The following is a 57,671-nucleotide window of genomic DNA, read 5'->3' as shown; positions in this document are numbered from 1 at the left end:
TAGCAAACTAGCAAACCACCAAACCCTAAGCCGCTCTCTCTCCGCCATAACACTCCCCAAGCGTAGCTTCCAAAGCGCGGACGACCTGGCCTCTGTTCAGAACGCCAACCACCGAGCCATTCTCCAGCACAGGCAGCTGATGCAAGTGCAGACTGGTAAAAATCACTGCGCTATCTACTAGGCTGTCAGATGCAAGCACAGTCACTACTTTTTTACTCATTACTTGCGCTATGGTGTTGTGCAAGCTACAGAAGTAGCTGGCGTGTAACATAGCAGTCAAACAATCCTGTTCAGACAAATAACCAACTAGTTCATTGTCTTTGTTAAATACTGGCGAACCCGTCAGATTAAATTCTCGCAGTTGCTGCACGGCCTGAACTATCGTATCGTCTTGTTGCAGACGCGGAAATTCACGTTGAAAAATATCTTGTACTTGGCTCATGGTATGCCTCCTTTGAAGTGATGAGTTCAGCTTATGCCGGATAAATGCTTCAATGAAAGCGAATTAATAAGCTTGCCAGCATCGTAATTTACGATTAAAAAACCAGACAACAGCCAGGGAAGGAGTCTGAAAGGAATGAAACGTATGTTTTATGCGCAGTTAAATCAGTGCCCACAGATTTTTGCTTTACCTTTAAACTCTGTTTTGTATAATGGCGCCTCCAACGCTAGGGGCATAGTTCCAATTGGTAGAACAGCGGTCTCCAAAACCGATGGTTGGGGGTTCGAATCCCTCTGCCCCTGCCACTTCATTTTGATATGAACTCTTTATCGTCTAAGCAGCAATTGCTGCAGTTGCTCCAGATCCAACCACTTGAATTGCATCAAGTTTTTTCTGCTATGGCTAAAAAGCCAGAACTGGATATTGCTGTGCTGGCTGAACCAGAAGTTATTGGACCTGCAGTGTCAGTGCCGGCTGAATCCTATGCTGAACCTGATCCTGAACTGTCCTTCGCCAAAGACCTGTTACGGGCTATGCATGAATATCAACCACAACTGCAGTGGCGGTTAAATCCGGCCTGTACTGAACCTAAAGTGCAAAACGGACTCTTAGTCACACCTTCGATTGAATTATTACAGTCAGCTCAGCAGAAGAAGTTGCTCTGGTTGTGCCTGCAGCAAGAGAGCTAAACCATGCCAACTATACGTAGTGCCACCCTTGCCGATATCCCGGCTATGTTGCAGATCGAACAAAGCGCCAATAGCCATCCCTGGTCGGAAGGCACTTTTCACACTTGCTTTAGCGAGCGCTATTTTAATGCGGTGCTGCTGGATGAAAACGACGTTATCACAGGCTTTTATATCGGCGAAAAAGTCGCAGTAGAAGCCAGTTTATTTAATATAGGTGTATCACCAACAGCCCAGGGCCGGGGTTATGGTCAGCAATTGCTGCAACACTTTATCGCACAGGCGCAGGAGTTAGATGCACTGGATTGCTGGCTGGAAGTCCGTCAATCCAATAGCAAGGCCATTAAGTTGTATGAAAAATGCGGTTTTATTCAAACCGGGGTGCGACCAAACTATTACCCAACGGCAGCAGGCCGTGAAGATGCCATTTTAATGGCTTTGCCTTTAGGTTAAGGCCAATACCTTGTACGGAAAGATAATTTCCCGGCCAAAGTGGCTAAATTCTGTGCCTGAGCTTTGGTTACTGCTATAATCGCGCGAAATTTTCCTATTGAACCTCAACCCACTCTGCCAACAGGCTATGCTGTGGGCTTTGTTTATTGATCAAGTTGGATGGCATGACAACCGAACTGTTTTTAGAAGAAGTGAACAAACGCCGCACTTTTGCGATTATCTCTCACCCGGATGCCGGTAAAACCACCATCACTGAAAAAGTGTTGTTGTTTGGACAACTGATCCAAAAAGCAGGTACGGTCAAGGGCAAAAAGTCTGGCCAGTACGCCACCTCCGACTGGATGGAAATGGAAAAAGAGCGGGGTATTTCGGTCACAACCTCAGTGATGCAGTTCCCGTATGGCGATTGTCTGGTCAACCTGCTGGATACGCCGGGTCACGAGGATTTCTCGGAAGATACTTATCGTACTTTAACGGCAGTAGACTCCTGCTTAATGGTGATAGACGGCGCCAAAGGTGTTGAAGATCGCACCATTAAACTGATGGAAGTCACCCGTCTGCGCGACACGCCTATCATCACCTTTATGAACAAAATGGACCGTGATATCCGGGATCCTATCGATTTATTGGATGAAGTGGAAAGCGTACTGAATATTGCCTGTGCGCCTATCACCTGGCCTATCGCCTCGGGGAAAGAGTTTAAGGGCGTGTACCACATTTACCGTGATGAAGTGATTTTATACAAATCCGGTATGGGCCATACCATTCAGGAACTGGACGTGATTAAAGGCATCAACAACCCTGAACTGGACCAACGTATTGGCTATTACGCAGGCCAGTTGCGTGACGAAATGGAACTGGTCAAAGGCGCCAGCCACGAGTTTGATTTAGAGCTGTTCCGTAAAGGTGAACTCACCCCGGTGTTTTTTGGTACGGCCTTAGGTAACTTTGGTGTCGATCATATGCTGGATGGTTTAACCGAATGGGCTCCGGCACCACAACATCGTGCCACCACGACCCGGACTGTTGAACCTTCTGAACCAGCCTTTACCGGATTTGTGTTTAAAATTCAGGCCAATATGGACCCAAAACACCGGGACCGTGTAGCCTTTTTACGCATCTGTTCGGGCAAATATGAAAAGGGCATGAAAATGCACCATGTGCGTATTGGTAAAGATATGCTGGTGCCACAGGCCTTAACCTTTTTAGCCGGTGATCGTGAGCATGTGGAAGAAGCTTATCCGGGCGATATCATAGGCCTGCATAACCACGGTACTATTCAGATTGGTGATACTTTTACTTCAGGTGAAAAGTTTAACTTCACAGGCATTCCAAACTTTGCACCTGAGTTATTCCGTCGTATCCGTTTGCGTGATCCACTGAAGCAAAAGCAATTGCTCAAAGGCTTAGTTCAGTTGTCAGAAGAAGGTGCTGTACAGGTGTTCCGTCCGCTGGATAACAACGATTTAATAGTCGGAGCTGTAGGTGTGCTGCAGTTTGATGTGGTCGTGCATCGCTTAAAATCTGAATACAACGTCGATGCGATTTACGAAAGCGTCAACGTCACCACAGCGCGTTGGGTCTACAGCGATGATCAGAAAGCCCTGACCGAGTTTAAAAACAAAGCCAGTACCAACCTGGCGCTGGACGGTGGCGATAACCTGACTTATCTTGCGCCCACTATGGTCAACCTGAATTTGTCGATGGAGCGTTATCCGAAGATCAAATTCCACAAAACCCGTGAACATTAATTCCGACGCTTATTAATTCAGGCGCTCATTCGTTCAGGTAAAAAGGTTTGTTATGAATATCAAAGACTTATTATCCAGCAAAACCCAGGCCGCTATGGTGGCTTTGGGTTTACCTGCCGACACCAATACAGCGGTGACTATCAGCACTAAAGTTGAATTTGGTGACTACCAGATCAACGGTGCTATGGCAGCCGCCAAATTGTTAAAAACCAATCCACGTGCTTTAGCCGAACAACTGGTGCAAAAGCTGGATCTTGCTGAGATGGCTGAAAAAGTCGAAATCGCAGGCCCGGGTTTTATCAATATTAGTTTGCGCAAAGACTGGTTAGCGGCACAGTTGGCTGATGCTGCGCAGAATCCACGTTTAACCTTAGGCGCCAATCCGAAACCACAAACTGTAGTAGTGGACTACTCAGCGCCCAATCTTGCCAAAGAAATGCACGTGGGTCATTTGCGCTCCACCATCATAGGTGATGCCTTGGTGCGCTGCCTGGAGTTCTGGGGCGATAAAGTCATTCGTCAGAACCATATGGGCGACTGGGGCACCCAGTTTGGTATGTTGATTGCGCATCTGGAAGACAAACTGGCTGCTGGTGTCGACTTAGAGCAAGTGGCTTTAGCAGATTTAGAAGATTTCTACCGCGAAGCGAAAAAGCGTTTTGATGATGAAGCAGGTTTTGCCGATAAGTCGCGTGATTATGTGGTGAAGTTACAAAGTGGCGATGCGCACTGCCAAAAGTTATGGCAGCTCTTTATCGACACTTCCATTAAACACAGCGAAGAAGTCTACCAAAAGCTGAATGTCACTTTAGGTCATGAGCATATCAAACCTGAAAGTGCCTACAATCCGATGCTGCAGCCTATAGTGGATGAACTGAAAGCCAAAGGTCTGGCGGTAGAAGATCAGGGCGCGCTGGTGGTGTTTTTACAGGAACTGGCCGATAAAGAAGGCAACCCTTCACCTTTTATCGTGCAAAAAACCGGTGGTGGTTTCCTTTATGCCACTACAGATTTAGCGGCCTGTAAGTACCGCAGCTTCGAATTGGGCGCTGACCGTATTGTGATCTTTACCGATGCCCGTCAGGCGCTGCACTTTAAACAAGTCGAACTGGTGGCCCGTAAAGCAGGACTGTTAAAGGACCATGTGGCTTATGATCATTGTCCTTTTGGCACCATGATGGGTGAAGACGGTAAGCCGTTTAAAACCCGCACCGGTGGCACTGTCAAATTAGCTGAATTATTAGAAGAAGCTGTAGTACGGGCTCAGGCTGTGGTAGAGCAAAAATCCTCTGATTTAAGCGCTGAAGAAATGGCCGAAGTCGCGCGCAAAGTAGGTATAGGTGCGGTGAAATTTGCCGACTTATCGAAAAACCGTACCAGCGACTATGTGTTTAGCTGGGATGCGATGTTAAGTTTTGAAGGTGCTACAGCTCCTTACTTGCAATATGCCTATACCCGTATCAGTGCTATTTTACGCCGCGCTGCGATAGATGAAGCTTTTACTGCGCCGCTACAACTTTTGGAAGAGCAGGAAAAACAGTTAGCAGTCAAACTGTTACGTTTAGAAGAAACCTTACAGGCCGTGATGAAAGAAGCTGTGCCTAACTTGCTGTGTAACTACTTATACGAGTTAGCCAGCCAGTTTATGAGTTTCTACGAAGCTTGCCCTATTTTAAAAGAAGGCATTGAACCAGAGCTGAAAAACAGCCGTTTAATGCTGAGTATTTTAGTGGCCCGCACTTTAAAACAAGGCCTGGATTTATTAGGTATTGAGGTGATGGAGCGGATGTAAATCTGCTTTGTCGCGGCTTTTGCAGACACAGGAACAACAGATGAAAATTGCAGATATCCGCCGCAGTTACACCATGGACAAACTGGATCTGGATAAGCTGAACGCCGATCCATTTCTGCAGTTTGAAGCCTGGTTAAAAGATGCAGTAGAGGCTGAACTGCCCGATCCAACCGCTATGTGTGTGGCGACAGTGGATGCGTCAGGCCAGCCGTCGCAGCGTCTGGTGTTGCTGAAAGATGTCAGCAGCAAAGGTTTTGTGTTTTACACCAACTTAGGTAGCCGTAAGGCCTCTGAGCTGGAGCAGAACCCTAAGGTAAGCTTGCATTTTCCATGGCATCCACTGGAGCGTCAGGTCATAGTGTATGGCACGGCAGAGCGGGTTCCGACCAGTCAGGTGATGAGCTATTTCTTATCGCGGCCAAAAGAGAGCCAACTGGCGGCCTGGGCCTCGGAGCAAAGCCGTCCAATCTCGACCCGTCAGGTGTTGATGCAAAAGTTTGCTGAAATTAAACATAAATTTGAGCATGGCGAAGTACCAGTGCCCTCGTTCTGGGGCGGTTTTTTAGTCAAACCTCATCAGATTGAGTTCTGGCAAGGCGGTGAACACCGGCTGCATGACCGCTTCATGTATAAGCAGCAAGCAGACAAAAGCTGGGCCATAGAGCGTTTATGTCCATAACCCCTCCTGTACAGGCCGCCGATACGCGGCCTGTATTATTTGATAGCCACTGTCATCTGGATTTGCCGGAGTTATTGCCGGAGCTGGAGCTGCATCTCGCCAATGCCAGAGCTTTGGGCGTGGAAGGCTTTTTAGTGCCAGCAGTGCAATCTTCGGCCTGGTCGCTTTTGCTGGAACTCAAGCAGCGTTATGGTTTTTACATCGCTTTAGGTGTGCATCCATGGTGGGCCTGCCCCACTGAACTTAATGCTTTAGCCGGACTTGAAGCTTTAGTCGCCTTACCGCAGGTTTGTGCCATTGGCGAAATAGGGCTGGATTTTGCATTGGATGAGCAAAGTTTTGCGATACAGCGTCAGTGTTTTGAAGCTCAGTTGCAGCTTGCAGCCAAACTAAAAAAGCCGGTGATTTTGCATCATCGCAAATCGCAAAATGAACTACTGCAAGTCCTCAAACAGCAGCAGTTTAGTCAGGGTGGCATTTTGCATGCCTTTTCCGGCAGCTTTGCCCAAGGTAAAGCCTTTATCGACCTGGGTTTTAAACTAGGGATTGGCGGTACTATCACCTATGAACGGGCAGAGAAAACCCGCAAGGCCGTGAAACAATTCCCGCTTGAGGCTTTAGTGCTGGAAACCGATTCGCCTTCGATGCCGCTTGCTGGTTTTCAGGGCCAAATCAATACACCGGCGCAGTTGCCTTTGGTGCTCAAAGTGCTGGCAGAATTAAGAGGCCAAGATCCGCAACATATGGCAGGAGTGTTTTGGCACACAGCAACAAAGCTTCTCAAACCATAACCTAAAGCAAATTCGCTGCATCCGCTTGTTTGCTTTTCCGCCATTTTTGCCATTGATGCACAATTTTGCTCCAGGTGCCGCGTAACATAAAAGCCACGACCCCAGCGAGTAACAACATCCAGAACACCTGGCGCATTAACTGCTGCCAGGCCTGAGTCACAGGTAATAAACTGGCATCCAGTTTCATACTGATTTTAATATAACCAATGACTCTGTCGTCCTGAGTGATCTCCTGCACCATGGCAAGCAGTGCTTGTTCGTGTTGAGGAGCGTATAACAACTGAGCCGCGGCTGTGCCTTCGGAGGCGGATAACTTCACGCCGTTGGCGTCATACACCACCACATCCTGCAAATAAGGCGTGGCAGCAATATGGGTGGTGAGCTGATTTAAGCTTTCTAACTGGTCATTATCAATCAGATAAGCGGCGGTATGAGACAGAGCCACTAAGGTCGATCGCATCAGCTCCGCACTTTGTTGTTGAAACAACAATTCACCTTGCTGGTTACTGTTCCACCACCATTGTGACAGCACCCAAATACCCAGCAAAGCCAGTAATAGCTGGGCCAGCCTGAAGTATTTTGAGTTTTTGTTGTGCTGATATCCGCTTAATTGCATGAATTTGCCTGATTTTTACACTGACAATGGCCTGAAAATGTCGGTAGAATGCCACGGCGACAGAATGAAGTACAGGTGGCCCTTTGAGCTTTTATTATAAGATTGATCCAAACTCCTTTGCTGACAACAGTTTAGTTCAGTGGCTGACGACTCATGACACTGTACTTTTGCACGCTTCAGGTTTTTATCAAAGCGAGCGTGACACTGCCGGCGCTGTTTCTGCACCAGAATTCTGGTCGTCGTTAGCGACAGAGCAAAGTCAGGCCAGCCTGAGGATTTTTTCTGGCAGTTTCAGCGTGCAGCAGTTATTCGCCATAGTGCAATTATTGCCCCCAGATGCGCTCTATCGTTTAGCTCTGTACCGTCCTCACGCTGATTTAGCTTTAGCGATACGCCTTGATTTGCCCCAGCCCTTAAGCTCAGAACAAACTCAGGCTCTGCGTCAGTTAAGTGAACACTGGACTGCAGAGCTGGTGTATCGGCCTGAACCGATATTTTTATCGCAGCCGGGCTTGCTGGTGATGGATATGGACTCCACCGCTATTGAGATTGAATGCATTGATGAAATAGCCAAACTGGCAGGTGTTGGTGAGCAAGTGGCTGCTGTCACAGCCCGGGCTATGAATGGAGAGCTGGATTTTGCCCAAAGCCTACGTCAGCGGGTGGCCACATTGAAAGATGCGCCAGAGAGCATACTGAAACAAGTGCTGGACGCGGTGCCGCTGATGCCGGGTTTAGCAGCTTTAGTGACATTTTTACAGCAGCATCAATGGCAAGTGGTGATCGCGTCCGGTGGTTTTACTTACTTTACAGAAGCCTTAAAACAGCGTTTAAAGCTAACGGCTACTTTTGCCAATCAGCTAGAAATTATCGATGGCAAGCTAACAGGACAAGTGTTGGGAGCTGTGGTGGATGCACAAACCAAAGCAGAGGTGGTGCAACAAATTGCCCGGCAATACCAGATCCCGCCACGTCAGACTGTGGCTATTGGCGATGGTGCCAACGACTTGCCTATGTTGGCCGAGGCAGCCTTGGGCGTCGCTTTTCATGCCAAAGCTAAAGTACAGGCCCAGGCCAAAGCAGCGATACGGCAAGGTTCGCTATTGCAGTTACTTTATTTGTTGGACAACTGATGCGACATCACCAACAGTCTGAATGGCTGGCCGTGGCTGATTATCAGCTACACCTGCGTCAACTAACACCTGTCCAGCCTGATTCGGCTTACCCTGTGTTGATGCTGCATGGTGCCATTGAAAATAGTCGGATTTTTTACAATGAAAAAGGCCGCGGGTTGGGCTGCTTTCTGGCAGATCATGGTTTTTATGTCAGTTGTGCCGATTTTGCTGGACGAGGTTTATCTCAGCCCAAAGCTGGCAGGGGCTTTAGTCATAGCCAGCAGCAGCTAATCTGTCAGGATATCCCCAGCTTAATCAGTCACTTGTATCAACAGTACCAACAGCCAGTGGTGGTGGTAGCGCATTCCTGGGCTGGTGTGGTGCTGGCTGCCAGCCTGGCCCGGTTTCCGCAGTTGCTGCCAGAGGTCAAAGCGATCGTCACATTTGGCAGCAAAAGAGTGATCAGTGTGCGGGGCTTTAAAAAACGTCTGCATATTGATCTGGTCTGGAACCGGCTTGCACCGCTGCTGTGCCGTTTGTATGGCTATTTACCGGCGAAACAATGGCGTTTGGGCGCGGATAACGAGCCTGCACAGTATTTGCTGGATACCATTGGCTGGATCCGCGGAGAGACGTTCACCGATCCAACGGATGGGTTTGATTATGCTGCGGCTTGTGCTGATGTCAGTTGGCCCGCTAGTTGGCATTTTGCAGCTATCGATGATCAGTTGCTTGGCCATCCGGTGGATGTGCAGGCTTTTCTGACAGAAACCGGTTTAAACCTTGGGCGTTATACCTTATTAGGCAAAACCCAGGGCTACTTGCAGGATTATGACCATATTTCCATGTTGACTCACCCGGACGCCAGCAGAGACCATTTTACTGAACTGGAAGCTTGGTTAAAGCAACTCTAGTGCTGTGGGGCGCTGGCCAAACGGGTTTTATTCAGAAAGTGTGATGGCAGCTAACAAGGCCAGGCGTTTTTGCTGTTGCTCCGCAATTTTTTCGTCGCTCAGGTTATAACGCAACAAAACTTCATCGGTAATATCTACGACCTCGCCGACACCCACCACGCTCCAGAGTTCCTCCTCCAACAGTTTCGCTTTATGAATCGCGTAGGTACTGACGTAGCCCAGTTCTTTGGCGATATGCTCCGTATCAGGACGACCAGTGCGGGATAAAAAGATTTTAAAAGCAAACAACAGATCCGTCGCCACCACATCATCGATAAAAGTTTTTTTAGCACTATGCAATTGAAAGTCAAAATCAAATTTGGTTTCAAAGCTTTGTTCCAGATGGTCCTGCTCTGGGATAAAACGCAGAAATACCTCGTAGCTAAATGGTACTTCCTGCCGCTTCATTTTTTTCAGCTGATTGGCAAAATGCAAATTGGTAGCGTTGTTTTTTAACAGCGGCAACATGGTCATCGAGTCGGCATCGTCACTGAATTTTGCCAGCAGTTTATGCAAGGCATTAGGTTTAGCGCCTATTGCGACCACATCCAGGTTGTAACGCACACCTTGTCGATGAACGTAAAATGCGAAACTATCCAGCGCTTTTACGTACATATTGCGCAGAGCTGGGCCCAGGCCCGGAAACTTAGGGGTTTCCTCCGCCATCGTCAGTTTGCTTCTGTTGTTATTGATCAATTGTTGAAAGAATATTTTGCCTGGATGATCATTGGTTGGGTCTATCACCCTCATATTCATAATTAGTTTGTTTTTACTGACGGCCATCACTTCATAGGCCAGGCCAGATAGCTGATGTTTGGTGGTGATTTTTTGTAGTTCAGGCAAGCTGATTTTTACCGTATCACCTTTTGAAAAACTGACGGGTTCGGCACATTCCAACTGCAGGCCTTTGCTGGAAAAATCCCGGCTGAACGCCTGTATATCGGCACCTTTTTCCTGCTCCAGCAGCACTGTGGTTTTGTATAAAAACCGGCTTTCGGAGCGTAAATTGACATACTGCACGGACGCACTTTCAATAGGGGGGATGTGTTCCAGCTTAGCGTGCCCAAACACCTTCAGTTTGTTCAGCAGTGCTGGATCGTAGCTCATTGCTTTGTAAAGGCTACTGCTATGAGCTGTACTGATATCAGTCAGAGTCACGATGTAACGCAAATGACGGATGAAATTTGCGATCAAAGGCGTAGGAGGCTGGTTAAGCTTCTGGACTTCCTGATCGGCACTATTGGGTAAAGATAATGGAATATGAGCATGCGCAGGCAAAGTACGCAACACCGACATTCTGAAGACACGAAAGCTGGGTTTCGCTGCACCAAAACCCAAAAATACCGATTTTAGTTCAGGAAACTGCAGCAATTCTTCGTGGGTTGCTGAATAAAAAAACAATCGGCCTTTGGCGGCATGAGTGAAGGTATAGAGCACAGTGCTGTGTTCATTCGCCTCTTTAGCCAGGCATTGTTTCAGGCGACGGACATGCAACATCTGAGGCAACACATTTTGTTGGCGCTCATCCTGAAAATAGTGCATCAAATGCCTGTTGTTTTCGGTGGTTAAGGCACAGCTTGGACTGGCTTTTCCTTCATGAACGGACAAAAACACAGGTAAAGTGCTGATCCGTGGTAAATAAAACTGTTCATACCCTTTGATAAACACCGCTTCGTAGGTGTTATCCAGGTTAACTTTGTAACGTCTTTTATTGCCGTGAATAAAGTGGTGCAGAAAGTCGGAAAAGCCTTTTTCGTCAGCCAGAGGTAAACGTTTCAGCCGGACGTAATAACTTTTGTCCGTAGGTTCAACGTCGATCACCTGATAAGGAATGCCATTATTGATACCTAAGGCAAACTCCTGTTCTAAGCCCCGGAAAAATATGGCAACTTTTTGCCCGGCTGTCATCTCTATTGCCTGGGGTATTTTTATTTTACAGCCAGAGACAGACAGATCGCTGGTGGTGGCAGGAAAAGACTCATCGTCTTGCAGCAGCACTTCAATATCAATAGAGAAGTTCATACGTTCTTCGCGGCGCACACTGTAACCTGCAAAACGGATCAAGCGGGCCGCTTTATAATCGTTTGCAGTGGCATCAAGGTCTGAAGCGAGAACGACTGGGTTGGATGCAGTTGACATCTCTCCGGATAACACATCCTGCAGTCTTTTATTGGTTTCCTGCTGATGTCTGACTCTGAAGTTATTGCTGGTATTGGTGACATCTTCAAAAATACCAATAGTGTACTGGCCATATTGCTTCAAACCTTTTTCGAAGGTCTGTATTGCGACCTCATCCAGATAATGAGTCTGCCCTTTATGTTCAAAAGGGCGAACGTCTCCGTCGACCCTGCCACGTAAATCGATATAATAACTGCAAGGTTGGGCCAGGCGTTTTAATTCCATCTTGATGAGGAATTGCTGCGATTTGGGCAGTTCAGCGGTCAATAACTTAAACTCCTCATCAAACAGCTGTGTGTTAATAAGGGGTTTCAGGCGTTCCAGCACGCTGCTATGAGCTTCTAAGTCGTTCGTTGTCATGCTCGCTTAAACACTGACAGAGCTGCTGCCCTGTATACATAATTGGGTTAGAGTAAAACCAGTACGATGTAAAAGCAATAATCGTGCCTTTTAATAAAAAGAGATAAAAAATGGCGAAAACTAAAAGTGCCTATGTCTGCAATGACTGTGGTGCCGACTTTGTGCGCTGGCAAGGCCAATGCACAGAATGTGGCGCCTGGAACAGTATTAGTGAAGTGCGCTTGCCAAGTCTGACAAAACAGCAACGTTTTGACGGTTATGCCGGAGCTACAGCGGCCAAAGTGATCCGGCTGGGTCAGGTCGATTTGCAGGATGTACCGCGTTTTAGCTCAGGCTTTGCAGAGTTTGACCGGGTGCTGGGGGGCGGTATAGTGCCAGGTTCTGCCATCTTAATTGGTGGCAGCCCTGGTGCCGGTAAAAGTACTTTGCTGTTACAGATTATGTGTGGCCTGGCGACGAATGACAAAGCCTTGTATGTCACAGGTGAAGAATCCTTGCAGCAGGTGGCTTTGCGGGCTCACCGATTAGGTTTACCCACTCAGAATTTAATGATGCTGGCTGAAACCAACGTCGAGACTATTTGTCAGTTGGCGCAGCAGGAAAAGCCTCGCATTATGGTGATCGACTCGATTCAGGTGATGCAGATGGCTGACATTCAATCTGCACCCGGCAGTGTATCGCAGGTGCGCGAAAGCGCAGCGTATTTAACCCGCTTTGCCAAGCAACAGAATGTGGCTGTGATTATGGTGGGGCATGTGACCAAAGATGGCTCATTGGCTGGACCTAAAGTGCTGGAACACTGTATTGACTGTTCTATTTTATTGGATGGTGACACAGATAACAGATACCGGACTTTACGGGGCAATAAAAATCGCTTTGGTGCTGTCAATGAGTTAGGTGTTTTTGCGATGACAGGGCAGGGCATGCGCGAGGTGAAAAACCCTTCGGCGATATTTTTAAGCCGGGGTAAGGAAGATACACCGGGTTCTATTGTGATGGTGTTGTGGGAAGGCACCCGGCCCTTGCTGGTGGAAATTCAGGGCTTAGTGGATTATTCGCCACTGAATAACCCACGTCGTGTCACTTTGGGTATGGAGCAAAACCGTATTTCGATGCTGTTGGCTGTGTTACACCGGCATGCCGGTATTCAAATGGCCGATCAGGATGTTTTTGTCAACGTAGTGGGGGGTGTCAAGGTCAACGAAACCAGTGCTGACTTAGCAACCTTGCTGGCATTGGTTTCCAGCTTTAAAAACAAGGCTTTGCCTAATGAGCTGGTGGTGTTTGGCGAAGTTGGGTTATCCGGTGAAATCCGTCCTGTACCCAGCGGGCAGGAACGCTTAAAAGAAGCAGCGAAACATGGCTTTAAACGCGCCATAGTGCCAGTGGCTAACGCACCGAAAGAAACCATTGCAGGAATGACAGTGGTAGCAGTCAGTAAGTTATCTGAAGCCTTGGATGCTTTGTAAACGCAAAGTGACGCATAAGCTGAAATAAAAAACGGCCTAAAAGCCGTTTTTTTATGTCTGTCCTTATCCCCTAAGTAATTGATGTTGCAGCGAGGCGACAAGTGAGTAAGACCCCAGCAGCATAATGAACTATGTGACCGGGGCGATACTCTTTCCCTAAAATCAGACGCAGTCAACAAAGCTGCAGCTTCAATGACGACGGGGATATTAATTCAGAGCGTTAGGGAAGTTCAGCAACAGTACCGCTTTGGCATCGTCACGTAATTTCACCAAACCAAGTTTGTCATAGCTGTCGACCATGATCTTCAGGGCTTGTTCGACCTGAGGTGAATCACGGTAATACTCGACAATGTATTTGCAACGGTTGGCTGCGGCTAAATGAGCTCCACGACGAACATAATAATCAGCAACCAGCAATTCGTAGCGGACCAGCTTTTCTTTGATGGCAAACATACGCTTTCTGGCGTCGTTGGCATATTTACTGTTCGGATAAGTGCTGACCAGTATTTTGAAATCCTCAAAACCTTGTTTGGTACTCGACATATCGCGATCGGCTCTGTCTATACCGACAAACTCCTGAAACGAATTTTCATCGACTTTAATATTGCTCAGACCACGCATGTAGTAGGCATAGTCCAGATCCGGATGGTTTGGGTTTAAGCGGATAAAACGGTCAATACTGGCTAACGCCTGAGTGGTGTCACCACTTTGATAATAGGCATAAATCAGGTCAAGCTGTACCTGACGGGATAAAGGACCAAATGGATAACGGCCTTCCATCGCCTTGAGCAGTTCAATAGCTCTGTTGTACAGACCCGAATCCAGTACATTTTTGGCTTCTTCATACATTTGCTGAGCTGATTGGTTGGTATTGACCAGCTCTTCCTCTGCATTTTTGTTCCCCGCACAGGCGGTTAGTGTTAAAGCGAGGGCGATTATGGCTAAAAAATTCACTTTCATTTAAAAATCCGCTACTACTTAAACCTATTGGCTATTTAGTCTGGAGTAAAACCGTTAAAATAACCTTTTATGGCCCGATTCTAACTCAGACAGTTCGGGTATGCACACAGGATAACTGGTTCCGACATGACAAAACAGATAAAACTTGCAGAAATTGTACCTGACCATCTTTTTGGTAAGCGCTTAGATCAGGTATTGGCGGAAATGTTCCCGGACTATTCGCGCTCCAGAATAAAAGAGTGGATCTTAGCCGATTGGGTTCAAATCAATGGCCAGCTCTGTAACACCCCCAGAGAAAAGTTACTGGGTGGGGAGTCTGTGCTGATCCAGGCCGAGTTACCGGACGATGAACGCTTTGAAGCTGAGCCTATAGAGCTGAATATAGTCTACGAGGACGAGCATATTATGGTGATCAATAAACCTGCAGGTTTAGTGGTGCACCCAGGTGCGGGTAATGCCGACGGTACCTTGTTAAATGCTTTACTGCACCATTGTCCTTCGATCGCTGAGGTGCCTCGTGCCGGTATAGTGCATCGTCTGGACAAAGACACCACAGGTTTAATGGTGATTGCCAAAACTATTCCTGCCCAGACTCACTTAGTCGAAGCCATGCAGGAGCGGGAAATTACCCGTGAATACGAAGCGATTTGTCACGGCACTATGACAGCGGGCGGGACAGTGGATGAGCCTATTGGCCGTCACCCGACCAAACGCACGCATATGGCGGTGACCAGTTCAGGTCGTCCTGCAGTCACACACTACCGGGTGATGGAAAAATTCCGCGCTCATACCCGTTTGCGTTTGCGTCTGGAAACAGGCCGTACTCACCAAATCCGTGTGCATATGACCTATATCAACTATCCGTTGGTGGGGGATCCTGTCTACGCCGGACGTCCACGTCCACCGCGTAAAGCTGATGAAGCTTTGTTAACTGTGTTACGTGGCTTTAAACGCCAGGCCCTGCATGCCGCTATGTTGCGTTTAGCCCACCCTATTACCAGTGAAATTCTGGAATGGCACGCTCCGATTCCGGACGATATGGTGCAGTTGACGCTGGCTTTACGTGAAGACACAGAAATTCATGGTCTGGACTTTGCCTGATGCTGAAAGCTGACTGGCCTGCACCATTTCATGTCAAAACTGCCATCAGCACCAGGGAGGGCGGGGTCTCTTTAGCCCCTTATACCGGTTTGAATCTGGGCAGTCATGTCAGTGATTCAGCACAGGCCGTGGCGCAGAATCGTCAGCTTTTTATACAGCAGGCCGCTATGCCTGCTGAGCCTTTCTGGCTGAACCAGGTGCATGGTACAGAGTGTGTGGTACTGGAGCAGACTGATTTTTCAGCGGGTCCTGTCACTGCCGATGCCAGTACTACCAAAACCAAAGGTCTGGTCTCTGTGGTGTTAACCGCGGATTGTCTGCCGGTGTTGTTTTGTGATGCTGCTGGCACTCAGGTCGCTGCTGCGCATGCTGGCTGGCGTGGTCTGGTGGATGGAGTGCTGGAACACAGCCTGGCACAGTTTTCTGATCCAATGACAGTCATGGCCTGGTTAGGCCCTGCTATTGGCCCCACAGCTTTTGAAGTTGGTGATGAAGTACGCCAGGCTTTTATTGCAAAAGACGCTAAAGCTGATGCTGCTTTTATATCTGTGCCGGGCAAAAGCGGCAAATGGCTGGCTGATTTGTATCAACTGGCTCGTTTACGTTTGAGGGCTTCCGGTGTCAGCCAGATTTATGGTGGCGGCTTTTGTACTTACACAGACCCTCAACGTTTTTATTCCTACCGTCGTGATGGTCAAACAGGCCGGATGGCAAGCTGTATCTGGATTGATTGATACAAGTCAAATTTTTGACGTTTTATCGCTTGATAATTAACCTCCGCTCCCCCATCTTAATGTCAACAGCAGTTTGAGGTGTGGGGAGATAGATAGTATGAGACTCGACAGATTCACCAGTAAATTCCAGTTGGCCATAGCCGAAGCTCAGTCTATGGCTTTAGGCCGTGACCATCAGTTTATTGAACCTATCCATTTGATGTTTGCTTTGCTGAATCAGGAAGGTGGCTCCACCAAAGATCTGTTCAGCAAAATGGGTGTCAACGCCAATGAATTGCGTTCCAAATTATCCCAAGCCTTAGAGCGTTTACCCAAAGTCGATGGGGTAGATGCCAATGTGCAGCTCTCTACAGCCACTATTAATCTATTGAATTTATGTGATAAATACGCACAAAAGCGGAAAGACCAATATATTTCCAGCGAGTTGTTTGTGCTGGCTGCCTGTGAAGATAAATCTGAACTAGGCCATTTGTTGCGTTTGCTGGGGGTGGATAAAGCTCTGGTAGAAAAAACCATTGAGCAAATCCGTGGTGGCCAAAATGTGGATGATCCAAACGCGGAAGACAGCCGTCAGGCATTAAGCAAATATACGGTAGATTTAACGGCACGGGCTGAAGCCGGTAAGTTAGACCCTGTGATAGGCCGGGATGAAGAAATCCGCCGTTGTATTCAGGTGCTGCAGCGCCGCACTAAAAATAACCCTGTGCTGATTGGTGAACCTGGTGTAGGTAAAACCGCCATAGTCGAAGGTCTGGCGCTGCGTATTATCAATAAAGAAGTACCGGAAGGTTTAAAAGACAAACGCGTATTGTCTCTGGATATGGGCTCTTTATTGGCGGGTGCTAAATATCGTGGTGAATTTGAAGAGCGGTTAAAAGCCGTACTGAATGAGCTGGCCAAAGAAGAAGGCCGGGTCATTTTGTTTATTGACGAAATTCATACCATGGTTGGCGCTGGTAAAGCCGATGGTGCTATGGACGCCGGCAATATGCTCAAACCTGCGTTAGCGCGTGGAGAGCTGCATTGTTTGGGTGCCACCACCTTGGATGAATACCGCAAATACATAGAAAAAGACGCAGCATTGGAGCGGCGATTCCAGAAAGTGGTAGTGGATGAGCCTTCGGTGGAAGATACCATCGCCATTTTACGTGGCTTGAAAGAACGCTACGAGCTGCACCATGCGGTAGAAATTACCGACCCGGCTATAGTGGCGGCCGCGACCTTGTCACACCGTTATGTCAGTGACCGACAACTGCCGGATAAAGCCATAGATTTAATCGACGAAGCAGCATCTAGTATTCGGATGCAGATGGATTCTAAGCCCGAAGAGCTGGACAGATTAGAGCGGCGCATTATTCAACTGAAGCTGGAGGATAATGCGTTGGCCAAAGAAACAGACGAGGCGACTAAAAAACGTCGGGACATGATCCAGGAACAAATTCGTGAACTGGATTTAAAATACAACGAGCTAGACGAAGTTTGGACCTCGGAAAAAGCCGCGCTGCAAGGCACACAAAATATCAAAGCCGATCTGGAACAAGCCCGGCTGGATATGGAAGTAGCACGGCGTGCCGGTGATTTAAACCGCATGTCGCAGCTAAAGTATGAACGGATCCCGGCGTTGGAAAAGCGACTGGATTTAGCTTCACAAGTTGAAATGCACGAAATGACCTTACTTCGCAATAAAGTGACGGATCAAGAAATTGCCGATGTATTGTCGAAGGCGACCGGCATTCCGGTTAGTAAAATGCTGGAAGGCGAGCGCGATAAACTGCTGCGGATGGAGCAGGAGTTGCAAAAACGTGTAGTGGGGCAAACCGAAGCCTTAGAAGCTGTCTCCAACTCTATTCGCCGCTCCCGTGCCGGTTTGGCCGATCCGAACAAGCCTATAGGTTCATTCCTGTTTTTAGGGCCTACTGGTGTGGGGAAAACCGAGCTGACTAAAGCTTTGGCGCAGTTCCTGTTTGATACCGAAGAGGCACTGGTTCGTATCGATATGTCAGAGTTTATGGAAAAACATGCCGTCTCGCGTTTAGTCGGCGCTCCGCCGGGATATGTCGGTTATGAGGAAGGGGGCTATTTAACTGAAGCTGTAAGGCGTAAACCTTATTCAGTGGTCTTGTTGGATGAAGTAGAAAAAGCCCATCCGGATGTGTTTAACATTCTGCTACAAGTACTGGACGATGGCCGTTTGACCGACGGACAAGGTCGTACTGTAGATTTTAAAAATACCGTGATCATTATGACGTCGAACCTGGGCTCGGATCTGATCCAGGAGCATTACCAACATCAGAACTATCAGCAAATGAAAGACATGCTGATGGAAGTGCTGAGTAAACATTTCAGACCAGAGTTTCTGAACCGTCTGGATGAAACCGTGGTATTCCACCCGCTGGACAATACACAGATCCGCCATATCGCTTCAATCCAGTTGCAACGTCTGCGTTCACGGTTGCAGGACAAGGGGTTTGGTCTGACGGTGACGGATGCGGCTTTAGATTTGCTGGCTGCAGCAGGCTTTGACGCTGTATTTGGAGCGCGGCCATTAAAACGGGCTATTCAGCAACATATTGAAAACCCATTGGCGCAAACGCTGCTAAAAGGACAGGTGAAGCCAAACTCAGTGGTCACTGTAGATGCAACTGAAGGCAGATTCTTGATCGGTGACAAGCTTTAATCTCTGTACAGTAGAATAAATTCAGCTTTTCTCGGTTTTAAAATCGTTAAAAGCTTGATTTTACAAGATTGATGAGCACTATTAGAAAGTACGGTCCAGGCCGTAACGCCTATCTATGTAGTGTTTGTTACAAATTAGCGTAAAATTTTGCTTGCAAAATAAGCTGTATCGGATAGCATGCGACTGTGAAATTATATCCATATTTACAAGGAGTTAACATGTTGAAGAAATCTTTGTTAATCGCGGCTCTGTCCGTTGCTTCTGTTGCCCAGGCAGCCGAAGGTTACTACTTTGGTGTTCAGTACGGTAAAGTTTCTCTGCAAAACGTATACGAAACTCAATCTGGTAACTTCGACACTTTAGGTGGTTCTTTTGGCTACCAAATCAATGATATGTTCGGTGTAGAAGTTCGTGGTCAAATCGGTAGCCGCGCTGACTCATTCCGTGATGAAGATGACACACTGATCAGCGTTAAATTAGAGAACAACGTTGCTTTAGTTGGTACTCTGACAGCGCCAATCTATGGCGGCTTCAGCTTAGTCACCCATGCTGGTGTTGCATCAAGCAGCTACTATGCCCGTACTTCTGCGGCAGGTGAAGATATCAGCGAAACTGGTTTAACTTACGGTGTAGCCGGCGTGTACAACTTCACTGATAAGTTTGCTGTTACTCTGGAAGCCAGCGTTCTGCCAAAAGTAAAAGAAGATGGTCTGGAAAATGACGTTAACGCTTTTGGTTTAGGTATCAAGTACAGCTTCTAATCCGTGCTGTACAAAGCGCAGAATGCCGGCCTAGTGCCGGCATTTTTATTTCTGCGCAGTGTGAGGTAAGACAATACCAGCAGTGTTCTGCTGGTATTTAAATTTACTTCAGGAAGCAAAAGTCCGGGTAAGGTTGGCGATCTCCGCGGCTTGCTGATGAAGGCGTTTGTTATTGTCTGCCACCAGTTGCATATTATTTAAATTTTCATCGGCTATATGCTGGATATTCTGGACATTGCTGGCCACTTCACTGGCCACCTGGCCTTGCTGAGTGGCCGCTGTGGCTATTTGCGATGATAAGTGATCAATGGTATTGACCATAGCGACAATTTGCGACAACTGTTGGGTGCTATGAGTAGATTGCGTCACACATTCGTCTACTTGTTCACGACTTTGTGTCATGGTCTTGCCCCAGCTCAGTAAGGTTTGCTGAATTTCACCAATAGAGCGCTGGATTTGTTCTGTGGCTCTGTGAGTTCTGGACGACAATGCCCTCACTTCATCTGCCACAACTGCAAAGCCGCGGCCATGTTCGCCAGCCCGAGCTGCTTCAATAGCGGCATTTAACGCTAACAAGTTGGTTTGATCCGCTATGCCCTGAATTTCTGTCATGACAGCGCCGATACGTTCAGCTTCAACGGCCAGGTTATCTGCAGTATTAGCCGCACCTTGCACTTCTACCGCCAGTTTTCTCACTGTAGTGGCGGTTAACTGCATCACTTGTTCAGCCTGGTGGCAAATTTGTTGCGCTTCACCGACTTTCTGATTGGTTTCCCCTGTACGCTGTGCAATATCCTGCACTGTGCTGCTTAGCTGTTGAGTGGCGGTGGCAATAGAGGTCAGTTGCTGACTTTGTTGATGAATACCGCGCTCTGTTAAATGCACGGCTTCCTCGAGTGTGTCAGCAATACTGGTGAGTTTATTGGTGCTGTCTTTGGTGCGACCCAACACAGTGCGTAAGCGGGCCTGATGCAGTTGATGCCGGAAGTCCGCCACTGAAAACGCAGTTTTACCGCTGTAGACATAACGGGAGACGGAATCAAAATCCTGACGCATCTGCTGTAACTGGGCCGGAATATCCACTAATTCGTCATACATCAGGGCGAAGAAAATAGCCGGAATAAGCAATGCAAACCATAAGGCATGGGAAAACAGTAATGCGCCTGCGATGATCAAGGCTAAGCTGCTACACAGTGCAATCAGGCGGCGTAACTGGCTATTGCCTCTCCACTGGCTGACTGCTTTACCTGCATTAATCGCCTGATAACAACGGTCTGCTCTTTGAATAAGCTCTGGACTGGCTTTGACACGTACAGACTGGTACCCCACCAGTTGTTGCTGCTGATAAATTGGCGTGACAAAGGCATCAACCCAATAATAGCGCCCATCTTTGCAACGATTTTTCACCATGCCGCGCCAGGATTGTCCTTGCTTTAAGTGACTCCACAGATCAGCAAAAGCGGCAGCAGGCATGTCAGGGTGACGTACCAGATTATGGTTTTTCCCCACTAGTTCATCTTCGGTGTAACCTGCGACCTGACAGAATGCCGGGTTGGCATAGGTAATCACACCACGTGTGTCTGTAGTGGAGACTAATTCTTGTCCTGCATCGTATTGAACTTCCTGGTCAACAATGTGCTGGTTGCGGCGGTTCATCTGTATTTCCTTTTTATTTATCATTCAGTTAATCTGGAGCAACGCGGTGGCATTATTTCAAAGATCTGTCAGATAAGCGAGCTCAGGAGCATTATGCAAGTATCTGCCATTATGACCAGAAAGTTGACTACGGTTGACCCGGATATGAGTTTATCTGTCTTAAAAGACATTTTTAATCAGTCAAAATTTCAGCATGTGCCTGTTATTGATGCGAGCCGACGTTTGGTAGGTATAGTGTCAGTGAAGGATTATTTCAAAGCTCTGGCTCCTGTGATGGATGCCGCCTCAGAAAAAACCTTAGACGTTTTTGTCACCAGTCGAAAAATTAAGCATGTGATGACCAGTCCTGTGATTGCTGTGCCGCAAGATTACCCTGTGGTGAAAGCGGCAGCTTTGTTGCTTAAACACAATATTGGTTGTCTGGCGGTAACGGATCAGGATGATCTGGCGATAGGTATCGTATCGTGGAAAGATATCATGCGGGTAGTTGTGTTGCAGGCGGCACGTAAAAGCAGATTAGCCTCTGGTGCCTCGTCTGAAGAAGAGTAAAATAACAGCATCTTTTGTGTCAGAGAAACTTAATCTGCTGGGACTCTTGTTTTTTATTCGGAGTCGCCCCATTTTAAGCTCTGCTTTTTTATCAAAATAAGGGATCAGCTTGAGTCATTTCCTCGAACAACGTCTGGCTGCACTTGGCACCACGTCATTTCAACATGCTATTAAAGGGATCAGACGGGGTATTGAACGGGAGACATTGCGGATTAAACCTGACGGTCAATTGGCACAAACCGATCATGCCAAAGCCCTGGGGTCGGCCTTAACTCATCCTTTAATTACCACAGATTTTTCTGAGTCTCTTCTTGAGTTTATCACTCCGGCTCAGACAGATATTGAAGTCACTTTAAAGCAACTGACCGATATTCATAAGTTTGCGTTATCCCACATAGGTGAAGAGCGGCTCTGGGCTGGGTCTATGCCTTGTTATATCAGCCATCAGGATGAAATCCGGCTGGCGCAGTACGGTAGCTCTAATGTCGGCACCATGAAAACAGTCTACCGCCAGGGATTGAAAAACCGATATGGCAGTATGATGCAGGCTATCAGTGGTGTGCATTTTAATTTTTCTATTCCGGAAGCGTTCTGGCAGCACTATCAGCAATTGTTGGGAGATACCGGGTCTTTGCAGGACTTTATTTCTGCTCAGTACCTTCACTTAATTCGTAACTACAAAAGATATGTCTGGTTGGTGGTGTATTTGTTTGGTGCCTCTCCGGCTATGTGTAGCTCGTTTTTACAAGGCCGCGAGCCCAAATATAAGTTCCAGACTTTAGGTAAAGGCTCTTTGTATTTACCTTATGCCACGTCGCTTCGGATGAGTGATTTGGGTTACACCAACAGTGCTCAATCCAGCTTAAATATCAGTTACAACAATTTACCGGATTATATCAAAGGCTTGCGTCAGGCCATTTCAACACCCTCTGCCGAATACGCTTCTATCGGTGTCAAAGTGGATGGCAAGTACCAGCAACTTAACAGCAATATTCTGCAAATCGAAAACGAATTTTATTCGACCATCCGGCCTAAACGCACCACCCAAAGCGGTGAGCGCCCCACCTGTGCCCTGAAACGCCGTGGTGTGGAGTACATTGAAGTGCGGGCTCTGGATGTGAATCCATTCAGTGCTGTAGGTATTAATGCCGAACAAATGCGTTTTCTCGATTTGTTTTTAATCTACTGCTTACTGGAGAAAAGCCCGGATTTATCGGCGCAAGAACAGGCAGTAACAGAGCAGAATTTGCGTAAGGTAGTGACTGAAGGTCGCAGACAAAATCTGGAGCTAGATGACAATGGTCAGCCGCGTTTAATGCTGGACTGGGCAGAACAGTTGTTTGCCGATCTGATGCCGATTGCAGACTGGATGGATACGGCCTATGGCGGTGATTGCTATAAAGCGGTAATAAAAGAGTTTTATTTAGGCTTACTGGACCCGAGCCAGACCTATTCAGGCAAATTACTCAGCCGTTTAATTGCCCAGCAACAGGACAGCCCTTATTATGCCTTGTCGTTGGCGGAGCAATACAGGCAACAACTCGCAGCAACCGACTATCAGATGTATAGCGAGGCTGAATTTGAAAAAATGGCTGAGCAGTCTTTAGCTGAACAACAAAAGATTGAGCAGGCGGATGATCTGAGTTTTGATCAGTATCTCGAACGCTATTTTGCTGATTTATAACGATAAAGCCGGACACTAAATTCGGCTTTTGTTGCCAAATTTTTGAGTTTGCAGATAAAAAAACGACCAGCAAGCTGGTCGTGAAAACTAAGGATAAGGATAATCCAGGGATGAAAAACAAAAACTTGGTTGAATCCGTTCATTGGGTTAGTCTGAGTTGTGTTTTAAAAAGTTCAGCGCCTGATGAAAAAAATTAAAAAAACTTTACTCTTTTTATCCGTAGCCACCATTCTGACAGGCTGTGCCACAGCCCCACCAAAAAATAGCTCTAATTTGTGTGACATATTCCGTGAACACAACGATTGGTATGATGCTGCAGCCGATATGCGCGACAAATGGGACGTGCCTATTCATGTGCCAATGGCGATGATGTATCAGGAAAGTAGCTTTAAACATGATGCTCAGCCTCCGATGCAGTATTGGTTTGGCTTTATTCCTGTCGGCCGCGCCAGTACAGCCTATGGTTATGCCCAGGTGAAAGACGAAACCTGGGAAGACTATGGCCGGGAGACAGGTAGTTATTTTGCCGCGCGTTCCAACTTTGACGATGCATTAGATTTTATGGGCTGGTATATCAATAAAAGTAGCCGTATCAATAAAGTGTCAAAGTCGGATGCTTATGCACAGTATCTGAATTATCACGAAGGCTGGGGCGGCTACAAACGTGGCAGCTACTATAAAAAACGCTGGTTGATGGAAACATCACGCAAGGTACAACAGCGTGCAACCCTGTATCAGCGCCAGTTACAAAGCTGTGAAGACGAATTTAAAAGTGGCTGGTTTTTTGGTTTATTTGGTTAACTGAATCCAGTCTTGTTTTGGAAGATGATAGTGTAGAGGCGCGGTTTATCTGCGCCCGGCTCCACTGTTCACTCAAGTGCGACGGATATGTTAGTTCTGTTGCAAATGGGGCATCAGTCGCACTGTTTTAATCATATTGTCCTGCACTTCAACTATCTCCATCGGACAACCTGCCAGAGTTAAACCTAAACTGGCTTCGGGAATTTCTTCCAGGTACTCCAACACCAGACCATTTAACGTTTTAGGGCCGTCCGTGGGGAAGTTCAGCTGCATATCACGGTTCAAATCCCGCAGGTTAATACCGCCATCGACCAGATAACTACCATCAGCCTGAGGCAGAATTTCATCATTCTGATAATCCGCAATATCTGTTGTGAAGTTACCCACCACTTCTTCCAGTATGTCCTCTAAGGTAACCAAACCCTGGATATCACCGTACTCATCAACCACCAGACCTATCCGTTCTTTTGAGCTTTGGAATTTATGCAGTTGAGTATTCAGTGGGGTATTTTCCGGAATAAAATAAATTTCCCGTACCGATCGCAACAAAGACGCTTTGTTTAACTGATCTTTTAACGCCAGACGGGCTAATTCGCGGCTATGGATAAAACCTAACGCATCATCGACGCTGTCGCGGTAAAGCAGAATGCGGTTGTGCTGTGCGTTGGACAACTGACGAACTATGTCTTTCCATTCATCATTGATATCGACCCCAACCAGTTCATTGCGCGGTATCATAATATCTTCGACTGTAGCTTTTTCTAAATCCAGTACACCGACCAGCATATTCTGGTGCTGTTGCGGAATTAAAGCCCCGGCTTCATGCACCACGGTTCGAAGCTCTTCAGAGCTTAAGCTGCTGCCATGATGTTGTTCGGCGCTGACTCCCAGCCAGCCTAAAAAAGTATTGCAGATTTTATTAAGTAACCAGACCACAGGGTAAAGCACTTTCATCAGTGGTTTGAGGACTACTGAACTTGGAAAAGCCACTCGCTCCGGATGCAAAGCGGCCAGTGTCTTTGGTGTCACTTCACCGAAAATTAAAATAATCAGGGTAAGAACTATACCCGCAATCAGAATACCGAAGTCGCCATACAACCTCATTCCTATCAGTGTACCGATAGACGAAGCCGCCACATTAACCAGATTATTACCCACCAGAATTAAACCAATCAGCCGGTCGCGGCGCTCCAGCATGGCCGTCACGCGCAGTGCAGCTTTATGTTGTTCATTGGCAAGGTGTTTAAGCTTGTATGGATTGACCGACATCATGCCGGTTTCGGAAGCTGAAAAGAATGCAGAACATAACACCAACAATCCCAAAACGATAAAGAGGGTGCTGGTTGAGATCTCGTCCAAAAGTACTGTACCTGTAGGGCTAATCGAAGCTATTTGATAGTACGAACAGCCCGTCAAGTCAAGCCTTTATAACCAGAGCGCGGAAAAAGCTATTATCCAAGCCGACCCAATATCACTTCCCTGACAAAGCGGCTGCCAAAATAAGCCAGAGTCAATAACAAGCTACCGGTAAAGGTGAGGGCTATGGCAAGACGACCCCGCCAGCCTCGCTGAGCGTGGCCCCATAACAACACAGCGAACACCAGAAAAGCGACAGAACTCAAAATGTTTTTATGCAGATTGTGGGCCGCCAGCCAATTGTCGGTAAAAGCGGCACCGCTGAATAAGGTTAAGCCGAGTAACAAGGTCCCCAACAATAGCACCCTGAATTGCAGTCGCTCTACTTGCAACAAAGGGGGTAAAAACTGATTACCCAGCATGAAATCTTTTTGTTTCAATTTTTTACTGATGTAGTGCACCTGCAGCGAGTGCAAGGTGGCTACAATCAGCAAGGTATAAGCGACAAAGGCCATTATGATATGCATCAGCAAAATGGGGTTATGCTCAAAATGCTGCATTTGCACTTCAGCAGGCAGCCACAATACCGCCAGTTGTGTCAAGGCAGAAAAGCCATAGACTATAGGTAACAGCAAGACAGTTGGCGTGCGTAAGGCCGTGATAGTAATGGCGGTACTGATCAACCAACACACCAGCGAAATCACGTTCAACAGACTAAAGTTCTGACCCGAGTCGGCAAAAACCGAGTCGGCCAGAAACAGCATGTGACAGACAATAGCCATCACCGCTGCGCTGAACACTAATTTATAGTCAGGGCCTTGTGGATGCACCAAGCGCGACAAAACCAAACCTGTTGCCAGCAGATAACCAACCAATGCCACTCCGGGTAACAGCTCAACTACCATAAATCAGATCCTGTTGATTCGTGAAGATTTAACATTCTATTGCAAATTACTCGCATTTGACAGAGTACCCTTGTGTATTCGCAGCGACACTGGGTAGGAAGATGTCAGCCGAGTAGTTACTCGCTTCAGGTTTATACGATATAATCCGGCCATATTGTATATCAGGTGCTAAGTTATGTTTGAAAACCTGTCGGACCGCCTCACCAAAACGCTGAAGAACATCAGCGGTCGTGGTCGTTTAACTGAAGATAATATTAAAGAAACCTTACGTGAAGTACGGATGGCGTTATTAGAAGCCGACGTGGCTTTGCCTGTGGTGCGTGACTTTGTCAATCAGGTCAAAGAGCGTTCTGTTGGCATTGAAGTCAGTAAAAGCCTGACTCCTGGTCAGGAGTTTCTGAAAATTGTCCGTAAAGCATTAGAAGATGCGATGGGCGAAGCCAACGAAGAACTGGCTCTGAATGTTCAGCCTCCGGCTGTGGTGTTGATGGCAGGTTTACAGGGGGCGGGTAAAACCACTTCTGTTGGTAAATTGGCTAAGTTCTTAAAAGAGCGGAAAAAGAAAAAAGTATTGGTAGTGTCTGCTGACGTCTATCGTCCAGCCGCTATTAAACAGTTGGAAACACTGGCGAGAGAAGTTGGGGTTGAGTGTTTCCCAAGTACTGTCAGTCAGAAACCTATCGATATCGTCAACGCTGCTATAGCTCATGCCCGCTTACAAATTTTTGATGTGCTGCTGGTCGATACCGCCGGTCGTTTACACGTAGACGATGACATGATGGGCGAAATCAAAGCCCTGCATGCAGCGGTTAAACCTATAGAAACGCTGTTTGTGGTGGATGCCATGACAGGTCAGGATGCGGCCAATACAGCAAAAGCGTTTAATGAAGCATTGCCTTTGACCGGTGTGATCCTGACCAAAGCCGATGGTGATGCCCGTGGTGGTGCTGCGTTATCTATCCGTCATATCACAGGCAAGCCGATTAAGTTTATCGGTATGGGCGAAAAAACAGACGCCTTAGAGCCGTTCCACCCGGATCGAATCGCCTCCCGTATTTTGGGTATGGGCGATGTGATGAGCCTGATTGAACAAATCGAGCAGAAGGTCGACAAAGAACAAGCGGCAAAAGTCGCTGCCAAAGTGATGAAAGGGCAGGGCTTTAGTTTAGAAGACTTCCGCGATCAGTTAGTGCAGATGCGCAGTATGGGCGGTATGATGTCAATGCTGGATAAATTACCCGGCATGAAAAACTTACCCGCTGGTGCCATGGATCAGATGGGCAATAAGCAGTTCAATAAAATGGAAGCCATTATTAACTCCATGACCAAAAAAGAGCGTTTGTTTCCCGATTTGATTAAAGGCTCGCGCAAAAAACGTATTGCCGCAGGGTCAGGCACCCAAGTGCAGGATGTAAACCAACTGCTGAAACAATTTACCCAAATGCAGAAAATGATGAAGCAGATGTCGGGTAAAGGCGGCTTAATGAAGATGATGCGTGGTATGGGCGGCAAGTTACCACCGGGCTTATTACCTCCGCGTTAAGTCCTGCTCAATAGCACGGCCGTTGGCTTTTAGCAAAAGCTGAAATATGCGGCCAAAGCCCGAAAAACCTTGCAAAGCAGGCAAAAATCCGTACAATTCACCGACCCCACGGTCTGACCGCGGGGTTTGTTATTTTTTTAAATCCTGAACGATTATTAGAGGACGGTATGGTAACTATTCGTTTACAACGTGGTGGCGCGAAAAAGCGTCCATTTTACCAAGTTGTGGTAGCGGACAGCCGTTTTGCTCGTGATGGCCGCTTTATTGAGCGCGTGGGTTTCTTCAACCCAATCGCTGGCGGTGCAGAAGAGCAAACGCGTATTGACTTAGAGCGTATCAACCACTGGGTATCGCAAGGCGCTTCTTTAAGCGACCGCGTTGCTTCATTGGTGAAAGCTGCTAAGAAAGCTGCTGCTTAATAGCTAAAATAAAGGTCGGAGTTTCACCTTGAACGGTAAAGATTTAGTTGTCTTAGGTAAGTTTGGCGCTGTTTACGGCATCAACGGGTGGCTAAAAGTAAACTCCTATACCGATGTCCCGGAAGGGATTTTTGATTACACACCCTGGCAAATTCAACTGCAGGGTAACTGGCGTCAAGTGCAAATCAGCGGCAAAAAACGACATGGCAATGGCCTGATCGTCAAACTGGCTGACGTGTCTGACCGCGACCAGGCTCAACTCTACGTCAATGCGGATATCGCAGTAGAGCGTTCTTCATTACCCCAGCTTGCTGAGGGTGATTACTACTGGCGTGACCTGATGGGCATGGCTGTAGTGAACGAGGCTGGTTATCACTTAGGTGAAGTGGTCGACATGATGGAAACTGGCTCAAACGACGTTCTTGTTGTGAAAGCCAATAAATCCGATGCATTTGGCAAGACGGAGCGTTTACTGCCTTTCCTGACTGACTCTGTCATTAAGGATGTGAATAACGCTGAACGACGTATCTTAGTAGACTGGGATCCGGACTTTTAATGTCGCAGCAAGCTGGCTTGTGGGTTGGAGTTGTTACTCTGTTCCCGCAGATGTTTGATGCTATTACAAAGTTTGGTGTAACAAGCCGCGCTGTAAAGCAAGGACTGTTGCAGGTGGAGTGTTGGAATCCGCGGGATTATACCCACGACAAACACAACACCGTCGATGATCGCCCCTTTGGAGGTGGTCCTGGTATGCTGATGATGGTACAGCCGCTGACCGACGCTATTCGCGCGGCCAAGCAAGCTGCCGGAGGGAATGTACATACGGTGTATTTGTCGCCGCAAGGCCGCAAGTTAGACCAACAAGGTGTACAGGAACTTGCACGTTACCCGAAACTGCTGTTAGTGGCAGGCCGTTACGAAGGCATTGATGAACGCGTAATTGAAACCGAAATTGACGAAGAATGGTCAATTGGGGATTACGTGCTGAGTGGAGGCGAGTTGCCTGCGATGACGCTGATTGATGCGGTATCGCGACTGGTACCAGGCGTACTGGGGCACGAAGAGTCGGCAGAACAGGATTCGTTTGCAACTGGTTTGTTAGACTGCCCACACTACACCAGACCTGCGGTGTTAGCAGACAAACAGGTTCCACCGGTGTTGCTGAGTGGACACCATGAAAATATACGACGCTGGCGTCTGAAGCAGGCTCTTGGTAGAACCTGGTTAAGACGGCCGGATATGTTAAATGCCCTGGCTCTGACTAAGGAGCAACGCAAATTACTGGATGAATTCCAACAGGAACACCAGGCGTTGCAGCAACACGATAGTTAATTCCAGGTAAAGTGAGATTGTTATGAGCAAAGTTAGCCAAAACATTATCAAGCAACTTGAAGACGAACAGTTAAAAACTGACGTGCCAGCCTTTGGCCCAGGTGACACTGTAGTAGTTCAGGTTAAAGTAAAAGAAGGCGATAAAACTCGTCTGCAGGCATACGAAGGTATCGTTATCGCTAAACGTAACCGTGGTCTGCATTCATCTTTTACAGTTCGTAAAATTTCCAACGGCGAAGGTGTTGAGCGTGTATTCCAGACGCACAGCCCTATGATTGACAGCATTACGCTGAAACGCCGTGGTGCAGTGCGCCGTGCCAAGCTTTACTACTTACGCGATCGTTCAGGTAAATCAGCGCGTATCCGCGAAAAGCTTAACTAAGCAAACTGGAAAGGCTGACCTTGTGTCAGCCTTTTTTTATGTCCATGGAAGGACGGTATGTCGCAACTGTCGGGAACGTTGTTGCGACGATGTCGCAGCCATCTTTGGCGCTCACCCTTTGGGCCAATGCTTCGCATTGTTAAAATTGATCCTGACAATTTTTTCGCCTTTACTTCCATCATGAACACAGAGCTGCAAGATGATTTAGTGGCCGCACTCGAAGCTTTCCTGTTGTCCCGGCAAGGAGAGATCAGCGAGCAGGAATTGCTGCATCAATTAAAAGCTTTTTTTCCCGAACCCCGCAGCCTTGCCGTGGATTCTTTGTTATTCCAGCAACATTTTGTGCTTTACCATCATCTGTTTGTGCTGCAAGCGCAGTGGCGACAGGAACAGGTGGCCTTATTGCATATCGGCTATGCCAAAGTGATGGTCTATACAGTGACAGCTCTGCCTGATAATGCAGTCGCTTTATGGCAGGAGCAGCAGGACAAAGCCGCTTATTATCTGGACTGGCAAAATATGCGCGCTATGACAGATGACAAATTACAGGCTTTGTTAGATGAGTTCTGGAAAAAACTAGCACTACATCAGCAAAACCAGGCGCTTGATACTGGCGCGTTGCGGCAGAAATGGCAGTTAAATCAGCCTTATTCTGTAACCCAGCTAAAAAAAGTCTACCGGCAGCAAGCGCTGCGTTTGCATCCGGATAAAGGCGGTGATGCGGCCGCTTTTCAGTTACTGCAGCAGGAATACCAATGGCTGCTGGCAGAACTCTCTTGATAGAAGAGCACAGTAACTTAGCCTTTATCAATCACTTAGCTTTATCTTCTTCTATCCTGCCTTTAGAAAGCCCACTACAATAGCTGTATTGAGTTGCAAGACAACAAGGATTTTCAAGTGGACTCCGCCAGTTTTATTGAAAAACGCCGTTTTATCGTTAAGCTCGGCAAAATGCTGCATAAGTTCGGTACTCCGGCTTATCGCTTGGAAGCACATTTACAGGAAGTGGCCAAGCTGCTGAAAATTGGCGGTTCTTTTGCGATCACCCCCACTGTGCTGACTTTTGTGCTTTGGGTTCCGGGTGAAGAAAATGAATACACTCATATCTCCCGTGTGACGCCCGGCGAGCTGGACTTAGGCGCTTTATCTTACACAGACGAGCTGGTCGATGCGCTTGCCAGCAGTAAGCTGACTTTGCAGGATGTCAATCAACGGCTGGATCAAATAGCAGCAGCGCCTAATCCTTACTCCCGCTGGGCCACTTTTGCTGCTTTCGGTGCTGCGGGTGGCGCTTTTGCCATGTTAATGCGCGCCAGTTGGCACGATGTATTCTGGGCCACTGTGCTGAGCCTGATTGTGTATTTGTTTGTACTCTGGTCGATGAAGTCACGCCGGGTGGCTCATATGCTGGAGCCTTTGGTCGCTTTAGTCTCTGCTTTAATGGCGACCGCTGTGGCTGTTTATATCGACCCGATGATCAATGTGCCTTTAGTGGTATTGTCCGCCATTATTGTCTTTATTCCAGGCCTGGCTTTAACTCTGGGGCTGGCAGAGCTGGCGGCCCGCCATTTGGTCTCTGGCACAGCGCGGGTGATGGACGCAGTGATGCTGCTGTTTAAGCTGTATTTTGGCGCCTTTCTGGGAGTGGCTTTAGGTCAGGTATTGTTCGGCCAGATCCCGCCACAAATCGCGCCCTCAGTGCCAGAATGGACCAGTTGGCTGGCTGTGGCTATTTTATGTGGCAGTTTAGTCGTCGTGTTTAAGGCGAGATTAAGGCATGCGCTATGGGGACTGGTCTCCGGTTTTATTGCCTATGCTGCCAGTTTATTCGGCGCTTATTACCTTGGCTTGGCATTAGGGGCTTTTGTCGGAGCTTTTGCCGTGGGTTTATATGGCAATTTGTTCAATCGCCTGATGAACGCGCCTGCCAGTATCGTCTCATTGCAGGGCATGATAGTACTGGTTCCGGGAAGTAAAACGTACATGGGCTTAAATGCGTTTGTTTCGGGCCAACAGATTGTTTCTACTGAACAGTTAGGCCAGCAGACCTTTTTGATTTTTATGTCATTGGTCGCTGGCTTTATCTTTGCGAATGTCGCATTGCCTCCACGAAAAGCCTTATAGCAACGATAATACTATTACATCTTACCTTGCGGCAGCCTTGTTCTTTCAGGTAAGAGTCAAGCGATAAAGCCCTTTGTCACGGTCGTAGGCAGCTATTTGACATGCTCAGAAAGGTAAGGCTAAGCAAAAAAAGTAGCGGGCAGGGCGGTGATCCAGTACACAGAGCTGCGATTAATGCAGCTCTTGCAGTAACTTCTCTAAACGATCTTTTAAGTCACTAAACAACAGTGGTTTTCGCATCAATTGTACTGAGCTGGGCAAGCCACCCCCGGCAGCAATTTCCGCGTCTGTCAGTGCGGTCACTACAATGATTTTCATATTTTCGTGACGGGGTGATAACTGCAATTCACGGATCATCTGAAAACCATCGAGCTCAGGCATCTGCAGGTCGGAAATCAGAATTTGTGGTGCCCACTCGCCAATTTTGAGTAAGCCTGCAATACCGTTAGTGACAGATTGCAGACTGATAGGTAAACCCCAGGATTCAATTTGCAGACTATAAAGTTGTTTCAGTAACTCATCATCTTCGGCCAGGAGAATGCGCACTGAATTATCAATAGGTTGAGTTTGATTTTTCAGCAGAAGGCGTTCAACAGAAGATTGAGTAACACGACGATGACCACCTGGAGTTTTCCAGGCATCCAGAGCACCTTTCTCTACCCATAACTGCACGGTGCGTAAAGAAACGCCAAGTAAATCAGCAGCTTGTTGGGTCGACAATAAAGGTTCTGTGTGCTTACTTTTGTTCATACGGGGCTAATGAGTATCATATTTTGTATTTTTATCAATTCTAGACGAGAACGCGGCTTGCTGTCACTTTATTTTTTGTAATTTTTCGTCGCTTTTTTTTCACTTATCGCTCCTGACTCTTTGACCTGAAAGACAAAATAGTTGCGCAGGTTTTTTTTACTGGTGTTTGTGTTGTACACAGCTGTTCCAATGCTGTCTGCAAGCGATCCATCTCTGACAACATCAGTTGATAAGCTCTGGTCAACCGGACCAGAGGCGCTTTATACCTTAGCTGTTCTGACTGTAGCCTGAATAGGGTTTGTTGGATAGCCTTTTTTCCCTCGTCGTCGCTCTGGGCATCAATAAGTTCCTGATTCAATTTCTTCTGTAATGCATCCAGCGCGGCGGGATCTTGTTTGGCCATATGCAGCAACTCATCAAAAGCTGGTAATGGTGAATAAGGAGGGGCAGCCATAGGATCGCCTGTTCGCAAAAATGGAGGACGTCTTTTAGTGTAGACCATTCATTTAAGCTTGCTGTTGGCGCTGCATCTGGGTAGAGGATGCTGTGTTGGATAGTCCTGAGACATGGTTAGTAAATGAGTGTATTTAAATATTTACATTTGAGTGTTTGGGCTGTTTTTGGTGTTTGTCCTTTATTGGTTTGGCTTAAAAGGTTGACTTGTGTGCTGTTGGTTTTTAATATGTCGGCATTCGTAATCAAATAAGTACGTGTTGTAAATATAAGTTTACTGGTATTCTGCTTGCATTGTTCAAGTAAAACCGGCGCTTTGGCAACGCATGATGCAAACAGGAGCATTCAAATGAGTAAGATAGTTGACGATTTACGTATAGTGTCGGAGCAGTTGTTAAGCCCGCCAGCCGTGTTAAAACAGGCATTACCTTTATCTGGCGCCGGTTCTGATTTTATTCAGAAATCCCGTCAGGAAATTGCCGATATAGTGCATGGCCGCGATCCGCGTTTGCTGGTGATCACTGGTCCCTGCTCCATTCACGACCCTGTATCCGCTATGGATTACGCCCGTCGTTTGAAACAACTGCAACTGCAATACAAGGACAGCTTGTACATTGTGATGCGGGTGTACTTTGAAAAACCGCGCACTACGGTGGGCTGGAAGGGGTTTATCAACGACCCGCATCTGGATGATTCTTTTGATCTGGAAACGGGGTTAACCAAAGGTCGTCGTTTGCTGTTGGACTTAGTGGAGATGGAGTTGCCCGCTGCCACTGAAGCTTTGGATCCGATCAGTCCACAGTATTTATCTGATTTAATCAGTTGGGCTGCTGTCGGGGCTCGTACTGTGGAATCGCAAACTCATCGCGAGATGGCCAGTGGTTTGTCGATGCCCGTCGGCTTTAAAAATGGCACCGATGGCAATCTGAATATTGCACTGAATGCGCTGCAATCCGCCGCCAGTGGTCACAGTTTTATTGGGATTAACCAAAAAGGTCAGGTGTCTTTGGTGCAAACTGCGGGGAATCCGGACGGTCACGTGATTTTGCGTGGCGGCGCCAAGCCAAATTATGACGAAGACAGTGTACAGGCGGCCTTAACAGCGCTGCGTAAACATGGTTTACCTGAAGGCCTGGTGATCGACTGCAGCCATGGTAACTCCAGTAAAGATCACAACAGACAGGGCCTGGTGGCTCAATCCGTGATTGAACAGCGCCTAAAAGGCAACAAAGCTATTATCGGTATTATGCTGGAAAGCCATATTCATGCTGGTCGTCAGGACTTAGTGGATGGCAAAGCTGAACTTTACGGTGTATCCATTACTGACGCCTGTATTGACTGGGCCACTACAGCCCAGTTGTTGGCAGGTTTAGCGCAGCAGCTATCCTTAGCTGAATCAGCCGAAGCTGCAGCCTGAGAAGAAATTATGAATGAAGTTGTAAATCCTGCAGATCCAATGGCCGCTTTACTGCCACTGCGTCAACAAATCGATCAGTTGGATAGTCAACTGGTTGAATTGTTGGCCAAAAGAGCTGCAGTGACCGCCGAAGTCGGGCGGGTCAAACAGCAATATGCCTTACCTCTGTATGTGCCGGAGCGTGAACAGGCATTGATTAAAGCGCGCCGACAGCAAGCAGAACAGGCCGGTGTCTCTGCTGATTTGATTGAAGATGTGTTACGCCGGGTGATGCGGGAGTCGTATCAAACTCAGGAAGCAGGTTTTGTCTGTTGCCGCACTCCGGGCGACAAAGTGGTGGTGGTGGGTGGCGCTGGCGCTTTGGGCAAACGTTTTGTCAGTTTGTTTCAGCGCTCTGGCTACAGTGTGGAAGTGCTGGAACAGCAGAACTGGCATCAGGCAAAACAAATGGTGCAGGGCGCCACTTTAGTCTTGATAGCAGTGCCCATCGCTGTGACTGAACAGGTGATAGCGCAATTGCCAGAGTTGGATGCGGACACAGTGCTGGCTGATTTAACCAGCACCAAAACCGGGCCTTTAACTGCGATGTTGGCGAAACACAAAGGGGCTGTGGTGGGATTGCACCCAATGTTTGGCCCTGATATCAGCAATATCGCCAAGCAGGTGGTGGTGGTTAGCCATGGTCGTGCAGCAGAGCAGTATCAGTGGCTGATCCAGCAGTTTAAAGTCTGGGGCGCTGTGCTGACCGAAAAATCGGCGCAGCAGCATGATGAACTGATGCAACTTATTCAGGCGATGCGTCACTTCAGTTCCTTAGTTTATGGCGTGCACCTGGCGGAAGAGCAGGCTGATTTGCAACAATTACTGGAGCTGAGTTCGCCGATTTATCGGTTGGAATTGGCGATGGTGGGGCGTCTTTTTGCACAAAATGCTGAGTTGTATGCCGACATTATGTTGTCATCCAGCGCTGTGACAGGCTTATTGCAGCGTTATCAGCACCGTTTTAATCAATTATCACATTTGTTAGCGGCAAGAGACAAAGCCGGTTTAATGGCCGAGTTTGCCAAGGGGCAGCAGTTTTTTGGACCTTTAGCGCAACAATTTTTAGAAGAGAGCCGCCGTTTATTGCAAAAAGCCTCGGACGAACGCAGTTAAAGTTTATTGCTGTTAAACCACAAACTGCGAAGCATGAGCCGGCAACTAAATGCTGGCTCATTTCTTTCCGGCGTTTTACACTAAAATGTCACTGTCAATTCTAATTGCATGGAAAGTCCTTGATTTCACGTTGGTTTCGTAAGCTGTTAAGCCTGATAAAATACCTGACTATCCTGTCCTTGAGTCTGGTCCTTTTATTTGCTTTTGTGCCTGTGCCTCTGACTGGTGTCATGATAGAGCGGCATATTCAGGCCTGGTGGAATCACAATAGCAGTTACCAGTTACGGCATAATTGGGTGCCTTTTGAGCAGATTTCCGGCGCCATGAAACAAGCTGTTGTGGCGGCTGAGGATCAAAAGTTTCCCGATCATTTCGGTTTTGATACCGAAGCTATTGAAAAAGCGCTGGTTTACAACAGCAAAGGCCGGAAAGTGCGTGGTGCTTCAACCATTAGCCAACAAACCGCTAAGAATGTTTTTTTATGGACAGGTCGCAGTTGGTTTCGTAAAGGCCTTGAGCTGGTGTTTACCGGCTTGATTGAGTTGGCTTGGGGCAAAGAACGAATTTTAGAGGTCTATTTAAATAGCGTGGAATTTGGCCCGGGTATTTTTGGCGTGGAGGCTGCCGCGCAAAAGTTCTTTAAACGGCCTGCCAGTCAACTAAATCGTCATCAGGCAGCTCTGTTAGCTGCTGTATTACCTAATCCATTGCGTTTTAAAGTGCAGGATCCCTCTCCTTATGTCTACAAACGTCAGCAGTGGATCTTAAAACAAATGCGACAATTGGCGCCTGTAGAACAACGATTAGCCGCTCGCTGAGTTGATTATGACCTTTTCATGACTAATGTATGGCTGTTCGATGAAGTTTAATAGTTTTAGCTAATTTTTCGCTGCAAACTTCGTGCAGGCTGTTTAGGATCCTTCACCCTTGGTGAATCAAAATGGGATCTAAGTATGGGCAAAAGAACATCGGAATTTATGCGCTCTGTGCATATTAAAACTATCCAGGCAGATCTGCGGCAAGGAAAAAGCATAAACAGCGCAATGCAGCACTTGCGTTTTGTTGGGGTCTGCGAGGATGAGCTGATGGATTTATTAATTGAAGCGGGTTACTGCACAGACACAGCAACTGCTCTGGCTGAGGAAAGGCCCGGTATCTAGGCCGCCTTGATTTTGCCGTGGTATAAAAATGCAAAAAAACAGGGACTGCATGCAGTCCCTGAAAACGCAAGGTATAGGACAGGAATAGAGCTGCATCAACTGCAGCCGTGGTAAAGATGACGAAACGCTGTGTCAGTTCTGTGACAGCATGCTTTTTTGCTCTGATGAATACGTATTCAGTAAATTTTTTTATCTTATTTGGGAAATTTGCGATTTTTCTGCAGGAAAAACAGGTCGGATTAGAGGAATTTTCTGCAAAATAAAGTATCCTTTGCGCACTTTTAACCGGCTTGGGGTACTCCATGCGTTTTTACTTCCCTCTGATCATCATTGATGAAGATTTCAGATCCGAAAATACCAGTGGTTCGGGCATTCGTGAGCTGGCTGCAGCCATTGAAGCCGAAGGCATGGATGTAGTGGGTTACACCAGTTATGGCGACTTAACTTCTTTTGCCCAGCAACAAAGCCGGGCGGCTGGTTTTATTTTATCTATCGACGACGAAGAATTTGGCGCTGGCAGCGCCGAAGATACGCATTCTGTGCTGGAAAATTTAAAAGGTTTTGTCGATAAAATCCGTCATCGTAATCCGGATATTCCAATTTATCTGTATGGCGAAACCCGCACCTCACGCCATATCCCCAATACCATTTTGCGCGAACTGCATGGTTTTATTCATATGCACGAAGACACGCCTGAGTTCGTGGCACGTCATATCATCCGCGAAGCCAAAAGTTATTTAGATACGCTGGCCCCGCCGTTTTTCCGTGCTTTGACCAACTATGCACAGGATGGTTCCTATTCCTGGCACTGCCCTGGACACTCAGGGGGTGTCGCCTTTTTAAAGTCGCCGGTAGGCCAGATGTTTCACCAGTTTTTTGGTGAAAACATGTTGCGTGCCGATGTCTGTAATGCGGTGGATGAATTAGGTCAGTTACTGGATCACACAGGTCCGGTGGCCGCGTCCGAGCGCAATGCAGCCCGTATTTTTAATGCTGACCATTTATTTTTTGTCACTAACGGTACCTCAACCTCCAACAAAATTGTCTGGAACTCCACTGTAGCACCGGGTGACATCGTCGTAGTGGACCGTAACTGCCATAAATCCATTTTGCACGCCATTATGATGACGGGGGCCGTACCGGTGTTTTTAATGCCAACCCGCAACCATTACGGCATTATTGGCCCTATTCCACGTAGTGAGTTTGAACCCGAGACCATCCGTAAAAAAATGCTAGCCAACCCATTCTGCCGTGAAAAGCTGGAACAAAATCCGGATGTGAAACCAAGGGTGTTAACTATCACTCAGTCCACTTATGACGGTGTGTTGTATAACGTCGAAGAAATTAAGTCCTTGCTGGACGGTGAAATTGAAACCCTGCACTTTGATGAAGCCTGGTTGCCACATGCGGCTTTCCACGACTTCTATGGTGATTACCATGCCATAGGTGAAGGCCGTCCACGTTGTGAAACTTCGATGGTGTTTTCAACTCAGTCGACCCACAAACTGCTGGCAGGTATTTCACAGGCCTCGCAAATCCTGGTGCAGGACGCGAAAAAGAACAAACTGGATCAGCATCTGTTTAACGAAGCTTACCTGATGCATACCTCCACCAGCCCACAGTACGCCATTATTGCCTCGTGCGACGTGGCTGCGGCCATGATGGAAGCACCGGGTGGCACAGCGTTAGTGGAAGAGTCACTGGATGAAGCGCTGGAATTTCGTCGTGCTATGCGTAAAGTGGACGATGAGTATGGCGATGACTGGTGGTTTAAAGTCTGGGGGCCGGATGATTTAACCGACGAAGGTTTGGACCACCGTGACGCCTGGATGTTAAAAGCAGGTGAAAGCTGGCATGGTTTTGGTGATATCGCCGAAGGTTTTAACCTGCTCGACCCTATTAAAGCCACTATTTTAACGCCGGGTCTGAATGTCGACGGTGATTTTGACCAAACTGGTATTCCGGCTGCTATCGTAGCCAAGTATCTGGCTGAGCATGGTGTGGTTATTGAAAAAACCGGTCTGTATTCGTTTTTTATTATGTTTACCATCGGCATTACCAAAGGCCGCTGGAATACCATGGTGACAGCGCTGCAGCAATTTAAAGACGATTACGACAAAAATGCGCCGTTGTGGCGGGTATTGCCGGAATTTATCGCCAAGTACCCGCAGTATGAGCGTATTGGCTTAAAAGATCTCTGTGATCAAATTCACCAGATCTACCGTGAAAATAATGTCGCCAAGATGACCACTGAGATGTATTTATCAGAGCTGGTGCCAGCGATGAAACCGTCCAAAGCTTTTGCTGCTATGGCACATAAAGAGCTGGACAGAGTGCCGCTGGACGACCTGATAGGCCGCATCACGGCGGTGATGTTAACGCCTTATCCACCAGGCATTCCGCTGTTGGTGCCGGGCGAAGTCTTTAACACCGTGATAGTGGATTATTTAAAATTCGCCCGCGAATTTAATGGTCGTTTCCCTGGCTTTGAGACTTATATTCACGGTCTGGTCAGTGAAGAACGCAACGGTAAAACAGAATACTTTGTTGATTGTGTGAAAGCTCAATAATGGATAACTGGGTCAGAGTCAAAGACTCTGGCCCAGCTTATAGCACTGACAAATCGCTTGCCAGGCTTGCTCCGGCGTATCAACAAACTGGATCAATTCTAAATCTTCAGGCTTAATCAGGCCTTCCTCCACCAACAGATCAAAGTTAATTAATCGGGTCCAGAAGGACTTGTCATACAAAATGACAGGTACAGTAGTGGCTTTGCCTGTCTGTAACAGTGTTAGTGTTTCAAAGAGTTCATCCAGAGTGCCAAAACCTCCCGGAAAGGCCACTAAAGCCCTGGCTCTTTGCAGGAAATGCATTTTACGAATAGCAAAATAATGGAAGCGAAAACAGAACTCTGGCGTGATATAGGGGTTAGGTTTTTGTTCATGCGGCAGCACAATATTCAGTCCAATACTCTGACCACCGGCCAAAGATGCGCCTTTATTGGCGGCCTCCATCACACCAGGGCCACCGCCGCTGATAATCATCAATGACTGTTCCGGCTGCTGCTGGCTGTGGCGGGTGACCAGCGCTGCAAATTTCTCAGCAGCCTGGTAGTAGCGGCTGTTTTTGAGCTGGCGCTGCGCTGTTTTTAGCTGCAATTTTGCGTCGGGATCGTCCGGCCTCTGCTCCAGTTGCTGTTGAGCCTGTTGCAGCAAAAGCTGCGCCTGCTCGGGGGAGAGAAAACGAGCACTGCCAAATACCACCACTGTGGCCTGGATCTGATGCTGTTCCAGTATCAGTTGTGGTTTTAAATATTCCAGTTGTAAACGGACATGGCGCAACTCGTCCTGCATTAAAAAATCATCATCGGCAAAAGACAGCCGGTACGAAGGATGATCGCGCAAATCCCTGCACTGCTCTGTGGCTTGTCGGGCGGAACTTAAATGACGTTGGTAGAGCAGAGGATCAGCAGACATAACAGAACTCCGGAACTATAGTTGTGGCATAAACTAACATATTGTTTGATATAGACTAATCTTTTAACACTTCAGTTCAGTTATAACATGGACAAAGCACTACAACACCCAGCAAGAAAGTAGGAGTGTAGCCAATGCCATTAGATGCTAGTTTAACTTTTCTAGGGGCCGCCGAGCAGGTGACAGGCTCCTGTTATCTGTTAAAGCTCAAAGACAAACAAATTTTACTCGACTGCGGTATGACCCAGGGCGAAAACCAAATCACCGAATGGAATAAGTTCCGTTTTGCCTTCAGGCCCAAAGATATCGACTACGTGATTTTGTCGCACGCTCATATCGACCATAGTGGTTTATTGCCTTTGCTGGTGGCTAAGGGGTTTCAGGGTAAAATTTATTGCACTCAGGGCACGGCCTTGTTGCTTGGCGTGTTGCTAAAAGACTCGGTACATCTGTATCTGAAAGATTTGGAATGGCAAAACCGGCATTTAGCCCGGCAAGGTAAAAGGTTGCTGGATCCTGTGATGGGGATACAGGATGTAGAGCAGGTGCTGGATTGCTGCCATCCGGTCGGCTACAAGCAAAAAGTGACGGTGTGTGACGGGCTGGAGCTGGAGTTTTTGGATGCAGGCCATATTCTGGGCTCTGCCATAGTGCAGCTCGCGCTGAAGCAAGGCAAAGCCATGCGGCAGTTGGTGTTCTCCGGTGATTTGGGGAATCCATCTACTGTGTTGATGCCGGACCCAAGCCCTGTGAAAATGGCGGATCTGGTGCTCATGGAAAGTACCTATGGCGATCGCAACCACCAGCCACTGCAAAACACTTTAGAAGAATTCGCGAATGCATTGGAACAAGCCCATAAAGCCGGTGGCAATGTGTTTATTCCGGCTTTTGCGTTGGGCCGTAGTCAGGAAATTTTGTATTACCTCGGGCTTTTGTACCATCAGGGCCGGTTAAAACAAAAAATGGTGGTGCTGGACAGCCCTATGGCGATAGAGATCACGAAAATTTACAGCGAGCTGATGAGTGAGTTCGACCGCAAAGACACCAAGGTGCTGCATGGGTTTGGTGCGCGGGATTTGCAATCCTTTTTGCCCATTTTGCGCCTCGCGTCCAGTATGGAAGAGTCGATGGCATTAAACCGGGTTAGTGGGGGCGCTATTGTCATTGCGGGGTCCGGTATGTGTAATGGTGGTCGTATCGTGCATCATTTAAAACACAATTTGTGGAAAAGCAGCAATCATTTGATTTTTGTTGGTTTTCAGGCCAAAGGCACTTTAGGTCGTCGACTGGTGGATGGCGAAAAACGGGTGAAGTTGTTTGGGCAAAATATCGCAGTAAAAGCGACAGTGCATACCATAGGTGGTTTTTCTGCTCACGCCGGTCAGGACGAGTTAGTCGGCTGGGCCAGAATGATTGGCGGCCAGCCACGGTTTTATCTGGTGCATGGTGAACCTCAAGCTCAGCAGGCGTTGCAGAGCCGTCTGCTTGATTACGGTCTGCATTGCCAGATTGCGGAGAAAGGTCAGCAAATTAAACTATGAAGCATCCGCATTGACTATAGTCGGGCTGATATCTTCACTTGGATAACAGCCCAATACTTTGACAAAACGGGTAATGCGGTTCAGTTCATCTAAAGCGCGGGTCATAGCGTAATCACCTAAATTGGCAAATACGTCGACATAAAACATTTCTTCCCACGGGTTACCCGGAATAGGACGGGATTCCAGTTTGCCCATGCTGATGCCATGTTGTTTCAACACTGTTAAGGCGTCTACTAAAGCGCCGGGTTGCTGGCCCGTGTACATAATAAAAGTAGTTTTGGCGGGGATAGCTTTGGCCACATTTATTGCTTTACGGGCGACCACAATAAACCGGCTAACGTTGTCTTTTTGGTTGGCCAAACCACGGCCTAACACTGCCAAACCATACAACTTGCCACCTTCTTCACCACCTATGGCCACCACAGATTTATCCTGGGCTTTACGCACCCGTTCAAAGGCGTCCGAAGACGCATCGCAGTATTCAATTTTGACATTGGACAAGCCCTGCAGGTAATTACTGCACTGGGCTATCACTTGCGGGTGAGCACAAATCTGGCGGATTTTACTGAGCTCAGTACCTTCGACCCCCAATAAACAATGTTCGATAGGGTGGGTCAGTTCACCGACGATCGACAAACGGGTGTGCTGCAGTAAGTCATAAACTTCGTTGATACTGCCTGATGAAGTGTTCTCAATAGGCAACACAGCATAGTCGGCGTGGCCTGTTTCTACTGCCTGTACTATTTCGTTAAAACTGTCGCAGCCAATTTCAATCAGCTTTTCTGCCCGGCGGGTAAAGTACTTTTGCGTGGCCCAGTAGCTGTACGAGCCCTGACGGCCTAAAAAGGCAACCCGGCAAACCGGGCCATTGTTGCCATTGAGCTGGCCCTGCACTTTGGCTTGTTGCTGCAGTACAGAGTCTTCAATAATTACATGGTAAATTTTGGTGACATACTGAGCGTCCAAGCCCAACGCCTTGCCACGTTCAATCAGGGACACCAGCAACTCTTCTTCCCGTTTCTGATCGCGAATAGGTTTGTTTTGCGCCAGTTTAGCGTCTGCTACGCTTAAGGCGAGCTGGCGTCTGGTGGCCAACAATTGCAGCAAGTCTTTATCTGTGCTGCTGATCTGCTGGCGAATGTGGTCTAAATCTATGCTCATAAAAGCGTCCTTTAAGCTAAAAAAAAACCTCCCGATGCTGGGAGGTTTTTTGGTTTATCACGCGCGCGCGACCTACCGCCTCCCCGTTGGGGTGGTAAAGAGGTTAAAAAAGCGAGCGATCTGGATTTGTTTCATGGTCACCACAATAGTAAGTCTGGACGTCTAAAGTCAAGCTTTAGGTTGCAACTTCAATAAGTATTTTTGTTCACCCGGTAAAAAGCCCAGCGGCTGCTCCTTTAACCAGAAGTCGTGATCGGCTGCATAAAAAGGCGACAACGGATGACCAGACTGACCTGCTGGTATCACTAAAATACCTTCAGCTTCTTTGCCCGGCGACACCACCATCCGCTCTGACTGGCCATGTACTTTGTTTTGCACCCGCGGCATATGACTGTCGCCATTCATTGGCATAGCCGGCATATTCAGCCAGTCGCCAAAAAATGGCACGGCAGCGGATAAAGGGTGAGCTATAGCGCTTTGATTGAGATTGCCCCAGTTGGCTGCGGCTAAGCTGCCATGCTCTTTCTCCAGCTGTTGCTTGCTTTGCAGCACGGCCTGTTGCAATAAAGTGCGCCAGGAACTAAAAGCAGCAGGCAGCGTATCAGTGCGTTGCTGCCGGATTATTTCCCAGCCTGCCGTTTCCAGTGAAAACTTTAAATCCCGGCCTGATAATTTGTTTTGCTCCAGTACAGCGGTCAGAGGTGCAAAGGTCAGTTCCAATGCTTTAGTCCGGAAGGCGCGGACCAGTGAATAACCGACCGAGCCAATGCTGGCCTGACTGGCATCTTTCATCACATAATCGCGATAAGACTGCAACTGGTGTTCAGCGACAAAGTCTTTGGTTAATACTGTATCGAGCAGCAGTTGTTGCCAACGCGCCAACATCAAAGCGCGATGATCCAATTGAATCGCATGCAGGCTTTGCTCGTTATGGTGAGCTGAGACTGACAGCGCATCACGGATTTGTTGACCGCGAGCGCCCAGATCATAGCCACCATTTCCTATTAACTCTAAATCTTTACCGCCAATCATTCGGCTGTTGGCTGTCCAGAGTTGGCCGGATTGCGGCTGATAAATCTGTGGGTAAGCCGTGTGTGGCAAGTAGCCTGTCCAGTTGTTCTGGCCATTACTCCAATCCTGTGGGCTATCCATATGCTGTACTTTGCGTTGTGGCAAAGCACCAATTAAAGTCCAGCCTATGGCACCGTCTTTGTCTGCTACCAGTAAGTTTTGTGTCGGAACACCGGCACTGGCGGCCAGTTTTAACGTCTGTTTTACCCCTTTGCTTTTTTCCAGTGCCAGTAAATTAAAGTTAGCGCCTTGCGGGTCATGGGCGACCCAGCGGTAAGCATAATTCTGGAACGGCGGACTTAACACCGGCCCCCAAATGGTTTCTTTTTGCAACACTAACTCATCAGGCTGGCCTTTGACTTTAATTACTTCATTTTGATAACTGAATTCCTGCCAGCCGTCCGCTGTTTGGTATTTTTCACCTTTTTCATCCAGTTTCAGCGCGATCACATCAGACCAATCTGCGGTGCTGTTGGTAAACCCCCAGGCGATATGACCATTGCTGCCGGCCACTATAGCCGGAGTACCGGGCAGACTGACTCCTGCTACTGCAAAGGACTCTGCGTTTTCCTGCCATTTCAACTGAGCTTTGAACCAGGTGCCAGGGACCCGAATACCTAAATGCATATCATCGGCCAGAATAGCTCTGCCATCTGCAGTTCTTTTACCGGACACGGCAAAGTTATTGCTGCCGACATCTGTGCTGTCGTGCAAGCTGCACTCTGTACAAGCTATCTTTTGACCTGACAACAGAGCGGGATAGGCAGACTTAGGCATAGGGATCAAACTCACTGTGCTGTCATCCATCGCCGCCTGCCAGTCCGGGCTGTGCTGGAATAAAAAATCGTACCAATCTTGTGGCAGTTTTTGCTGCATCAGGCCCATCGCCAGTTCGTCCTTACCTTCCGAGCCCTGCAAATCCAGATACATACTGTATAGGGCTAAAAAGGAGTCGACTTCCACCCAGTTGCGTGGAGTCTGAGCTAACAGGCCATATTCAAAAGGAGGCCAACCCAGTTCAGTTAAACCTGCATTTACCCCTGCGGTATAACGCTGCAGTAGCGCCTTTTGCTCTGGAGGTAAGGCGGCAAAGCCCCGTTCTGCTTTGGCTCTGAATCGATGAATACGACGTTTTTTGTCCAGCTCCACTGCCATTTCGCCAAACAGCTCCGACAGCTCACCAGCGGCATTACGGCGCAATAAATCCATCTGGAAAAAACGTTCCTGGGCATGCACAAAACCTAAGGCATAAGCCACATCATTGCGGTTTTCGCCCTCAATGCTGACATACCCCTGGGCATCACGACTGATCTCTACAGTCTGACTCACCTCTGAGGGTAATTCGCCCTCATAGGATGGCAGACTGCTGCGAAGGGCAAAGTATAAAAAGCCAATCACCAGCAATATCAGGCTGAATAAGCCAATTGAAATCCGTTTGAACCAAAGCATAGGTTTTTGCTTCCAATAGGGTAAAATCAATAACTTATCATAATAGAGGACGATGAAAAGATGAAAGTGATTCAGTTATGGGATAAAGCCGTGCGCATTTACCACTGGAGCCAGTTGTTGTTGCTGGTCGGTTTGTGGTTTACCGCAGAGCAAGGTTATCTGGTGGTGCATCAGGTACTGGCTTATTCGTTGGCTGCGCTTTTATTGGCTCGTCTGGTGTGGGGATTTATTGGCAGTGATACGGCCCGCTTCAGTCATTTTTTGCAAACTCCGGCTCAACTGCTGCGGATGTGGAATAAAGCCAAGCATGGGATAGGCCACAGAGGCTTGTCTGGTTACATGAGCCTGACCCTGATGCTGTTGTTGGCTCTGCAATTTCTTTCCGGCTTAATGACTACAGATGATGTAATGACTGAGGGCCCATTGTATAGCGCTGTATCGTCGGACTGGGCGTCTTTTGCCTCCTGGTTTCATCATAATAATTTCAATCTGCTATTGGCGCTGATTGCAGTGCACGTGGTTGCAGCTTTGGTGCATGGATTTAAAAAAGATGGTGTTTTAAGCGCTATGCTGCATGGCAAGCTTCAAACTGAAGTACAGCAACCTAAAGTGAAATCAACAGGTTGGTACCTGCTGCTGGTGCTGGTGTTTGCCGGGATTTTTGCGCTCTGGCAAGGTATGGCTTTGTATCAGCAGTGGTGATGGGTGACGGCGGCTTTGTAGGAGCTATCCAAAGTCATTGCAATTGCAGCGAGGCGACAAGGGGTTGATACCCCGGGAGCATAGATTACTATGTGACCGGGGCGAGAGGCCGCAGTTAACGAAGCTGCGGCTTCAAGGACGAAGGATAAATTTTAGTCGGCTTTGTATTGGTCATGACAAGCCTTACAATTTTTGGCGAAATTAGCAAAAGCCGGCTTGATAGTGGCTTGATCGCCCGATTTCGCTGCCGTTTGCAAGGCTAAAGCATCCGTCTGAAATTGCTCGGCTTTTTGTTTAAAGTCTTTTAAGTCTTGCCAGATCTCTGCTTTGGCATCACTTTTTACTTTGTCAGCACCTGGTACTTCAAAGGCTTCCCAGGGCAATGTGGTCAGCGTTGCCAAAGCGTTGACTCTTTTTTCTGCACGTTTAGCGTCAAAAGGTATTTTTCCACGCATCATATCTCCCAAATCGACGAAATTATGCCGGATTAATTGAAAGCTATGTTGGCGGTAACTGACTGCGTCTTCGGCGTCGGTAAAGGCGCTACCCGCCAGAGCTGCTGCAGAAGATAAACCCAGAGAGAGCAAGATAAACAGATTTTTCATTGGCTTAATTCTCATTTATTTGATTTTGATGCAATAATGGTTTGATGCTTTTGTATGCCACATTAGCATTACAACTGATCCCCGTCGCTGTCAATTCAGGAAATCATGTGAAGGAAGTCAATTTTCACAAACCTACAGGTATGAATTCCCTTAGCATTAAGTTTGCGCTGCTGGTATTTATGTTAACCATAGTTGCCAGTGCTGCGATAGCTTATGCTGTGCTGATGCTGCAACAAAATGTATTGGTTGAGCAGGAAAAACAACAGTTAAAACTGCAATCTGAGAAATATGCCCGTGAACTGGATGCAAATTTTCTCACCCGTGAAAAAAAGGCGATCAGTGCCAATAACATAGTGGTGCGGTATTTAACCCAGAATCAGGACCTGACGTCTGCTCCCCCAGCACCTTTGCCAGATGGCAGTGTACGAAGTCAGGATGATTTGTCAGCCGCCTTTATTCCTCAGTTAAAGTTAGATCCTCAGCAAGCCCGCTGGTTTATGCAAACAGAACAGTTATGGCAGCAGTTGGCACCTTTGATGCTGGAGGAGTTTTTCAATTTTTATTTTATCTCCAAACAAGGACTGATCCGTATAGCACCAGCGGATTGGGCGCTGGAAGTTCCGGTGAATCATGACTTCACTAAAGATGTGTTTTTTGATATCGCCACCCCAGAACAAAATCCTAGTCGTTTGCCGCGCTGGACGCCGATTTACTACGATCCGATTTGGCAAAAATGGATGACCAGTCTGGTGATCCCCGTCTATGCAGGTGATGAGTTCCTTGGCGTCACAGCCAGTGACTACATTCTGGATGAACTCTTTCTGGAACTGACCGCTATTGAACAATCCGCAAGTGGCCTGCGCAGTATGCTGTTTGACTCGCGCGGCAATCTGTTGCTGGATGGGAAGAAACCCATATCCGTAAAGGCCGCAGGACAGCAAAATTTTGATGCCAAATACAGTGCCGTCATGCCAAGACGGCCGGAACTGGCCGCTTTTATTCAGCAAGTGGTCGCCGCGCCTCAACAGCCGGAGCTCAGACAAGCGGACCTGGACAATTATTTAATTTCCGCAGCGAAAGTGGAGCGACTGGACTGGTATTTGGCCTTGTATCAGGACAAGCAGGCAGTGATGAGTGGTCTGGAGGATTTTCGTGACAATGTGATGTTGATCTTCCTGGCGGTTGCTGTGGTGGTGGCGTTCTCCCTGCAGTTTTTTATTTACCAGTTTATTCTGAAACGCTTAACCCGCTTATCCTCTGCGGTTCAACGCATCAGCCGTGGCGATCTGCAGCAGATAGCCCTGGACCAGAATGACGATGAAATCGGGATGTTAAACCGGGCTTTTAACGGCATGTCTGAGGAGATCCATCAACTGATCTCCGGTTTAAATACCCGCATTATGGAAAAAGAAGAAGCGGAACGAGCCACCCGTAAGCTGACCAAAGCTGTGGCTTTTTCCAGTTCTGGTTTGCTGTTAACCGATAAACAACTGCATATCGAATACGTCAATCCTTTTATGCTGGAGCTGATTGGCTGTACTGCAGAGCAGATGATGCATAAACCCTTGTCCTCGCTGTTTGCTGCTGAAATGTTTTTTGTCGGCGAGGAAATAGCGCAAACTTTGCAGGAACGCCATCATTGGCGCGGCGATATGCTGTTGCAGCATGTGCTGCGTAAACTTTGGGTATCGCTGGCAATAGCACCGATCCGTGATGAGAAAGGCGAAATCAGTAATTACGTCTGCGCCATGCAGGATATTTCGTTTATCAAAGAAAGCCAGCGTAAAATGGAGCAACTGGCTTACTACGATATGTTGACCGGCCTCGCCAATCGCAGTTATTTCCGTGACCAATTACGTAAAGCTATCGCCATGTCCTCCCGTGGTTATTATCATTTTGCCTTGCTGTATTTTGACCTGGACGAATTTAAGCGGATTAACGATACCCTGGGTCACGATGCCGGTGATGAATTACTGAAAGAAGTGGCCCGTAGGTTAATCAGCCGCTTACGTGAAGAAGATACGATAGCCCGGTTGGGCGGGGATGAATTCGCGGTGATTTTAAGCGGGATTAAAGACCGGGGACAGGCTGCACTTATTGCCGAAAATCTGCAACAGAGTTTTGCCGCTCCGGTTAAATTAACAGGCCAGGAAGTAGCGATCAGCGCCAGTATTGGTATCACCATAGCGCCTGAGGACGCGGCGGACGAAGAGCTGTTGTTAAAACACGCCGATTTGGCGATGTATGAAGCCAAAGCCCGTGGCCGTAATACCTACCACTTTTTCAGTCAGGACCTGAATGAAGCAGCCAAAGAGAAGTTGCAGATAGAAAACCAACTGCGTGAGGCGATACGCGAGCATCAGTTTGTATTGTATTACCAGCCAAAAATCGATATTCGCACAAACGTTGTGATTGGTTATGAAGCTCTGCTGCGCTGGATCCGGCCTGATGGTTCGATGATCCCGCCGCTACGTTTTATTCCTGTAGCTGAGAGCACGGGATTAATAGTTGAAATTGGGGAATGGATTATTTGGGAGGCTTGTCGCTTCATCAGCCGCCAGCAGTCCAGAGGCCATGACGTGACCATTTCCATCAATCTGTCGGCACGCCAATTTACCGATCAAAATCTGACTGAAGTGGTGCAGCGGGTATTGCAAAGAACCGGCGCCAGGCCCGATAAACTGATCTTCGAAATTACCGAGTCGATGTTAATGGGCGACACTGATGCGGCTATTGCCCAGTTAAATGAGTTAAAAGGGCTGGGAGTGACTTTATCTATTGATGACTTTGGTACAGGCTATTCATCGCTGAGTTATTTAAAGCGATTCCCGGTAGACGAGCTGAAAATAGACCGTTCTTTTGTCAAAGATATTCCGGATGACACCAACGATATGGACATAGTCGCGGCCATTATTGCCATGGCGCAGAAAATGAACCTGCGGGTGGTGGCTGAAGGAGTGGAAAGCATAGAGCAGGTTGAATTCTTAAAAAATAACGCTTGCTATCTGGTACAAGGTTATTATTTCAGCATGCCAAGGGCAGAGCAGGATTTATATAACCTGAGTTATCAACCATTACTAAGAGGGGAAAGTTCGCTGTAATCTGCCGTTGGGAGTAAGCCCGCTTCGCTGCATGCTTTTCTCAGCCAGTGTACAGGGCAAAACCCCAACAAAAACCAGGAAATATCCATGATCAAACTACGACTGTCCTTGTGCAGTACGGCAATGCTTTGCGCGCTATTGCCTGCAGCTTCGGCGGATCAAACCACGCCGGTACAAGGCATACGCGACAAATCCCCACAACTCTACGCATTAACTAATGCCACAGTGATCACCGAACCAGGCAAACGACTGGACAATGCCACTGTGCTTATCAGCAACGGCAAAATAAGCAAAATACAAAATAAAGCGGATGTACCGGCTGGCTATCAAACCATAGATGCCAGCGGTTATTTTATTTATCCGGGTTTTATCGATTTATACAGCCAATACGGATTACCTAAGGCTGAAAAGGGCAATGGCTTCGAGTTTGGCCGCAAGCCGAATTACAGCAATGACCGTAAAGGCGGTAACGCCAGCAACGCCGCTATTCATGCCCGTCAGCATTGGGTCAGTGAATTTAAACCTGACGCTGAACAGGCAAAAAGCTACCAGCAACAGGGCTTTACTACAGTACAATCCGGTCGTTTCGACGGGATTTTCCGCGGTCAGGCTTTTGTCACTTCATTAGTGCCGGGTTTACCGAACGAGGCGGTGATGCGGGCCCAGGCCAATCAGTTTATGGCCTTTAGCAAAGGCACTTCGGTACAAAGTTATCCGTCCTCTTTGATGGGCAGTATTGCCCTTATCCGCCAGACTCTGGCTGACGCCAACTGGTACAGTCAGGCGTATGGCAAAAACAATTGGCGCTTTTACAATCAGGCCATTGAATTTAATGCTGATTTAGCCGCATTAGGCCAGTTAAAAACTCAGGGAATAGTGTTTGAGGCCACAGATGATCAAGCCTTGTTACGTGCCGATAAGTTGTTAAAAGAATTTGGCCTGGATAAAGTGGCTCTGGTGGCCTCAGGCTACGAATATAGTCGTATCGATCAGGTCAAAGCCACAGGCCGTCCGCTGATTTTACCTCTGGCTTTTCCTGCAGCTCCTGCGGTGCAGCAACTGGATGATCAACTGGATGTCGAACTGGCGCAGTTGCGGCACTGGGAGCGAGCTCCGGCCAACGCTGCAGTATTGGAACAGGCGAAAGTGCCTTTTGCGCTCACTTTGCATAAGCTGGAAAAACCAGAACAATTCTGGCCTAACTTACGTAAAGCCGTGTCTTATGGCTTAAGTCAGCAAAAAGCCTTAGCTGCATTAACCACAGAACCTGCCAAATGGTTAGGTATGGAACAGCAGATAGGTAAAATTGCCGAGGGTTATCAGGCCGATTTAGTGGTCAGTAAAGGTGACTTGTTTGCCGATGGTGAAATAGTGGCGACCTGGGTTCGTGGTCAGCAACAGCAATTTACCGCGATGGATTTACCTGTATTCGCCGGTACTTATCAGCTTAACCTGAACGGCAGCAGCCTGCCTTTGGAGTTAAAGGATAAAAAAGGTTCAGTTGAAGGTTCTGTCAAGCTGGCCGACAAAACCAGTACGCTGAAGCATGTGGCTGTCCAGAAAAATCAGTTGCAGTTTGCCTTGGATTTAAAAGCTTTGGGTCTGGGCTCTGGGGTAGCACAATTTAGTGGTGAACTTCAGGGGAAAACCTTACAAGGCAAGTTCGTTACCGCCGAAGGTTCGGTGTTGACGATCAGCAGCGTACAGCAACCTCTGGTTGCCAAAACTGAGCAGAAAAAAGCTGACGAAAAGCCAGTCTTGCTATCAAAACTGACCAGCCCAAACCGGGCTTTTGGTGTCACTGAAAAAGCCAGACAACAAAATGTGCATATCAAAAATGCCACAGTCTGGACCTCAGCCAAAGCCGGTAAGTTAGAGAATACCGATGTGCTGGTGGAAGACGGTGAGTTTGTCAAAATTGGCAAAAACCTGTCCACGCCTTCAGGGTTTACAGTGATTGATGCCACAGGCATGCACTTAACAGCCGGTATTATCGACGAACATTCGCATATCGCCATTGATCAGGGCGTGAACGAAGGGTCTGACGCTGTGACCTCTGAAGTGCGCATCGGTGACGTACTGGATGCTGATGACATCAATATTTATCGTGGCTTGGCTGGCGGTACCACCACAGCTCAGTTGTTGCATGGCAGCGCTAACCCTATTGGTGGGCAGGCACAAATTATCCAGTTGCGCTGGGGCGATAATGCTGAGCAATTGAAGTTTAAAGGTGCACCAGAGAGTATCAAGTTTGCACTAGGTGAAAACGTCAAACAAGCCAACTGGGGGGAAGACTTTGTCACCCGTTATCCACAAACCCGTAGTGGTGTCGATACTATCATTCGTGACGCCTTCCAGGCCGCCAAAGAGTATAAAGCACAGTGGGCCGAGTACGAGGATTTATCCGGTTCAGAGCAAAGCAGAACTGCACCGCCGCGGCTGGATTATCGGTTAAAAGCTTTGGTGGAAATTCTGGATAAAGAACGTTTTATCCATGTCCATTCCTACGTCGCTTCTGAGATTCTGATGATTATCAGACTGGCCGAAGAGATGGGGTTTAACATCACCACCTTCACTCATATTCTCGAAGGCTATAAAGTAGCGGACGAGATGAAAGCGCATGGTGCCAGTGCATCCAGCTTTGCCGACTGGTGGGCTTATAAAATGGAGGTACAGGATGCAATACCGACCAACGTTTGTTTAATGCAACAACAAGGGGTGCTGGTCAGCGTGAACTCAGACAGCCCGGACTTGCAACGTCGTTTGAATCAGGAAGCGGCCAAAGCTGTGGTCTACTGTGGTATGGACGAGCAACAGGCTTTGAATATGGTCACTATTAATCCTGCCAAACAGTTAAAAATTGATGACAAAGTAGGTTCTGTTGAAGAAGGTAAACAGGCTGACTTTGTGTTGTGGTCTGCCCATCCATTGTCTGTGTATGCCCGCGCCCAGCAAACCTGGATAGAGGGCGCGCCTTATTATCAACGGACACTGGACGAGCAATGGCAGCAACAAGTGGCCCTTGAAAAACAGCAGCTGATCCAAAAAGTATTGCAATCGTCTGACGATGACAAAGCAGGTTCTGGTGCTTCTTACAAAGCCAATAACCCGGTTTGGCACTGTGAGGATAACCATGATGTGTTATCTGTTGCCTTTGATCATCAGCATTAATGGAGTCATCAATGAAATTATCTAAACTTTTTACCCTGATGACAGCAGCGCTGAGCTTAACAGCACAGGCCAACGACATAGTCCCAGCACCAAAACAAGCTCAGGCTATCCTGCTGCAGGATGCGACTGTACACACAGTGACCAATGGCGTGTTAAAAGATACAGATGTGCTGCTAGTCGACGGAAAAATCAGTGCCATTGGTGCTGATTTAACGGCTCCTGCCGGAGCACAAGTGCTGTCTTTGCAAGGCAAGCAACTTTATCCGGGACTGGTTGCCCTGGCGAATCAGTTGGGTTTAACTGAAATTGAAGCTGTGCGTGCAACAGACGATACCACGGAAGTGACCAATACCAATCCGGATATTAAAGCTCAGGTGGCCTACAACGCCGATTCAGAAGTGGTCCCTACCATTCGTGCCAATGGCTTCAGTTACAGCCTGGTCTATCCAAATGGTGCGTTGATCATGGGCCAGTCAGCACTGATGCAGTTAGATGCCTGGAACTGGCAGGATGCGACAGTCGTAGATTCAGTGGCTTTGCATATCAAATGGCCACGAGCTGATGTGATGCCAAATCCATGGCGGCCACAAAAGCCGGAAGAGATCCGCAAAGCCAGCCAAAAAGCCATGACAGAGTTGGAAGGTTACTTTAAAACAGCCAAAGCTTATGCCGATGCGGTGACGAAAGGGGTGAAACTGCCTGTTGATTCACGCTGGCAGGCGATGATCCCGGTATTTAAAGGTGAATTACCGGTTTTTGTGCATGCGAATGATGAACGTCAGATGCTACAAGCGATGAAGTTTGCCAAGCACTACGGCTTTGCACTGACCATAGTTGGAGGGCGCGATGCCTGGCGTATCGCACCGCAACTGGCGTCAGCGAATGTGTCTGTCATTTACACCTCACCTTATGGTATTCCTGAACGTACTGATGAAGCGACCAGTCAATCATTCCAGACGCCAGCCATGCTTGCCAAAGCAGGTGTGAAATTTGCTTTGTCTCTGGATGGTTACTGGGATACCCGAAATGTGGTTTTTGCCGCAGGTCAGGCGATCAGTTATGGCCTGAGTCCTGAACAGGCGTTACGTTCTGTTACACTTGATGCGGCGGCAATTGCTGGTGTAGCTGATAAAATCGGCAGCATCGAAGTAGGCAAAGCCGCTACTCTGGTGGTGTCTGACGGGGATATTTTTGATTATCTGGGACACAAGGTGCGCTACATGTGGATTGATGGTCGGGCTGTGGATTTAAGCAGCAGACACACTCAACTGCATGATAAATATCAGCAGCGTTACCAGGCTAAACATTAAACAGTCAGGGGCGAAAGCCCCTGAATTTTTAAGGAAACTTTATGAAACTGATGTCAATCAGTGCGCTATCCGCTCTCTTGATGCTGACCGGATGCCAAAGCAGCACTGCCCCCTCTTCTGAGGTTGTGCAACCTAAAGCCAGTGCAAAAGCTATTGAGGCCCATATGGCCTTTTTAGGTGATGACAGCTTAGAAGGCCGTGATACAGGCAGTCGGGGTCATCAAATCGCCTCCAACTATATCGCCACTCAACTGGCGGCGTTAGGTTTAGAGCCTGCGGGCGAACAGGGCTATTTTCAGTCTGTGCCTATGCGTAAAGCGTTGCTGGTACAAAACAGCGCCAAAATGTCACTGACAGTCGATGGTAACACAACCCATTTTGACTATCCGAAACAGTTTTTTACCGGCCCCAGTACGTTACATGCCAAGGTGGATGTAACCGCGCCTCTGGTGTTTGTTGGTTATGGCCTGGTGTCGAAAGAATTTAACCTGGACGATTATGCCAATCTGGATGTGAAGGGCAAAATTGTAGTGATGCTCAGTGGCCGTCCTAAGTCTTTACCTAGTGAGGAAGCGGCTCATATTCAAAGCTTAAAAGCAGAAAATGCCGCAGAGCGCGGAGCTGTAGGTGTCATTACGTTGCATACTCCCTCAGAAGAAAAAGTCCGGCCTTATGCCAACAGCCTAATGTACCTGACCAGCCCCCGTATGCGCTGGTTGCACAAAGATGGTAAAGCTGAAGGTGAATTTGAGTCTCTGACAGGCTCGGCGTATCTGCATCCGGATGCGGCTAAGTTGTTATTTGCCGGAGCCAGCCGTTCTTTAGATGATATCTTTGCTGATCTGGCGGCTGAAAAAGTGCCTTCAGGTTTTGAATTGAAAGGCACAGTCAATTTAAAGCGTGACTCGACGATGGAGGATATCAGCAGTCCGAACGTGGTTGCGTTATTACCAGGTTCAGATCCGCTGCTGAAAGATGAGTATGTGGTCGTGACCGCACACTCCGATCACATAGGTTTTTCCAACGACGTACGCAGCAAAGACAAAATCAATAACGGCCTGATGGACAACGCCGCCGGCGTCAGCATTATGCTGGAAACGGCGCGTTTATTTGCACAGCAGGCACAGCGGCCAAAACGTTCTTTGTTGTTTGTGGCTGTGACAGGGGAAGAAAAAGGTTTATTGGGTGCTGATTATTTTGCCCATTATCCAACCCGTCCGATCGACAAACTGGTGGCAAACGTCAATATCGATATGCCAGTGCTGTTGTACCCTTTTGCTGATATCGTCGCCTTTGGTGCCAATCACTCCAGTTTAGGGGCAACAGTAGATACTGCAGCCGCCGCTGTGGGCATTACCCAAAGCCCGGATCCTATGCCGGAACAGGCAATCTTTACCCGTTCAGACCATTACACTTTAGTGCAAAAAGGTGTGCCCTCAGTATTTTTGATGACAGGTTTTACCTCCAAAGATCCAAAGCAAAAAGGTGGCGAAGTCTGGGGTAAGTTTTTTGCCAAGCATTACCACAAACCCACGGACGACAAAGCGGGCTTAACGGCTGATTTTGGCGTTATTCGTTATGATGCGGGGGCCACATTTGCCGACATTAACTTTGGTATCACCACTGAAGTGGCAAACAACCCACAACGTCCTGTCTGGTTAAAAGACAGTTTCTTTGGCAAGATTTTTGGCAAAGACTACAACAGGCAGAAGTAATACCCCGGGTCAGAGCTCGCGCTCTGACCCTTCTTGCTGTTAGTGTTCCATAATACGGCTTAATAAAGCGCGCACTGTTTCAGGTTCAAAGGGTTTGTCACAGAGTGCATTGACACCAGATTGTGCAATATTAGCCAGATGTGACTCGTTGGCTTCGCTGGTGACCATCAGCACAGGAATATGGCTTTGCTGACTGTGCTCACGAATGTAATGAGTGAGTTCCTGACCATTCACTTCCGGCATATTAAAGTCGGTGACGACCAAATCAAACATGGTGTTTTGCAGCAGAGTAATGGCTTGTTGGCCATCTTCGGCTTCGGTTAAATGCTGGACCCCCAGATTCTGCAGTACACGTTTTATATGATTGCGGGCCAAACGACTGTCGTCCACCACCAATACCCGAACATCGTGCACATCAAATAAATTCAATTCCAGTTCGGCCGGGCTTAACAAGTCGATCGCAGCATTGAGGGCTTTGCCTAACTGCACTGAATTAAAAGGCTTGGGTAAAATGGCTACAACACCGGATTGCTTAAATTGCTCCAACTGAGCTTTTTTGGTTTCAGAGGATATCAGCACAAAAGGCACATCCGCTAAATCGCTATCGTTTTTCAGTTTGGCCAGCAGCTCAAGGCTGGTGCCTTGTTCAAAGTACAAACTGCTGATCACCAGATCGGCTTTGTGTTGCTTCAGTTGCAGCATAGCTGAGGCAATGGAGTCCGCCGTGCTGATTTGACTAACACCTTCTTCGGTCAGTTGTTTGATGATCATTTTACGTTGAACATCTGAAGGTTCAATCAGCAAAACGGCTAAATCGGCAGGGGAGAGTTGTTGCATCAGACACCTATTGTATTGAGCTGCTGGTCAGCCGCCAGCCCATTTATGTTTGTAACCCAGTTTGGTTAATTCTTGCTGCACCAGTTCGCGTTGATCGCCCTGAATTTCAATCACGCCATCCTTAACTGAACCACCACAACCACATTTTTTCTTTAACAAAGCCGCTATTTCTGCCAGCTTTTCCGCGCTTTCAGCCAGGCCAGAAATAGTGATCACTGCTTTGCCATTACGGCCTTTGGTTTCACGTTTTAATCGGGCATAGCCGTCAGCAAAACTTTGCGCCATAGCGGGTTGTGGTTTGGGTTTGTCAATACGACCAGCATCTGTA

Annotated in this window: 49 protein-coding genes and 1 tRNA gene (1 of these 50 only partly in view); 35 read left to right on the top strand and 15 right to left on the bottom strand. The window is 47.7% G+C overall.

The genetic code is table 11. The annotated features are described in order from the left end of the window. Positions 1-25: 25 nt before the first annotated feature. Positions 26-442 carry a CBS domain-containing protein gene (locus tag SD53_RS00785; protein WP_046518290.1) on the bottom strand — a complete coding sequence of 139 codons (417 nt, stop codon included), beginning with the start codon at positions 440-442 and terminating at the stop codon, positions 26-28. Between the two features lie 228 nt (positions 443-670). On the opposite strand from SD53_RS00785, the gene SD53_RS00780 reads away from it, so the two are divergent. From SD53_RS00780 to SD53_RS00750, 7 genes are all read left to right on the top strand, one after another. After that, a tRNA-Trp gene (locus SD53_RS00780) sits at positions 671-747 on the top strand. A gap of 12 nt (positions 748-759) precedes the next feature. Beyond that, complete coding sequence (locus SD53_RS18160) at positions 760-1,131, top strand: hypothetical protein (protein ID WP_068226320.1); 372 nt, start codon at positions 760-762, stop codon at positions 1,129-1,131. Positions 1,132-1,134: 3 nt separating this feature from the next. Then, positions 1,135-1,581, top strand: coding sequence for a ribosomal protein S18-alanine N-acetyltransferase (gene rimI, locus SD53_RS00770; protein ID WP_046518288.1), 447 nt, complete (start codon positions 1,135-1,137; stop codon positions 1,579-1,581). A gap of 164 nt (positions 1,582-1,745) precedes the next feature. Next, positions 1,746-3,332: a peptide chain release factor 3 gene (prfC, locus tag SD53_RS00765; protein ID WP_046518287.1), complete on the top strand. Its 1,587-nt coding sequence runs from the start codon at positions 1,746-1,748 to the stop codon at positions 3,330-3,332. Between the two features lie 52 nt (positions 3,333-3,384). After that, positions 3,385-5,124 carry an arginine--tRNA ligase gene (gene argS, locus SD53_RS00760; protein WP_046518286.1) on the top strand — a complete coding sequence of 580 codons (1,740 nt, stop codon included), beginning with the start codon at positions 3,385-3,387 and terminating at the stop codon, positions 5,122-5,124. A gap of 40 nt (positions 5,125-5,164) precedes the next feature. Beyond that, positions 5,165-5,803, top strand: a complete 639-nt coding sequence (gene pdxH / locus SD53_RS00755; protein WP_046518285.1) for a pyridoxamine 5'-phosphate oxidase — start codon at positions 5,165-5,167, stop codon at positions 5,801-5,803. Then, positions 5,794-6,594 carry a TatD family hydrolase gene (locus SD53_RS00750; protein ID WP_046518284.1) on the top strand — a complete coding sequence of 267 codons (801 nt, stop codon included), beginning with the start codon at positions 5,794-5,796 and terminating at the stop codon, positions 6,592-6,594. Before pdxH ends, SD53_RS00750 begins: the two co-directional genes overlap by 10 nt. A 1-nt stretch (position 6,595) precedes the next feature. On the opposite strand, the gene SD53_RS00745 is transcribed toward SD53_RS00750, so the two are convergent. After that, entirely contained in the window at positions 6,596-7,210 is a 615-nt protein-coding gene (locus tag SD53_RS00745) for a membrane protein (RefSeq protein WP_046518283.1), read from the bottom strand. An 83-nt stretch (positions 7,211-7,293) separates the two neighbouring features. Here SD53_RS00745 and serB point away from each other — a divergent pair, with 83 nt between their 5' ends. Continuing rightward, positions 7,294-8,343, top strand: coding sequence for a phosphoserine phosphatase SerB (gene serB, locus SD53_RS00740; RefSeq protein WP_046518282.1), 1,050 nt, complete (start codon positions 7,294-7,296; stop codon positions 8,341-8,343). Then, a complete protein-coding gene (locus SD53_RS00735) occupies positions 8,343-9,239 on the top strand; it encodes an alpha/beta fold hydrolase (RefSeq protein WP_046518281.1) in 897 nt (298 codons plus the stop codon). Before serB ends, SD53_RS00735 begins: the two co-directional genes overlap by 1 nt. A gap of 27 nt (positions 9,240-9,266) precedes the next feature. Here the strand turns inward: SD53_RS00735 and SD53_RS00730 are convergent, their stop codons facing one another. After that, positions 9,267-11,816, bottom strand: coding sequence for a PilZ domain-containing protein (locus SD53_RS00730; protein ID WP_046518280.1), 2,550 nt, complete (start codon positions 11,814-11,816; stop codon positions 9,267-9,269). Positions 11,817-11,926: 110 nt separating this feature from the next. Between SD53_RS00730 and radA the strand changes: the two genes are divergently transcribed. Next, positions 11,927-13,285: a DNA repair protein RadA gene (gene radA, locus SD53_RS00725; RefSeq protein ID WP_046518279.1), complete on the top strand. Its 1,359-nt coding sequence runs from the start codon at positions 11,927-11,929 to the stop codon at positions 13,283-13,285. Between the two features lie 207 nt (positions 13,286-13,492). On the opposite strand, the gene SD53_RS00720 is transcribed toward radA, so the two are convergent. After that, positions 13,493-14,245 carry an outer membrane protein assembly factor BamD gene (locus SD53_RS00720; RefSeq protein ID WP_046518278.1) on the bottom strand — a complete coding sequence of 251 codons (753 nt, stop codon included), beginning with the start codon at positions 14,243-14,245 and terminating at the stop codon, positions 13,493-13,495. 126 nt (positions 14,246-14,371) lie between these two features. On the opposite strand from SD53_RS00720, the gene rluD reads away from it, so the two are divergent. The 4 genes from rluD to SD53_RS00700 all read left to right on the top strand — a co-directional run bounded on the left by rluD (position 14,372) and on the right by SD53_RS00700 (position 19,518). Continuing rightward, on the top strand, positions 14,372-15,346 hold the full coding sequence (rluD, locus tag SD53_RS00715) for a 23S rRNA pseudouridine(1911/1915/1917) synthase RluD (protein ID WP_046518277.1): 975 nt from the start codon (positions 14,372-14,374) through the stop codon (positions 15,344-15,346). After that, a complete protein-coding gene (gene pgeF, locus SD53_RS00710; RefSeq protein WP_046518276.1) occupies positions 15,346-16,080 on the top strand; it encodes a peptidoglycan editing factor PgeF in 735 nt (244 codons plus the stop codon). The genes rluD and pgeF overlap by 1 nt, the downstream gene beginning before the upstream one ends. Before the next feature lie 97 nt (positions 16,081-16,177). After that, the gene (clpB, locus tag SD53_RS00705) at positions 16,178-18,757 is read left to right on the top strand and encodes an ATP-dependent chaperone ClpB (protein ID WP_046518275.1); all 2,580 of its coding nucleotides are present in this window, start codon (positions 16,178-16,180) and stop codon (positions 18,755-18,757) included. A 218-nt stretch (positions 18,758-18,975) separates the two neighbouring features. Further along, positions 18,976-19,518, top strand: a complete 543-nt coding sequence (locus tag SD53_RS00700; protein WP_046518274.1) for an outer membrane beta-barrel protein — start codon at positions 18,976-18,978, stop codon at positions 19,516-19,518. Between the two features lie 108 nt (positions 19,519-19,626). Here SD53_RS00700 and SD53_RS00695 read toward each other — a convergent pair whose 3' ends face one another. Beyond that, positions 19,627-21,174, bottom strand: coding sequence for a methyl-accepting chemotaxis protein (locus SD53_RS00695; protein WP_046518273.1), 1,548 nt, complete (start codon positions 21,172-21,174; stop codon positions 19,627-19,629). 93 nt (positions 21,175-21,267) lie between these two features. Between SD53_RS00695 and SD53_RS00690 the strand changes: the two genes are divergently transcribed. The 3 genes from SD53_RS00690 (at position 21,268) to SD53_RS00680 (ending at position 24,208) form a co-directional block, all read left to right on the top strand. Further along, positions 21,268-21,723, top strand: a complete 456-nt coding sequence (locus tag SD53_RS00690) for a CBS domain-containing protein (protein WP_046518272.1) — start codon at positions 21,268-21,270, stop codon at positions 21,721-21,723. 109 nt (positions 21,724-21,832) lie between these two features. Next, positions 21,833-23,407, top strand: coding sequence for a glutamate--cysteine ligase (gshA, locus tag SD53_RS00685; protein WP_046518271.1), 1,575 nt, complete (start codon positions 21,833-21,835; stop codon positions 23,405-23,407). Positions 23,408-23,590: 183 nt separating this feature from the next. Beyond that, positions 23,591-24,208, top strand: coding sequence for a transglycosylase SLT domain-containing protein (locus SD53_RS00680; RefSeq protein WP_046518270.1), 618 nt, complete (start codon positions 23,591-23,593; stop codon positions 24,206-24,208). 90 nt (positions 24,209-24,298) lie between these two features. Here the strand turns inward: SD53_RS00680 and SD53_RS00675 are convergent, their stop codons facing one another. Beyond that, positions 24,299-25,567, bottom strand: coding sequence for an HlyC/CorC family transporter (locus tag SD53_RS00675; RefSeq protein WP_046518269.1), 1,269 nt, complete (start codon positions 25,565-25,567; stop codon positions 24,299-24,301). 92 nt (positions 25,568-25,659) lie between these two features. Next, positions 25,660-26,469 (bottom strand): cytochrome C assembly family protein, encoded by an 810-nt coding sequence (locus SD53_RS00670; RefSeq protein ID WP_046518268.1) that lies wholly within the window; start codon positions 26,467-26,469, stop codon positions 25,660-25,662. Positions 26,470-26,644: 175 nt separating this feature from the next. Between SD53_RS00670 and ffh the strand changes: the two genes are divergently transcribed. The 7 genes from ffh (at position 26,645) to SD53_RS00635 (ending at position 32,269) form a co-directional block, all read left to right on the top strand. Continuing rightward, positions 26,645-28,012, top strand: coding sequence for a signal recognition particle protein (ffh, locus tag SD53_RS00665; protein WP_046518267.1), 1,368 nt, complete (start codon positions 26,645-26,647; stop codon positions 28,010-28,012). A 167-nt stretch (positions 28,013-28,179) separates the two neighbouring features. Further along, positions 28,180-28,431 carry a 30S ribosomal protein S16 gene (rpsP, locus tag SD53_RS00660; RefSeq protein ID WP_046518266.1) on the top strand — a complete coding sequence of 84 codons (252 nt, stop codon included), beginning with the start codon at positions 28,180-28,182 and terminating at the stop codon, positions 28,429-28,431. Between the two features lie 28 nt (positions 28,432-28,459). Next, positions 28,460-28,987: a ribosome maturation factor RimM gene (rimM, locus tag SD53_RS00655; RefSeq protein WP_046518265.1), complete on the top strand. Its 528-nt coding sequence runs from the start codon at positions 28,460-28,462 to the stop codon at positions 28,985-28,987. Further along, entirely contained in the window at positions 28,987-29,763 is a 777-nt protein-coding gene (gene trmD, locus SD53_RS00650) for a tRNA (guanosine(37)-N1)-methyltransferase TrmD (RefSeq protein WP_206539874.1), read from the top strand. The genes rimM and trmD overlap by 1 nt, the downstream gene beginning before the upstream one ends. A 22-nt stretch (positions 29,764-29,785) precedes the next feature. Next, positions 29,786-30,145 (top strand): 50S ribosomal protein L19, encoded by a 360-nt coding sequence (rplS, locus tag SD53_RS00645; protein ID WP_046518264.1) that lies wholly within the window; start codon positions 29,786-29,788, stop codon positions 30,143-30,145. Positions 30,146-30,352: 207 nt separating this feature from the next. Then, entirely contained in the window at positions 30,353-30,925 is a 573-nt protein-coding gene (locus SD53_RS00640; RefSeq protein WP_157850003.1) for a DNA-J related domain-containing protein, read from the top strand. A gap of 117 nt (positions 30,926-31,042) precedes the next feature. After that, positions 31,043-32,269: a threonine/serine exporter family protein gene (locus SD53_RS00635; RefSeq protein WP_082101735.1), complete on the top strand. Its 1,227-nt coding sequence runs from the start codon at positions 31,043-31,045 to the stop codon at positions 32,267-32,269. A 171-nt stretch (positions 32,270-32,440) separates the two neighbouring features. On the opposite strand, the gene SD53_RS00630 is transcribed toward SD53_RS00635, so the two are convergent. Then, positions 32,441-33,019 carry a response regulator gene (locus SD53_RS00630; RefSeq protein ID WP_046518262.1) on the bottom strand — a complete coding sequence of 193 codons (579 nt, stop codon included), beginning with the start codon at positions 33,017-33,019 and terminating at the stop codon, positions 32,441-32,443. A 103-nt stretch (positions 33,020-33,122) separates the two neighbouring features. Continuing rightward, a complete protein-coding gene (locus SD53_RS00625; protein ID WP_046518261.1) occupies positions 33,123-33,473 on the bottom strand; it encodes a DUF3135 domain-containing protein in 351 nt (116 codons plus the stop codon). 348 nt (positions 33,474-33,821) lie between these two features. On the opposite strand from SD53_RS00625, the gene SD53_RS00620 reads away from it, so the two are divergent. The 5 genes from SD53_RS00620 to SD53_RS00600 all read left to right on the top strand — a co-directional run bounded on the left by SD53_RS00620 (position 33,822) and on the right by SD53_RS00600 (position 39,774). Further along, positions 33,822-34,889 (top strand): 3-deoxy-7-phosphoheptulonate synthase, encoded by a 1,068-nt coding sequence (locus tag SD53_RS00620; RefSeq protein WP_046518260.1) that lies wholly within the window; start codon positions 33,822-33,824, stop codon positions 34,887-34,889. 9 nt (positions 34,890-34,898) lie between these two features. Then, the gene (gene tyrA, locus SD53_RS00615; RefSeq protein ID WP_082101733.1) at positions 34,899-36,044 is read left to right on the top strand and encodes a bifunctional chorismate mutase/prephenate dehydrogenase; all 1,146 of its coding nucleotides are present in this window, start codon (positions 34,899-34,901) and stop codon (positions 36,042-36,044) included. A 119-nt stretch (positions 36,045-36,163) separates the two neighbouring features. Next, positions 36,164-36,862: a monofunctional biosynthetic peptidoglycan transglycosylase gene (gene mtgA, locus SD53_RS00610; protein ID WP_046518258.1), complete on the top strand. Its 699-nt coding sequence runs from the start codon at positions 36,164-36,166 to the stop codon at positions 36,860-36,862. Between the two features lie 135 nt (positions 36,863-36,997). Then, on the top strand, positions 36,998-37,204 hold the full coding sequence (locus tag SD53_RS00605; protein ID WP_046518257.1) for a polysaccharide deacetylase family protein: 207 nt from the start codon (positions 36,998-37,000) through the stop codon (positions 37,202-37,204). A 302-nt stretch (positions 37,205-37,506) separates the two neighbouring features. Next, a complete protein-coding gene (locus SD53_RS00600) occupies positions 37,507-39,774 on the top strand; it encodes an arginine/lysine/ornithine decarboxylase (RefSeq protein WP_046518256.1) in 2,268 nt (755 codons plus the stop codon). Between the two features lie 18 nt (positions 39,775-39,792). Here the strand turns inward: SD53_RS00600 and SD53_RS00595 are convergent, their stop codons facing one another. Further along, positions 39,793-40,680: an LOG family protein gene (locus SD53_RS00595; protein WP_046518255.1), complete on the bottom strand. Its 888-nt coding sequence runs from the start codon at positions 40,678-40,680 to the stop codon at positions 39,793-39,795. 134 nt (positions 40,681-40,814) lie between these two features. Between SD53_RS00595 and SD53_RS00590 the strand changes: the two genes are divergently transcribed. After that, the gene (locus SD53_RS00590) at positions 40,815-42,221 is read left to right on the top strand and encodes an MBL fold metallo-hydrolase RNA specificity domain-containing protein (RefSeq protein WP_046518254.1); all 1,407 of its coding nucleotides are present in this window, start codon (positions 40,815-40,817) and stop codon (positions 42,219-42,221) included. On the opposite strand, the gene SD53_RS00585 is transcribed toward SD53_RS00590, so the two are convergent. Both SD53_RS00585 and SD53_RS00580 read right to left on the bottom strand, forming a co-directional pair. Beyond that, positions 42,216-43,382 carry a chorismate mutase gene (locus SD53_RS00585; protein ID WP_173425675.1) on the bottom strand — a complete coding sequence of 389 codons (1,167 nt, stop codon included), beginning with the start codon at positions 43,380-43,382 and terminating at the stop codon, positions 42,216-42,218. The two genes, SD53_RS00590 and SD53_RS00585, sit on opposite strands and share 6 nt — an antisense overlap. Positions 43,383-43,550: 168 nt before the next feature. Continuing rightward, positions 43,551-45,902 carry a penicillin acylase family protein gene (locus SD53_RS00580; RefSeq protein ID WP_046518253.1) on the bottom strand — a complete coding sequence of 784 codons (2,352 nt, stop codon included), beginning with the start codon at positions 45,900-45,902 and terminating at the stop codon, positions 43,551-43,553. A gap of 60 nt (positions 45,903-45,962) precedes the next feature. Here SD53_RS00580 and SD53_RS00575 point away from each other — a divergent pair, with 60 nt between their 5' ends. Next, on the top strand, positions 45,963-46,604 hold the full coding sequence (locus tag SD53_RS00575; RefSeq protein ID WP_046518252.1) for a cytochrome b/b6 domain-containing protein: 642 nt from the start codon (positions 45,963-45,965) through the stop codon (positions 46,602-46,604). 152 nt (positions 46,605-46,756) lie between these two features. On the opposite strand, the gene SD53_RS00570 is transcribed toward SD53_RS00575, so the two are convergent. Continuing rightward, complete coding sequence (locus SD53_RS00570) at positions 46,757-47,209, bottom strand: c-type cytochrome (RefSeq protein WP_046518251.1); 453 nt, start codon at positions 47,207-47,209, stop codon at positions 46,757-46,759. Between the two features lie 107 nt (positions 47,210-47,316). Between SD53_RS00570 and SD53_RS00565 the strand changes: the two genes are divergently transcribed. From SD53_RS00565 to SD53_RS00550, 4 genes are all read left to right on the top strand, one after another. After that, positions 47,317-50,310: a bifunctional diguanylate cyclase/phosphodiesterase gene (locus SD53_RS00565; protein WP_052749200.1), complete on the top strand. Its 2,994-nt coding sequence runs from the start codon at positions 47,317-47,319 to the stop codon at positions 50,308-50,310. A gap of 87 nt (positions 50,311-50,397) precedes the next feature. Next, on the top strand, positions 50,398-53,481 hold the full coding sequence (locus tag SD53_RS00560) for an amidohydrolase family protein (protein WP_046518250.1): 3,084 nt from the start codon (positions 50,398-50,400) through the stop codon (positions 53,479-53,481). 11 nt (positions 53,482-53,492) lie between these two features. Next, positions 53,493-54,791 (top strand): amidohydrolase family protein, encoded by a 1,299-nt coding sequence (locus tag SD53_RS00555; protein ID WP_046518249.1) that lies wholly within the window; start codon positions 53,493-53,495, stop codon positions 54,789-54,791. Between the two features lie 41 nt (positions 54,792-54,832). Then, positions 54,833-56,506, top strand: coding sequence for a M28 family metallopeptidase (locus tag SD53_RS00550; RefSeq protein WP_046518248.1), 1,674 nt, complete (start codon positions 54,833-54,835; stop codon positions 56,504-56,506). A gap of 39 nt (positions 56,507-56,545) precedes the next feature. Here SD53_RS00550 and SD53_RS00545 read toward each other — a convergent pair whose 3' ends face one another. Together SD53_RS00545 and SD53_RS00540 are read right to left on the bottom strand one after the other, a co-directional pair. Next, the gene (locus SD53_RS00545) at positions 56,546-57,343 is read right to left on the bottom strand and encodes a response regulator (protein WP_046518247.1); all 798 of its coding nucleotides are present in this window, start codon (positions 57,341-57,343) and stop codon (positions 56,546-56,548) included. 27 nt (positions 57,344-57,370) lie between these two features. Further along, positions 57,371-57,671, bottom strand: partial view of a translation initiation factor gene (locus SD53_RS00540; RefSeq protein ID WP_046518392.1) — the 3' portion only. It continues 98 nt past the right edge of the window; 301 of the gene's 399 nt are visible here — the last part of the coding sequence; its start codon lies off the right edge, out of view — the gene reads right to left on this strand; the stop codon is at positions 57,371-57,373.

Source organism: Rheinheimera mesophila, from assembly GCF_000986865.1.
Lineage (GTDB): Bacteria > Pseudomonadota > Gammaproteobacteria > Enterobacterales > Alteromonadaceae > Pararheinheimera > Pararheinheimera mesophila.
The sequence above is the reverse complement of the archived record's forward strand: the minus strand, read 5'-3'. Positions and strand labels throughout refer to the sequence as shown.

Coding starts and splice junctions, on each gene's coding strand:
- SD53_RS00785 (WP_046518290.1), bottom strand. CDS start 442: ATGAGCCAAGTACAAGATATTTTTCAACGTGAATTTCCGCGTCTGCAA.
- SD53_RS18160 (WP_068226320.1), top strand. CDS start 760: ATGAACTCTTTATCGTCTAAGCAGCAATTGCTGCAGTTGCTCCAGATC.
- rimI (WP_046518288.1), top strand. CDS start 1,135: ATGCCAACTATACGTAGTGCCACCCTTGCCGATATCCCGGCTATGTTG.
- prfC (WP_046518287.1), top strand. CDS start 1,746: ATGACAACCGAACTGTTTTTAGAAGAAGTGAACAAACGCCGCACTTTT.
- argS (WP_046518286.1), top strand. CDS start 3,385: ATGAATATCAAAGACTTATTATCCAGCAAAACCCAGGCCGCTATGGTG.
- pdxH (WP_046518285.1), top strand. CDS start 5,165: ATGAAAATTGCAGATATCCGCCGCAGTTACACCATGGACAAACTGGAT.
- SD53_RS00750 (WP_046518284.1), top strand. CDS start 5,794: ATGTCCATAACCCCTCCTGTACAGGCCGCCGATACGCGGCCTGTATTA.
- SD53_RS00745 (WP_046518283.1), bottom strand. CDS start 7,210: ATGCAATTAAGCGGATATCAGCACAACAAAAACTCAAAATACTTCAGG.
- SD53_RS00735 (WP_046518281.1), top strand. CDS start 8,343: ATGCGACATCACCAACAGTCTGAATGGCTGGCCGTGGCTGATTATCAG.
- SD53_RS00730 (WP_046518280.1), bottom strand. CDS start 11,816: ATGACAACGAACGACTTAGAAGCTCATAGCAGCGTGCTGGAACGCCTG.
- radA (WP_046518279.1), top strand. CDS start 11,927: ATGGCGAAAACTAAAAGTGCCTATGTCTGCAATGACTGTGGTGCCGAC.
- SD53_RS00720 (WP_046518278.1), bottom strand. CDS start 14,245: ATGAAAGTGAATTTTTTAGCCATAATCGCCCTCGCTTTAACACTAACC.
- rluD (WP_046518277.1), top strand. CDS start 14,372: ATGACAAAACAGATAAAACTTGCAGAAATTGTACCTGACCATCTTTTT.
- pgeF (WP_046518276.1), top strand. CDS start 15,346: ATGCTGAAAGCTGACTGGCCTGCACCATTTCATGTCAAAACTGCCATC.
- clpB (WP_046518275.1), top strand. CDS start 16,178: ATGAGACTCGACAGATTCACCAGTAAATTCCAGTTGGCCATAGCCGAA.
- SD53_RS00700 (WP_046518274.1), top strand. CDS start 18,976: ATGTTGAAGAAATCTTTGTTAATCGCGGCTCTGTCCGTTGCTTCTGTT.
- SD53_RS00695 (WP_046518273.1), bottom strand. CDS start 21,174: ATGAACCGCCGCAACCAGCACATTGTTGACCAGGAAGTTCAATACGAT.
- SD53_RS00690 (WP_046518272.1), top strand. CDS start 21,268: ATGCAAGTATCTGCCATTATGACCAGAAAGTTGACTACGGTTGACCCG.
- SD53_RS00680 (WP_046518270.1), top strand. CDS start 23,591: ATGAAAAAAATTAAAAAAACTTTACTCTTTTTATCCGTAGCCACCATT.
- SD53_RS00670 (WP_046518268.1), bottom strand. CDS start 26,469: ATGGTAGTTGAGCTGTTACCCGGAGTGGCATTGGTTGGTTATCTGCTG.
- ffh (WP_046518267.1), top strand. CDS start 26,645: ATGTTTGAAAACCTGTCGGACCGCCTCACCAAAACGCTGAAGAACATC.
- rpsP (WP_046518266.1), top strand. CDS start 28,180: ATGGTAACTATTCGTTTACAACGTGGTGGCGCGAAAAAGCGTCCATTT.
- trmD (WP_206539874.1), top strand. CDS start 28,987: ATGTCGCAGCAAGCTGGCTTGTGGGTTGGAGTTGTTACTCTGTTCCCG.
- rplS (WP_046518264.1), top strand. CDS start 29,786: ATGAGCAAAGTTAGCCAAAACATTATCAAGCAACTTGAAGACGAACAG.
- SD53_RS00630 (WP_046518262.1), bottom strand. CDS start 33,019: ATGAACAAAAGTAAGCACACAGAACCTTTATTGTCGACCCAACAAGCT.
- SD53_RS00625 (WP_046518261.1), bottom strand. CDS start 33,473: ATGGCTGCCCCTCCTTATTCACCATTACCAGCTTTTGATGAGTTGCTG.
- SD53_RS00620 (WP_046518260.1), top strand. CDS start 33,822: ATGAGTAAGATAGTTGACGATTTACGTATAGTGTCGGAGCAGTTGTTA.
- tyrA (WP_082101733.1), top strand. CDS start 34,899: ATGAATGAAGTTGTAAATCCTGCAGATCCAATGGCCGCTTTACTGCCA.
- SD53_RS00605 (WP_046518257.1), top strand. CDS start 36,998: ATGGGCAAAAGAACATCGGAATTTATGCGCTCTGTGCATATTAAAACT.
- SD53_RS00600 (WP_046518256.1), top strand. CDS start 37,507: ATGCGTTTTTACTTCCCTCTGATCATCATTGATGAAGATTTCAGATCC.
- SD53_RS00595 (WP_046518255.1), bottom strand. CDS start 40,680: ATGTCTGCTGATCCTCTGCTCTACCAACGTCATTTAAGTTCCGCCCGA.
- SD53_RS00590 (WP_046518254.1), top strand. CDS start 40,815: ATGCCATTAGATGCTAGTTTAACTTTTCTAGGGGCCGCCGAGCAGGTG.
- SD53_RS00585 (WP_173425675.1), bottom strand. CDS start 43,382: ATGAGCATAGATTTAGACCACATTCGCCAGCAGATCAGCAGCACAGAT.
- SD53_RS00580 (WP_046518253.1), bottom strand. CDS start 45,902: ATGCTTTGGTTCAAACGGATTTCAATTGGCTTATTCAGCCTGATATTG.
- SD53_RS00575 (WP_046518252.1), top strand. CDS start 45,963: ATGAAAGTGATTCAGTTATGGGATAAAGCCGTGCGCATTTACCACTGG.
- SD53_RS00570 (WP_046518251.1), bottom strand. CDS start 47,209: ATGAAAAATCTGTTTATCTTGCTCTCTCTGGGTTTATCTTCTGCAGCA.
- SD53_RS00560 (WP_046518250.1), top strand. CDS start 50,398: ATGATCAAACTACGACTGTCCTTGTGCAGTACGGCAATGCTTTGCGCG.
- SD53_RS00555 (WP_046518249.1), top strand. CDS start 53,493: ATGAAATTATCTAAACTTTTTACCCTGATGACAGCAGCGCTGAGCTTA.
- SD53_RS00550 (WP_046518248.1), top strand. CDS start 54,833: ATGAAACTGATGTCAATCAGTGCGCTATCCGCTCTCTTGATGCTGACC.
- SD53_RS00545 (WP_046518247.1), bottom strand. CDS start 57,343: ATGCAACAACTCTCCCCTGCCGATTTAGCCGTTTTGCTGATTGAACCT.